This is a genomic window from Francisella halioticida (genome assembly GCF_002211785.1).
In the GTDB taxonomy this organism is placed as follows: Bacteria; Pseudomonadota; Gammaproteobacteria; order Francisellales; family Francisellaceae; genus Francisella; species Francisella halioticida.
Genome location: NZ_CP022132.1, coordinates 1,669,762 through 1,727,432, shown reverse-complemented (window position 1 = coordinate 1,727,432; position 57,671 = coordinate 1,669,762). Strand labels below are relative to the sequence as shown.

Sequence of the window (57,671 nt, the reverse complement as noted above, 5' to 3'; positions counted from 1 at the left end):
ATCTTTGACTGTCCCACGTATTAAATATGTTATAGATTCTGGTTTGGCTAGAGTTAGTAGATATAGTTATCGTACCAAAGTACAACGATTACCAATAGAAAAAATATCGCAAGCTAGTGCAAATCAAAGGGCTGGGCGTTGTGGAAGATTATCGGCTGGTATTTGTGTACGATTGTATAGTGAAGAGGATTTTAATAATTGTAAAGAGTATACAGATCCTGAGATTTTACGTACTAATTTGGCATCAGTTATTTTACAAATGTTATTTTTAAGGTTAGGGGGTATTCAAGAGTTTCCATTTATTGATTCACCTGATCCAAGATTTATTAAAGATGGCTTTAGACTTTTATTTGAGCTACAAGCTATCTCAGAGCTTAATTACTCAAAAGCAAAAATCACAGCTGATGGTATGAAAATGGCAATTATGCCATTAGATCCAAAATTGGCAAAAATAGTTATTGAAGGACATAGACAAAATACTCTTAAAGAAATTGTTTCGATTGTTAGTTTTTTAAGCGTCCAAGATCCACGTGAGAGGCCTTTAAACTTTCAGCAAAAAGCTGATGAAAAACACTCTGTAGATAAAAATAAGTCTTCTGATTTTATTACTATTTTGAATTTAGCTAATCGGTTAAGTATTGATTTAAGAGAACTTTCAAATAGAGAAAAAAAAGAATATTTTAAAAAGAATTTTATTTCACCAGTTAGATTTAATGAATGGAATGACATTTATAGGCAAATTGTTGAGGTCATTCATGGGTTTGGTTGGAAACTTAATAGTAATCACCAGTCGAAACAAAGCATTTGTCATTCTGAACTTGATCTAGAGCCTGTTAGCTCTAAGTATAAAGGTCAAAATGATGAGATCCTGAAACAGGTTCAGGATGACGATAGTGGTATAGTTAATTATGAAAACTTCCATAAAGCTATAGCGAGTGGTTTTTTGAGTAATATTGGCTTTAATTATGAGAATGCTGAGTATTTTGGTGCTAGAGGACTTAAGTTTTTTATATTTCCAGGGTCGTCACAATTTAAGAAAAAACCTAAGTGGTTATTATCTTCTGAGATTGTTGAGACAACAAAAACTTATGCACGTAATGTTGCAAAAATTGAACCTGAATGGTTAGAAGACTTGGCTAAACATCTAGTTAAGAAACATTATGATGAACCCATATGGAGTAAAAAGCGTAGGTCTGTGGTAGTAAATGAGAGAGTTACTCTTTATGGTTTAGAAATCGTTTCAAAAAGATCTGTCCAATATTCAAGAATAAATCCACAAGAGGCGAGAGAAATATTTATTCGGGAAGCTTTAGTCAATGGTGACTTTGAATCTAAAGCATATTTTTATCAACAAAATCTTAAATTAATAGATCAAGTTGAAGATCTTGAAAATAAGTCGCGCAGAAAAGATATTTTAGTAGATGAGCAGGCGATGTATCAACATTATGATAGTTTTATACCAAGAAATGTTTGTAGTGGTGTGACTTTTGATAAGTGGTTAAAAACTATCTCAAAGGATGAACAACATAAGTTGATTTTTGATTTGGACGATTTGATGCAACATGATGCCAAAGAAGTTACACAGCAAAAGTTTCCAGATGTCTTGGCTATTGGGGAAATGCATTTACCGTTAGAATATCATTTTGATCCACTTGATGAGCGAGATGGCGCAACAGTTATTGTACCAGTTGTTTTTCTAAATGATATAAACCCTAATGTATTAGAGTGGGGCGTGTATGGTTTTTTATATGATAAGATTGTCGGGTTGTTAAGATCTCTACCAAAAAATATCCGTAAAAATTGTGTGCCAGTGCCAACTTATGCTCAAGCTATATTTGAGTCAATAGATTTTGATTTAGATAGGTATGAACCATTAAAGTCAGTTATTGCAAAACATATTATAAGAATAGTTGGTTCTATAGTTGATGAAACTGTCTGGCAAGATGAAGAGTTAGAAAGGCATTTAATTCTAAATATCAAAGTAGTTGATGAGAAAGGAAAAATATTAGCTATAGATAAGGATTTGCACATTCTAAAGCAAAAACTTAAAGATCTAGTACAAAAGCCGAAAATAGTGATAGATGACAAGATCTATTATGATTGGGAGTTTGGTGATTTTGCGCAAACAAGCCAAATAAAAGAGTATGGTATAAGTGTAAAAGTATATAACTGTCTTGATGAGTATGAAAGTGGTGTAAGGGTTTCCTATAAAGCAACATTTGAAGAAGCTCAAGACTGCATGCAAAAAGCATTGAAGAAGCTGATTAGATTGCGCTTACAAAATCACTTATCAAAAAGGGTTAAAAATAATGATTTAGCTAGTTTGTCAATGTCATTAAAACTAGATAATTCAAAAGATGATATTGTAGATAAGGCTATAGATTTAAGCTTTTTTGATAATGTTGAGTTACCTTATACAAAAAATAACTTTGAAAGCTTTTATAGTAATGGATTAAAGCATTTTGAGTTAAATAAGTCTAAAGTTGAAGCTATTGTATCCGAAATATCTAAATATAAAGTTCAGCTTGAGAAAAAACTTAATATTAAAAAAATACCATTTAACTTTATTCAACTTTTCACAGATGCCCAAAGTGAGTTAGATGAACTTTTTAGTGATGATTATTTATCTCAACCAGTAACCTATTTACAGAGGTATAAATATTATATTCAAGCGTTAGAAAATAGGTTGGAAAAAGCGAGGTTTAATTTGCAAAGAGATAGAGGGTGCCAGATTGAAGTTAATGAGCTTAGAAAAAAATTAGAGAAAAAAATTAAAGTTAATCATATTAATAGAAACTCTCAGGAAATCATAAAAATAAAGTTTTTAATCAATGAATTATGGATATCTTTCTATCTACAGAATATAAAAACTATACAATCAATTTCGTATAAAAAAATACAGGCTTTCATTAATGTTATATAGTTAAGTTAATGCTGTTTTGATATAATCAGATAATTAGTATGGAGTTGTTTTAAACTTAATGAAGTTACTTTTTGACAAAAGATGTCTGAATTTTATTATCATAATAGGCTTGACTGTAGTGACAGTTAGCTGGACTTTTTATATTTTTAAAAAGCCAGTTGATTTGTATTTTTTGTTTTTTGTTATTTTTCTTAGATGCTTAGCTTCTTTTTTACTATTAAGAGATTATATGGCAAGTTGGCGAAAGTCGACGCAAAAGACTTTTCTACGTAAAGTTTTTGTCAATGTTCTTGTTTTTCTTATCGTTGCATCCATTTTTTATGGAGATATAAGGTTTGCTCTATTGTTTTCGGAGTTTTTATTTTATGTGTTTTTAATAAATTTGAGTGTTTATCTTTATTGGTATGTTACAAATTGGAGCTCTATAGATAAGACTAGAACAGCTGTTATATATGGTGCAGGAGTTGCTGGTACAAAGATAGCTTATGAACTTGGAGCTACAGAGTATAGAGTCAAATATTTTGTTGATGATGATATTACTTTGCAGAAGAGGAGTATTGATGGTAAAAAAGTTTTATCTAAACCTAAATTACACAAAAAGTTATTGTCTACAGAATTTGATCTTTTAGTTATAGCTTTACCTAAAGAAGCTAACTCAATTATCAAAAAGATATACAAAGAATTTGAGAAGGAATTTAAAGAAATTAAAATAATGCCATCTTTTGAAGATGTTCTTCAAGATGAAAGTTTTATGTCGCAACTTAAGCCTGTATCATTATATGACTTACTTTCAAGAGATTCAAAAAGCTTAGATAAAAAATCTATTTTGCATTTTATTAAAGGAAAAAAAGTTCTCATTACTGGGGCTGGAGGTAGTATTGGTTCTGAAATTGCTAGACAATGTATTAAATATGAGGCTAAGCAAATAATTTTGCTTGATCATTGTGAGTTTAATTTATATAAGACCTCTGAAGAGTGTTCTTTTTATAATGTAAAAAATGTTTTATGCTCAGTTTGTGATATTAGGTCATTACAAGAAGCTTTTGATGATTATTCTCCAAATATTGTGTTTCATGCAGCGGCATATAAACATGTACCTTTAGTTGAAGAAAATATATCGAAAGCTATAAAAAATAACATTTTAGGCACTAAAAACACTATTGATTTAGCTATTGAGGCTAATGTTGAATCTTTTATACTTATTTCTACAGATAAAGCTGTTAGGCCAACTAATGTTATGGGTACCACAAAACGTGTTTGTGAGTTGTATTTACAAAATGTTAATCCTAAAAATACTAAATTAGCAGCAGTTCGTTTTGGAAATGTTTTAGGTAGTAGTGGTAGCGTGATTCCAAAATTTGAAGAACAGCTTAAAAATGGTGGCCCTCTTACTGTTACTCATTCAGAAATCACCAGATATTTTATGCTTATTCCAGAGGCTTGTGAGTTAGTGTTACAAGCTGGAGCAATAGCAAAAAATTCTGAAACTTTTGTGTTAGATATGGGTAAGCCAGTTAAGATAATTGATCTTGCTAAGCAGTTTAAAAGATTATCAGGTATGGAAGATATCGAAATAAAAATTACAGGCCTTAGACCTGGTGAGAAACTTTATGAAGAACTTCTTATTGATGAAAGTGACATTCGTACTGAATATAAAGATATATTTATAGGTAAAAAAACATTTTATAATATTGATGTTCTAAAGCAAGATTTAGATAGACTTTTTATTAATGATAAGTATCAACAAATTAAACTTTTAAAGCATATAGTTCCTGAATTTAACCACAATTTGAATAGGTAGTAGAAAATGTTTTACGATGTTATAAAAAAGTTTATGGATTTGTTTTTATCTCTTGTTGGATTTATATTACTAAGTCCTATCTTTATTTTATTGATTTTTTTTATAAAACTAGATTCAAAAGGTCCTGTTTTATTTAAGCAAAAAAGATTTGGGAAGAATAAAAAGTTTTTCTATATATATAAGTTTCGTACTATGTATGTAGATACTCCAAAAGATATGCCAACTCATTTACTTCTGGACTCTTCAAAATGTATAACTAAAGTAGGTAGTTTTCTCCGCAAAACATCTTTGGATGAGTTACCACAAATTATAAATATCTTAAAAGGTGACATGAGTATAGTAGGTCCAAGGCCAGCATTATGGAACCAAAATGATTTAATAGCAGAGCGTGATAAGTATGATGCGAATAATGTTCCAGTAGGATTAACTGGTTGGGCGCAAATAAATGGCCGCGATGAGTTACCAATACTTACTAAAGCAAAATTAGATGGAGATTACGTAAAAAATAGAAGTATTCGACTTGATATGAAATGTATTTTTTTAACAGTTTTTTCAGTTTTTGCTAAAAAGGGTATTATTGAGGGCGGAACGGGATCATTAGATAAGAAAAAAGGTCAAGAATGAAAAAAAGAGTTTTGGTAACAGGGTTAAACAGTTATGTAGGTAATTCTTTTGTAGAATTTTGTAAGGATAATTTCATAATTGATAAAGTCTCTTTGAGAGATGATAGGTGGCAAGATTTGGATTTTTCAAGGTACGACTCCATATTGCATGTGGCTGGTATTGCTCATACGTCCAAAGATCCATCCTTGAAAGACTTATATTATAAGGTAAATACTGACTTAACTTTTGATATAGCTCAAAAAGCTAAAAAAGAAGGAGTTAAGCAATTTGTGTTCATGAGTAGTATTATTGTTTATGGTGATAGCGCGCCTATAGGTCAGCAGAAAGTGATAACAAAAAATACAAAGCCAAATCCAGATGATTTTTATGGCGATAGTAAGTTACAAGCTGAAATAAAGCTAGAAACTTTGCAATCTGAAGAATTTAAAATATGTATTATAAGACCTCCAATGATATATGGAGATGGTTCAAAAGGGAATTATTCAAAGTTAGTTAAACTAGCAAAATATGCTCTAATTTTTCCTAATATAATGAATCAAAGAAGTGTTTTGCATATTGATAAACTGATTCATGAGCTAAAAGACATATTAGAAAAACAAAAATATGGTGTTTTTATTTTGCAGGATAATAAGTATTTCTGTACATCTGAGTTCATTAATGAGTATAGAGCAAAACAGTTGGGTAAAAGAACTTATCTAACTAAATTCTTTAATCCAATTATTAGAATAATGGCTAAGAAAATTAGTTTTATAAATAAGATTTTTGGGAATTTAGTTTATGAAAAATAAAGTATTATTCATAGCTAATGATTTTGATATTGTAATATTTCGTTTTAGAAAAGAAGTGGTGCAGGCTTTCGTTAGTAAAAATTGTGAAGTTTCTTTAGTAACGCCACTTTCAGAAAAAGCTAAAAACTATTGTGATGAATATGGGATTGAATTTATTCCATTAGATATTGATCGTAGAGGTAAAAATCTTCTTGCAGATTTAAAATTACTGCTTACATATTATAAAATTATAAAAAAAGAAAATCCAGATTATATTTTTACTGCAACAATAAAACCTAATCTCTATGTGGGTTTGGTTAATCTCTTTTTTAGAAAAAAATTTTTCCCATGGGTTACTGGTTTAGGAACAGTTTTTCATAATAATAATTTACTGACGAAATTAATTAGCTTGTTTTATAAGGTTTCATTTAGCTCAGCAAAGAATGTTTTTTTTGAGAATAGTTCAAACATGGCGCTATTTGAAAGAAAAAAACTTATCAAGAAAGATAAATCTATTGTTTTGCCTGGATGTGGGATTAATTTAGATGAGTTTGAGTATGGTTCATATCCAAGCGAAGATAGTGGACTTAAGTTTGTTTTTATAGGAAGAATAATGAAGGAGAAGGGAGTTTATGAGCTTTTGGATGCTTTTAGTCTTATCCAAGAAAGCTACTTTAACACTTCACTAAAAATCTATGGTCCTAAAGATGAAAATATAGATATTTTCTTAGAGAACGTTGGCCATGTCGAGAATGTTACGTATGAAGGGTTTTGTTCAAGCGTATATGAGGTTATTAAAGAAAATCATATTTTAGTCTTACCGTCATACCATGAAGGTCTGTCGGTTACACTTATGGAAGCAGCAGCTGTTGGTAGACCTCTTCTTGCTTCTAATATATCTGGATGCAGAGAAGTAATCGATGATGGAGTTAATGGCTTAACTTTTGAGCCTAAAAGCGTAGATTCTCTTCAAAAAGCTATTGAGAAAATTATGAAAATGTCGAGTGAGCAGAGAAAAAATATGGGTCTTAACGGTAGAAAAAAAATACAAAAAGAATTTGATAGAAAAATTGTTGTTGAAGAGCATCTTAGCTGCCTTAGAGGAGTTAAATGAAAAAAATAATTATAGGTAGTGGTAATTTATCAAGTAAGTTAATGGATTCCATCGATGAAGTAGTAAATTTATCTAGCAGAGAAATTTTAGCTAGTAGAAAAGAACTGTGGTATCCATTTCTAAATGAGAAGATAGTTTTGGTTTTTAATAACTTTCAGGCTTCAAATCAGTTAGGTGAATTAAGTGACCTAGAAAATTACATTGAGCGTTCTATACTTTGTACTGCAATAGTATTAGACATAATAAAGAATCTGAGTATAAAAATTGAAAAAATTATTTATACTAGCACTTGTGCCTTATATGGCAATAATATGAAAGCTTCAGAGTATTCAGAAATAAAGGTTGAGAATCTGTATACTTCATCGAAAAGAACTAATGAATTTTTAATTAAACAGTTTTGTATGGAGAATGATGTAGATTATACTATTATTAGATTATTTAATATGTATGGTGGAGAAGATTATTTTTCAATAATATCAAAAATTAGAAAGAGTATTAAGTACAAGACTAGAGGATTAAAAATTATAAATCCTGACTCTATTAGGGACTTTATCCATATTGATGATGTTGTGAATATTTATGAAAAAATTATAAAAACTAGAGGGTTACCTATTTTAAATGTTGGAACTGGAATAGCTACGTCTTTGGGTGAAATATTAGATATGCTCGGTGAAAATAATAAGCAGTTGATCGAGGTTGTTGAAAATGTTGATCTTAAAATAGTTAGGTCATGTTCAGATAATTTGTTGCTAAATAAGATTATCGGTGATTATGAGTTTATTAAGGTTAAAGACTTTTTGGAAATGGAATGTTAGAGATATTTAAGCTTTTTTTAGGTGTGTTGAATGCTAGGCAAAGGAAATTATTTGCTGTATATATTATTCTTTTATTTGTGGGTTCGATATCATCTATTTTTGGTATAGGTGCTGTTATTCCATTCATTTCAGTCTTGCTAGAGCCAGATAGGTTACAAAATTACTCTTTTCTAAACGGATATAGTTATCATTTTATAGTTTTATGCTTAGCCTTGGGCTTGATAGTTGCTTTTTGGGTTAAAAACTTGATTGCTGCTATACTTCTATGTTATCAAGTTAGATTTTTGAATAGCATAACAATGAATGTTCAGAATAAATTATTTAGAAAATATATTTTGATGGATTACTCTCATCATCTGAATCGTAGCACTCCTGCTTTGATAAGGAATATAAGTGTCGAAACTTCTCAGTTTTCAACTGGTATTGTTAATCCTTTGGGTGTGTTAATAACAGATATTTTTTCAACTTTTTTTATAGTTATTGCTTTATTTTCTTTAAGTATCGTATTTAGTGGTGTAATTATTACCTCATTAGCGGTATTTGTATTGTCTTTTGTGTTTTATATTAGAAAAAAAAATGCTAAATTTGGTTTGTTAAGGTCTAGTACTTGGGAAGAGATGAATAAGATAACACTGAATAGTTTAAATGGCATAAAAGAGGTTAAATTGTATCAAAAAGAAAGTGTATTTATAAATGCTTTTAACCATGGATCTTATCAACTTAAAAATGCAACTGTATTTAATAACTTTTATCAACAAATACCAAGAATGTTTATAGAGGTAGTATCAATTTCTATGGTTCTTGTAATGTTAGTTGTTTTTATATATTCAGGAGTATCAACAGTTGATTTATTTGTTTTGTTGTCAGTGTTTGGAGTTGCATCTGCTCAGTTATTACCAGCATTAAATAGGATAATGGCCTCTTTGACGAACATTAAATATTCAAAACAAGCATTAGTAACTATTCATAAGGAATTATTTAACTACTGTGATAAAGTATTAGATGATGTGAACTCAATAGAAGTAAAAAAAGCAAGCTTTACTCGTAGTATAATGTTAAAAAAAATCTTCTATTCATACTCCAATGGAACAAAAGCACTAAATAATGTGAATGTTGAGATAAAGAAAGGTCTAAAAACAGCATTTGTTGGCTCATCAGGAGCGGGGAAAAGTACTCTTGTTGATTTAATATTAGGTTTTTATGAGCCACAAAGTGGACAAGTTGTTCTTGATGGTAAGATTTTGAGAACAAAAAAAGAAAAATTATCTTTTCAAAAGTTGTTTGCATATATACCTCAACAAATTATATTATATGACTGCTCAGTTAGAGAGAATATTGCTTTTGCTGTAGACGACTGTGATATTGATGATGACTTAGTCTGGAAGTGTTTGAAAATGGCTCAGTTAGAAGAATTTGTTAAAGAATTATCACAAGGAATGCATACCTTTGTTGGAGAGAATGGTATTAGATTGTCAGGTGGACAGCGACAAAGACTGGGGATCGCAAGAGCTTTGTACCAAAGACCTGATATATTAGTGATGGATGAAGCAACATCTGCTTTAGATAATGAAACAGAAAAAGAAATCACAGAAGTTATTAAGAATTTAAAAGATATAACAATAATAACAATATCCCATAGATTGTCGACTATTGAGGGGTATGATAGAATCTATAAACTAAATAAAGGTTCTGTAGTTTCTTAGTTTTTTGTATAAGGATTGTTTGCTGTGGTCAATGTTTTGAATTTAATAGGAAGAGAAAAAAAGTTATTTATAAGTGATATTTCTTACTATGAAAAAGAGTTATCAAGTATTATTTCTGACTCAAAGTTTTTGGTTTTAGGAGGTGCTGGATCGATAGGTCAAGCAGTGACAAAAGAAGTTTTTAAACGTAATCCAAAGAAGCTTCATATTGTTGATATTTCAGAGAATAATCTTGTTGAACTTGTTAGGGATATCAGAAGTAGCTTAGGATATATTGAAGGGGAGTTTGCTACTTATGCTCTTGATATTGGTAGCCTAGAATATAATGCTTTTATAAAAGCAGATGGTAAATATGACTATGTTTTAAACTTATCAGCATTAAAACATGTAAGAAGTGAGAAAGATCCTTATACTCTGATGAGGATGATTGAAACAAATATTTTTAATACAGATAAAACAATAAAGCAGTCTATTGAAAAAGGTGTGAAAAAATATTTCTGTGTAAGTACTGATAAAGCAGCTAATCCTGTGAATATGATGGGTGCAAGTAAGAGAATTATGGAGATGTTTGCCCATAGAAATTCTGATAGAATTGCTATCTCTATGGCAAGATTTGCAAATGTGGCTTTTAGTGATGGAAGTTTACTTCATGGATTTAATCAGCGAATTCAGAAGAAGCAGCCAATCGTTGCCCCTAATGATGTAAAGAGATATTTTGTAACTCCTCAGGAAAGTGGAGAATTATGTCTGATGTCTTGTATATTCGGAGAAAACAGAGATATATTTTTCCCTAAGCTTAGCGAGAGTTTGCACTTAATCACATTCTCGGAAATAGCAGTTAAATATTTAAAAAACTTAGATTATGAGCCTTATTTTTGTGATAGTGAAGATGAAGCTAGAGAGCTTGTGAGGGCATCGTCAGCCGAAAGAAAATGGCCTTGTTTATTTACGCCTAGTGATACAACAGGTGAAAAAGATTTTGAAGAATTCTTTATTGGTAGTGAAACTTTAGATATGGATAGATTTGGTAGTTTAGGTGTTATCAAAAATAAAACATGTTTTGAGGCAGATAAGCTAGCCTTATTTGAAAAAACGATTACTGCTCTCAAAAATGAACTATCTTGGGCTAAAGAAGATATAAAAAAAGAATTTTTAAAACTGATTCCTGATTTTGGACACAAAGAAACAGGTAAATATCTTGATGGAAAAATGTAATATGGATATGCTAGAAATATTAGATTTTATTAGAATGACTTTTGGAACTAATGAATTTATCCCTTTACATGAGCCTAGATTTATAGGTAATGAAAAGAAGTATTTAAATGAATGTATTGACTCAACTTTTGTATCAAGTGTTGGGGAATATGTTGATAGGTTTGAAAAAAAAATTGCAGACTATGTAGGCAGTAAATATGCTATAGCTACTATGAATGGTACGGCGGCGCTACATGTAGCATTAATTCTTTCAGGTGTAAAAACTGGTAATGAGGTTATAACTCAGCCTTTGACATTTGTGGCCACATGTAATGCTATAAGTTATTGTAATGCAACACCTGTCTTTGTGGACGTAGATCTAGACACTATGGGTATGAATCCTAGTTCTATAAGAGGATTCTTAGAAAAAAACTGTGAAATAAAAAATAGCAGCTGTGTAAATAAGATAACAGGTAATATTATAAAAGCTTGTGTTCCAATGCATACTTTTGGTCATCCATGTAAAATAGATGAGATAAAAGCTATTTGTGATGAGTGGAATGTTGAGTTAGTAGAAGATGCTGCGGAAAGTTTGGGGAGCTACTATAAGAATAAACATACTGGCACATATGGAAAAGTTGGCACCTTCAGTTTTAATGGTAATAAGATTATTACTAGTGGTGGTGGTGGTGTGATAGTCACGGACGATGAAGATTTATCTAGGAGAGCTAAGCACCTCACTACTACTGCAAAAGTTCCTCATCCTTATGAATATGTGCATGATAAAATAGGTTATAATTATAGGCTTCCGAATATAAATGCGGCTTTACTTGTGGCTCAGTTAGAGCAATTGGATAAATTTTTAGATTCAAAAAGAGATTTAGCTAGTAAATATCAAAAATTTTTTAATAGTCAGATTGTTAAATTTATTCAAGAGCCTGTAAATTCAAAGTCAAATTATTGGCTTCAGGCTGTAATGTTTGAGGATAAGAGCCAAAGAAATAGTTTTTTAAAATATACCAATGCAAATAATATAATGACAAGACCTATTTGGAGGCTTATGAGTGAGTCAGAGATCTTTAAGAATTGCCAAAGTGTAGATTTAAGTAATGCAAAATATTTTGAAGAAAGAATTGTGAATATTCCTAGTTCGGTGATTCTATGATTGAAGAGAAAATAATTCTTGTTGGTGGTGGTGGACACTGTCATAGTGTGATCGATGTTATAGAACAGGAAAATAAATATCGGATATTAGGTATAATTGATATTAAAGAAAATATAGGTAAAAACATATTAGGATATCCTATTATTGGTTGTGATGATGACTTAGAAACTATTTTTAAAACATGCAAAAACGCATGTATAACAGTAGGATATATAAAATCAAACGATCTAAGAGTAAAGCTTTTTAATCTATTAAAACATATAGGTTTTAATTCACCTACTGTCACTTCGCCACTCGCATATGTTTCGAAACATGCAAAAGTGGAAGAGGGAACGGTTGTGATGCACTATGCTATTGTAAATGCTAATGCGAGAGTAGGGAGAAATTGTATAATAAATACTAAAGCATTAGTAGAGCATGATTGTAAAGTTGAAGATAATTGCCATATTTCAACTGCAAGTGTTTTAAATGGTGGAGTGATAGTAAAAGAGAATACTTTTTTTGGAAGTAATGCAACCTCAAGGCAAAATATTGAAATCTGTGGATTTATAAAGGCAGGAGGCTTGGTGAAATGAGTAATGTATTTATAATAGCAGAAGCTGGAGTAAATCATAATGGTTCAACTGAGCTTGCAAAAAAATTAATAAATGTTGCTGCTGATAGCGGCGCTGATGCTGTTAAATTTCAGACATTTAAGGCTGAAAAATTAGTATCTAGAAATGCTGAAAAAGCTAATTATCAAAAAGAAAATATGAATGATGGCGATGACTCTCAGTTTAGCATGCTGAAAAAGCTTGAGTTAGATATAGATACGCACAGTGAACTTATAAACTATTGTAAACAAAAAAATATCATGTTTCTTTCAACTCCTTTTGATCACGATAGTATTTATATGTTAGATGAGTTAGGCCTTGAAGTATTTAAAATTCCAAGTGGTGAAATTACAAATCTACCATATTTAAGACATATTGGAAGTTTAAACAAAAAAGTAATTTTATCAACTGGTATGGCTGATATTGGTGAGATAGAAGATGCTCTAGATACTCTTTTAGAAGCTGGTACAAAGAAAGAGAATATAACAGTGCTTCATGCTAATACTATGTATCCAACACCTATGGAAGATGTTAACTTAAGAGCAATGGTAACTATTGGTCGTGCTTTTAATGTTCTGTATGGCTATAGCGATCATACTTTAGGTATAGAGATTGATATTGCAGCAGTTGCGATGGGTGCTAGTTGTATAGAGAAACATTTTACTCTAGATAAATCTATGGAGGGACCAGATCATAAAGCAAGCCTTGAGCCCGGTGAGCTAAAAGAAATGGTAAGAGCTATAAGAAATATAGAGTTGGCTCTGGGAAGTGCTATAAAAAAGCCATCTAAAAGTGAAACCCCTAATATTGCTGTTGTAAGAAAGTCTATAGTGGCAAAAACAGAGATAAAAAAAGGTGATATTTTAACAGGTAATAACATGACTGTAAAAAGACCTGGGTATGGCATAAATCCAATGAAGTGGGATGAAGTTCTTGGATCTGTTGCAACAAAAGACTATGAAGAAGATGATCTGATATGAAACGAAAAGTATGCGTAGTTACAGGTACAAGAGCTGAGTATGGCCTTCTTTATTGGCTTATGAAAGGGATTGAAGCAGATAGTGACCTAGAGCTTCAAATTATAGCTACAGGGATGCATTTAAGTCCAGAGTTTGGATTAACCTATATAGATATCGAGAAAGATTTTGAGATAGATAAGAAAATTGAGATGTTGGTATCTTCCGATACAGCTATTGGAATTTCAAAATCAATGGGATTAGCTCAAATCTCTTTTTGTGAGGCTTATGAAGATTTAAAGCTAGATATTTTGGTAGTTCTTGGAGATAGGTATGAGATATTTAGTGCTGTAAGTGCTGCTATGATAGCTCAAATACCAGTAATACATCTTCATGGTGGAGAAACTACAGAGGGTGCTTTTGATGAATCTATCAGGCATGCTATAACTAAGATGAGCCATGTACATTTCACAGCAACAGAAGAATATAAAAATAGAGTAATACAGTTGGGTGAGCATCCATTTAGAGTTTTCAATGTTGGTGGTTTGGGTATTGAAAATGTCAAAAGACTACCTTTGTTATCAAAAGAAGAGTTTGAAAAATCAATAGATTTTAAATTAGCTAACAAGAATATTATAGTAACCTTTCATCCAGTTACTTTGGAAAAAAGTACAGCAAAAATACAGTTCCAAGCTTTACTAGATGCAATTGATGAGTTACAAGATATTCATGTGATATTTACAAAGGCAAATAGCGATACTGATGGTAGAATTATCAATCAGATGATTGATGAGTATGTTGTTAAGAATTATGATAAAGCTGTAGTCTTTACATCATTGGGGCAGTTACGATATTTAAGTGCTTTACAATATGTGGATGCAATGATTGGTAATAGTTCTAGTGGCTTAATTGAGGCTCCCAGTTTTAAGATAGGCACTGTTGATATAGGTGATAGGCAAAAGGGGCGTATAAAAGCTGATAGTGTTATTGATTGTGAATCTAATAAAGTTGCTATTTCTGCAGCTTTTAAAAAGTTATATTCTAAAAAATTTCAAAAAACATTAGCTAATACAGTAAATCCATATGGCAATGGATGTGCCAGCCAAAAAATTATAGAAGTAATAAAAAGTGTTGAATTGAATGATATTATAAAGAAATCATTCTATGATATTGGGGCCTAAAATGAGAAGTGTAGAGAATATAAAAATAGATATTTACACGACAATAAGAGAAGCTTTAAAAGTTATAAATTCTGGATCTATGCAGATAGCAGTAGTAACTAAAAGTAATGGTGAGTTGATTGGGACACTAACAGATGGAGATATAAGAAGAGGTTTCCTTAATGGTCTAAATATGGATAGCTCTATAGAGACTATTGTGTTTAGAGAACCAATTATATCTTACGTTGGTGAAACAACAGAAAGTATTATTAAAAAAGCAACCATAAAAAAGATTCACCAAATACCAGTTGTAGATGGTAATGAGATAGTGATAGGTTTACACTTATTAGAGGAGTTATCATTACCGCAAACGAAACCAAATAGAGTTGTTTTGATGGTTGGAGGACTTGGAACGAGACTAAGACCACTTACAAATAATGCACCAAAACCAATGTTGCATGTTGGAGAAAAGCCTATACTACAAACGATAGTCGAGGGGTTCGTTAATTGCGGATATGAAAATATTACAATGTGTGTGAATTATAAATCACACATGATACAGGATTATTTTGGTGATGGTAGTAAGTTTGGAGCAAAAATAGATTACATATTAGAAGAAACAAGAATGGGTACAGCTGGGGCTTTAACTCTTCTGGAAGAGAGGCCTATAGAGCCATTTTTTGTTATGAATGGTGACTTGCTTACAAATGTTAATTTTGAAAGTCTTAATGATTATCATAGATATAATTCTGCTGTAGCGACTATGTGTGTAAGAGAGTATGATTTTCAGGTTCCTTATGGCGTAGTTAAAATGGATGGGAATAATATTGTATCGATACAAGAGAAACCTGTTCATAGTTTTTATGCTAGTGCAGGCATATATATGTTATCACCTGAGGCAATTGACTATATTCCACAAAAACAGTTTTATGATATGCCAGTTCTTTTCGAAAAATTAATAAAAGCCCAAGAAAAAACGGTGTCTTTTCCATTGAAAGAATACTGGTTGGATATTGGTAGGATTGAAGAGTATAAAAAAGCAAATTCTGAGTACGATGAGGTTTTTTAATGAAAGCTTTAATTATAGGATATGGATCTATAGGTAAAAGACATCACGAGGTTTTATCTAGTTTTTCTAATATTAAATCTATAGATTTAGTTACTAAGCAAAATATAGTAGATGTTAATTGCTTTAAGAGCTTAGAGGATATTTCTGACTATAATATTTATGATTATTTTATAGTTGCTTCAGAGACGAGTAAACATTATGAGCAGTTAAAGTTTTTAGATAATATAATTTCAGGAAAGCTTATTTTTTGTGAAAAACCTTTGTTTGAGACAAATAAAAGTATAGATATATTTAACAATATAGTGTTTGTTGGCTATGTGCTTAGGTTTCATCCTCTCTTAGTAAAACTGAAGATTCTTTTAGAAAAAGAAACTATAATCTCAATAAATGCTAAATGTGGTCAGTACCTACCATCCTGGAGGCCAAGCTCAGGTTATAGAGAGTGCTATAGTGCTAAAAAATCAGAGGGAGGCGGAGTTTTATTGGATTTGAGTCATGAGATTGATTATGTTCAATGGCTATGTGGACAAATAAACAATATAAAAAGTTATCAAGTAAAGATATCAGATTTAGAAATAGATTCTGATGATTTGACAATGCTAATAGGGCAAACAAGTAAAAATGTATTTGTGAATATTTCAATAGACTATATCAGTAAGAAGACTCATAGAAAACTATTAATTGAAACCTTTGAACATACTTATGAAGCTGATTTTATATCCAATAATTTAATTAAAAAAAATAAAACAGGGATTGAAGAAATATATTCTTTTTCAAACTTAGAGAGGAATTACATGTTTGAAAAAATGCATAAGGATGTTTTGAGTGAGCAAAAAACAGTTTGTAATTTTAAAGAAGCTCTAGAGGTTATGAAAACCATATCAATAGTACAGGAGCAAAATAGATGAACAATATTTTATGTACAATTTGTGCAAGAGGTGGTTCAAAAGGTGTTAAAAATAAGAATATTAAGCTCCTTAATGGAAAGCCGCTTATTGCTTATACAATAGAACAAGCACAAGCTTCAGAACTTTTTGAGCATATTATAATTAGCACTGATAGTGATGAAATTGCTGATATTGCTATAAATTTTGGCGCAGAAGTTTTTTTTAAGCGTAGTACTGAGATGGCAGATGATACTGCTGGTAAGTTAGATGTTATTAGAGATGCATTTTCCAGAAGTGAAGTACATTATCGTAAAAAATTTGATTATCTTATAGATTTAGATGCTACAGCACCTCTTAGAGATGTAAAAGATATAGAAAGATCTTTCAAACAGTTTAGAAAAAATAATAATGATAATTTAATAACAGCAATGCCAAGTAGAAGAAATCCTTATTTTAATTTAGTCGAACAAGATAAAGATGGGAAAGTATATTTGTCAAAAAAACTTAATAGTAGTGTTGTTAGAAGACAAGATGCTCCTAAGTCTTATGATATGAATGCTTCCATTTATATATGGAAAAGAGGCTCGATTTTAAAAGAGAATTCATTATTTTTAGAAAAAACGGGACTATATGTGATGCCAGAAGAAAGATCTATAGATATTGATACTGAATTTGATTTTAAATTTGTAGAATTTTTGATGAGAGAAAAATATGCTAAATAATAAGGTTGTTGTTATAACTGGTGGGGCCGGTCTCATTGGCCAAGAGTTTGTTGTTGCTGTTATTGAAAATGGTGGGACTGCAATCATTGCTGATATAAATGAGAATTTAGCTGCTAAGGTTGCTCAAAATTTATCAAGAAAGTTAGATGTAATAAGCATTGATTTTATAAAGCTTGATATAACATCAAAAAAATCTTTAGAAGAGTGCATCAGCTATGCAGATGAAAAATATGGTAAAGTAGATGCGCTTGTTAATAGTGCTTATCCTAGGAACAAGAGCTATGGGAAGTACTTTTTTGATGTTGAGCATAGTGATTTTGTGGAGAATTTTGGGTTGAATTTAGGTGGGTATTTTACTGCTTCACAACAATTTGCTAAATATTTTCAAGAACAAGGCTATGGTAATATTGTGAATATAAGCTCTATTTATGGCGTGGTTGCTCCTGACTTTGAAATATATAATGATACAGCTATGACAATGCCTATCGAATATGCTGTGATAAAGTCAGGACTTATCCATTTAACTAAGTATATGGCCAAATATTTTAAGGGTTGGAATATTAATGTAAATAGCTTAAGTCCAGGTGGAATTTTTGATAATCAACCAGAGCCTTTCCTAGAAAAATATAAAGAAAAATGTTTAAATAAAGGTATGCTTGATAAAAGTGATTTAAGAGGCACTTTGATCTATTTGCTTAGTGATATGAGTAAATATGTGAATGGGCAAAATATTGTAGTAGATGATGGATTTAGTCTTTAGGCCTTGATTGTTGAAAGTAAAGCTAGCCTGAAAGTAATTATAATAAAGTGGAGATGGGAAATATGAGTAAAAAAATATTTTGGTGTACAAACTGTTTGAATATGTCAACAAGACCTAGAATTTCCTTTGATGAAAGAGGCTGGTGTAATGCATGTCAATGGATGGAAGAGAAAAAAAATATGGACTGGTCTCAAAGACAGGATGAGTTAACTAGCTTATTAAATAAATATAGATCAACTTCTGGAAATTTTGATTGTATTGTGCCTGTAAGTGGAGGGAAAGATGGTTCATATGTTGCATATACATTAAAGCATAAATACGGAATGAATCCATTAGCAATAACAGTTAAGCCAGCACTATCCTTAGATATTGGAGATCAAAATTTATCAAACTTTATACAGTCAGGATATAACCATATTCACATTTCTACTAATCCAAAAGTTCTGGATAGATTAAATAAGTATGGGTTCATTGAAAAAGGCTTTCCTTATTATGGATGGTTAATAGCAATTATGACGGCTGTTATAAAAACTGCTGTTAACTTTAAGATTCCATTGATATTTTATGGTGAGGATGGAGAAATAGAATATGGAGGTTCAACAGAGAGCAAGAATAAAGCCTTGTACGATATTGGATATATGAAAAGAGTTTATTTAGAAGGTGGTCATGAGAAGGTTTTTAATAGGGTTAAGCAAGATGGAGATATTAGTGAAGCAGATTTAGCTTTTTTCCAGTTTCCTGAAGAAAAAGATGTGTCCGAGATAGGTCTTTCATTTACTCATTGGTCATACTTTGAGGCTTGGGATTCATATAGAAATTATGTAGTAGCAAAAGATTTCTGTGGATTAGTTGAAAAAGATGATGGTAACCATGATACTTTTACAAACTTTTCACAAAATGATCAAGCATTATATGCGTTACACGCATACTTAATGTACCTGAAGTTTGGTTTTGGTAGGGCGACACAAGATGCAGGTATCGAGATAAGAAGAGGCTCAATGACTAGGGATCAGGCAGTGAATCTTGTAAGAATGTATGATAATGCATATCCATATGATTTGATAGACACTTATTTAGAGTATTATGGTATGACTAAAAAAGAGTTTGATTTGGTTTTAGAGAAGTACGTGAATAAAGATTTGTTTGAAATGATCGATGGAATCTGGCAACCGAAGTATGTGGTCGGAGAAGAATTCATTATATGAAGATTGTAATAGTTGATTATGGCATGGGGAATATAAGATCTATAGTGAGTACTTTTAAATATTTAGGGGTTAATAATATTATAGTATCTGATAGACATGATGATATAAGGTCAGCTGATAAATTACTTCTTCCTGGTGTTGGATCATTTGCAAAAGCAATGAGTAATATTAGAGCAAGAGATATAGACAAATATTTGAATGAAGAAGTGATAGAAAAGAAAAAACCAATACTTGGTATCTGTCTTGGAGCACAATTGTTATGTAATGGTAGTGAAGAAGATGGTGGTTCGGTAGGGCTTGGTTATATAGATGTAGAATGTGAGAAATTTAAAGTGAGTGATGTAATTGTACCTCATGTAGGGTTCAATCAAATCAGTGTTAATAACGTGAGTAAGCTTTATTATGATTTTGACCTAATAGCGGATTTTTATTTTACACATAGTTTTAAGCTTCAAAACAAAGGTAATATTAAACAATCAGTATGTAATTATGGAGGAGACTTTATAGCCTCTTATGAATCTGATAATATTGTAGGTACGCAATTCCATCCTGAGCTGAGTCAAACTAATGGTCTTAGGTTGCTTAAAAACTTTATAGAGAAATTCTAAATGCTTCGAAAAAGAATAATATTTACACTTATCTACCATAATAACAAGTTTAACCAAAGTAGAAATTTTAGACTTCAGGGCGTTGGTGGTATTGATTGGCTTGAAAAAAATTATAAATTCTGTGATATAGCTTTTTCTCTTGATGAGCTGATAGTAATAAATGCTAATAGAGATGATAAAAAAATAGATAAATTTGCAAAGGTTTTGAGTAGGCTTGTTGATGATGTCTTTATCCCTGTAGCCGCTGGTGGAGGTATAAATAGCATTGAAGATGCAAACCTTTTGTTTAATAGTGGTGCTGATAAGTTGCTATTAAACTCTTTACTTTATGAAAACCCTGATCAGGTTGAAAAGATTATTAAACAGTATGGTTCACAAAGTGTAGTAGCATCAATTGATTATAAAATCATAAATGGTAGGGAAGTAGTATTTATTAATGATGGAAGAAAACCGATTGAGATATCACTGGTTGAGTTTATTAAGTATGTCGAAAGTTTAAATGTTGGAGAAATATATTTGAATTCAATAGATAGAGACGGAACTGGTTTTGGATATGATCTTAAAACAATTGATAGAGTAAAGGAAACTATAAAAATACCGCTAATTATAGCTGGAGGTGCTGGAAATGAAAATCACCTTATTGATGGGTTGAAAAGGAATCGTGTTGATGCTGTTGCTACTGCAAATCTTTTTAATTTTGTTGGTGATGGTCTACCAAAAGCTCGGAAAAAAATAATTAGTGAAAAATTAAATATTTCTAAATGGATAAAATAAGGAAGAAACCATGGTAGTTATTGGGATTTATGATGACCATAATGCATCCGCATCGTTATCAATAAATGGGGAAATAGTTTGTGCGGTTCAAGAGGAAAGGTTTACAAAAAGAAAAAATGAAAAAGGTTTTCCTAAAAATTGTGTTAAATATATTATGCAAAAATATGCTCTTTCAAATGAAAATATTGATCTAATTGCAATGTCAACTATTCAAAGAAATGATTTGAATAATTTAAGCTATCCAATTGACACTGTTTTTGGCGTTAATGATCATATTGATATGATGGAAAACTATTGGAAACCGAAACTTGCTGGACAAAATTACCCTAGGGATTATGTGAAAAAAGTTTTTGAACAAAAATTTGAAAATCAAAAGACTTTTTATCAGGTTCCAGAAAGCTTTCATAACCTAGAAAAAGATAAATTACAAAATGCGATTGTTGAACTAGTTATATCTGACGTATCAGATTTTATGAAAATTGATAAATCAAAAATAAAATTCTATGATCATCATACCTGCCATGCTATGTATGGCTATTTTGCTAATCCTAATAAAAAAAATAAGACTATAGCTATTACAGTTGATGCTTATGGTGATGGAAAAAATCAAACTGTTTGGAAAATAGAAAATGAAAAGTTTGAACTTATATCAGAGAGTAATCAATGTGATATAGCAAGACTATATAGAATGGTAACTCTATATCTGAGAATGAAGCCCCTTGAGCATGAGTTTAAAGTAATGGGGCTTGCTCCATATTCAAAATATGAGTATGCAAAAAAGGTTGAAAATATTTTTGATGAGTTATTGCAGTTTGATGAATTAAAAATAGTTTATAAAAATAGACCTTCTGATCTTTTCTGTTTTTTAAATGAAAATTTGAAGTATCACAGGTTTGATAACATTGCTGGAGGTATCCAGCAGTATACTGAAAAAATGTTGATAGAATTATTTAATAGAGCGAATAAGAAAATTGGATTTACTAATTTTGTTTTCAGTGGTGGTGTTGCAATGAATGTTAAAGTAAATAAAGTACTAGGAGATCAGAAGTTTATTGACACTCTTTTTGTAGCAGGCTCTTCATCTGATGAGTCTCAGAGCATTGGAGCATGCTATTTTGCTAATTATGAAAATGATATAACAAATAAGCCTTTACCAAATTTATATCTTGGAAATGAAAACACTAATGATGATATTTCTAAGTATATTAAAACTTTCAATCTAGATAAAAAATATAATATTTCAGAAATGAATAATAAGTATGTTGCTAAACTTCTTGCAGATGGAGAGGTTGTTGCGAGGGTTTGCGGAAGAATGGAGTTTGGCTCGAGGGCTTTGGGTAATAGAAGTATTTTAGCAAACCCATCAAATCCTGAAATTATCCAATATATTAACGAACTTATTAAGGGGAGAGATTTTTGGATGCCTTTTGCTGCTACAGTTTTAGATAAATTTCAAGATAAATACTTAATAAATCTAAAAGGATTTGAATCAAGATATATGGCAATAGCAATGGATACAAAAAAAGAGTTTCTAAAAGATATAAAAGCTGGCACGCATCCATATGATGAGACAATTCGTCCACAAATATTAACTAAAGAACAAAATAAAGAGTACTATGAATTAATAGAAGAATTCACAAAAATCACAGATATAGGAGCTTTATTAAATACCAGTTATAATTTACATGGTTTACCAGTTGTTAATGATGTATTTGATGCAATGCATGTGTTTGAAAATTCTGGGTTGAAATACTTAATATTGGAAGATTTTTTGATTTCAAAGTTATAAAGACTAATTGTTTTTTTAAATGTTGTATCCCTTATCTTTAGTTATTAATCAATTTATATGGTATGATGCATCGAAATGTGTTTTTTTTATAAAAAGTATGGATGAATACTATAATTACTAAAAAATTAAAGTGATTGATTTTAAATTTATTATATTTTTAAAGGCTTATGATGAATACTAAAAAACATAAATTAAATTCTACTTATAGGCGCATATATATTGTTGATTCAATGTGTATTTGGCAAGCAGAAAATATCAAATATAATCTAGAAAAAGATTTGATACTTACTTATGATTTTGAGTTAAAGCATTATATAGAAAGTATAGGCGGTAAATCATTTTTTGTAGATCATTTAATATCTGATAAAGATATGCATGAATATAATTTCGTAATTTATGATTTTTTTAAGGACTGGCATTTTGATGAATATGGTAAAGATATCTTTACTCATAAAGATATTCCTTTTGGTTTTTCTTTCCGGTTGGAGTTTTGGAATGATTTTGTAACTTACTGTAGGTTATATATTTGCTTGTCTATTTTATTTGATATACAGTATTCAGAGTTACACTTATTATCTACAGACTTATTGATAAAAGATATTCTAAATGATTTGAACTTAAAGTTTATATTCTATGTGGTAAATAGTCATCAAGTAGAGGGTTTTTATTTTCCTATTTCAAGATGGATAGATAGTAAGATTAGAGCTAATGGTTTTAGAGGAAAGTTGTACTCGTTAAGAAAATTAGCTACTTATATTTTTGGTTTAGTTATGTCATATATTGATAACTTGCCTATTTATCGAAATAGGAAAACAGTTTTTTTACAAGAATATCATCCAACTAAGCAAATACTTAATGTATTGAGGAGTGATAAAAAAATTAGATTATTACTTATTAATTTATCTAGAGGCTCATCTTTTTTTGCTAAGTTAAAAGAAAGAACTTTGCCTATTGGTTATGCTACAAAAAATCATAAAAGAGTAGCAAAAGAACTAATGTCTAAATTTGATAGTCATAAATTTGCTTCATTAGTGCTGGATGGCAAATACGATATTTCAAATAAAGTTTATGAAATTATAAAGAAGAGGGTAGCTAACCAGCTACCAAACTCATTAGCAATATTAGATGACTGTATAAAGTACATTAATAAAAATAAAGTCAGTTTAGAGATTTTGATTGCTAACATAGGGGAAACTGCAACTTTGTTTGATATGGTATGTAGAGTTAGGAATATTCCTAGTTATTTGATAATTAATGGTTGGTTAGGTTCAGAACATCAAGATGAGGGTAAGTATGCTAAATATATAAACTCTTATTCTCAAAGTATTAAAAAGCACTATTTCAAAGATATGAATAATATAGTTGTTCTTGGAGATCCAAGAATGGATACTTATTCAAGTTGTAAGAAAAATAAAATAAATAGAATTGCTCCAACTATTACGATTGGAGCATCTGGATTTAATCTAATTGATTTAAACTCTTATATCGCAGTAGAATTTGACTTTATGTATGATGTACTCTCTGCTTTAGATCAAATTCGAAAAAATGAGACAAAAATTAATATAATTATTAAAGTCCGTCCAAATGGATTCAGGTTAAAATATCAAGAGCTTGTTGAAAAATATTTTAAGGATTTGAGTATTGTTATAGAAGATAAAACTCCTATGTTAGATGTGTTGCAAAAAACGGATTTTTATATTTCCATAAACTCTCAAACACTTTTTGAAGCATCTTGTTTAGGGGTTCCTGTGGTTTATTATAAAAAAGACACTGAAACTTTTGATCCACCATTTAATAATAGTTCTGAATTAGTTACAGTATCTACAGTAAATGATTTAATACAGGTTTTCTATGATTTTCAGAATTCTAGTGAAAGGTATAATGATTTTTTAAACTATAAAGTGATGGAAAAGTATATCGGTCCATTAGATGGTGGAAATTTGAAAAGAAATATGGATTTTATTTATAGTATATTGGAGAATAAGGATAATGATTGAGTATATTAAAAGATTAGTTAAATCTTTTATTTTTAAAATAAAATTTCCTAATAGTAGGCTTTATGCTAATGTGAATATTGATGCTAGTAGCAGTGTAGGTAAGCATACCGTATTATTCCGTGATGTTAATTTACAAAATACACAAGTGGGAGATTATACATATATACAAAAAAATACTAGTATCGTATCAGCAGATATTGGGAAGTTCTGTTCTATTGCTTCTAATGTGAATATATCTTTAGCAAATCATCCTATTGATATGGTTAGTACAAATCCGATATTTTATAGTTATACAAATATTCTTCCTAGATGTTTCACTAAGAAAGTTTTAGATGATAGTGTAGTGTTTCCTAGAACAATAATATCTTCAGATGTTTGGATCGGGCAGGGAGTAAAGATTAAGGCAGGAGTAACTATAGGTGTTGGAGCCGTTATAGCAGCAGGAGCAGTTGTTGTAAAGGATGTTGAACCTTATAGTATTGTTGGAGGTGTGCCTGCTAAGCATATTAAATATAGGTTTGATGAAGAGACTATTGCCAGATTAATTAAATCTGAGTGGTGGAATCTTAGCGATGAAAGGCTAGTTGAGATTACTCCTTTGTTTAAGACACCTAGTGAGCTTTTAGAAATTTTAGAGAGAAATTCTGATGATAAGTTATAATTTTTTTAAAAGAGTTAAGATTTTTTTCTTTAGAATCTTCTTTAAAACTTTTTTTTCAAAAAAATTTAAACACTTTGGTAAAGGAGTTCGTTTAATTTATCCTGATAGTATTCAAGGAGAAAATAATATTTCATTATCTAATAATGTTTTTGTAAATGTAGGTGCATGGTTTCTTTCACTTAAGAATGGAAAAATTGTAATAGAAGAAAATACATATATTGGTAGAAATTCTCATATTGTAGCTTTACAAAGTGTGAAAATTGGAAAAAATGTTCTCGTTGCAGATAAAGTATATATTGCTGACAATTTACATGAATATGAGGATATAAATACCCCAATTAAAGAGCAACCTGTTAAATTTATAGGAAGTGTTGAAATTAAAGATAACTCATGGATAGGTGAAAATGTTTCAATTATTGGGGCTAATATTGGTAAGAATGTAGTAATAGGCGCCAATTCTGTAATCAATAAAGATATACCAGATTATTCTGTTGCTGTGGGGGCGCCAGCAAAGGTGATAAAGCAATATAATTTTCAAAATAAAGAGTGGCAAAAAATAGATGTATCTTAAAGGGAAAAAAGTCTTATTTATAGCACCAAAATTTTATGATTATCATGAGCAAATAATTAATGAGTTAAAAGTATCAGGTTTTTCAGTTAAATATTATCCAGAAATTTGCAGCGATGTATTTTATAGAATTTTAATAAAGACGGTACCATACTTAGCATATTTACTTAAAAAAAAATATCTTTTAAAAATATTAAAAGATTTTGAAGAGGACAAGTATGATATAGTTTTTGTTATTCGAGGGGGTATGTTGGATGCATCATTTTTGGAAAAAATGAAATCAAAAGCTCATGGTACAAAATTTATAATGTATCAATGGGATTCTATAAATCAAAATGATTATTTACCTTTTGTAAAATATTTTCACTTAGTAAAGACATTTGATAGAAGAGATTCTAAAAAATATGATTTAGAATATTTACCTCTTTTTTTTGGAGATAAGTATAGAAATGTTAGAAATACTGATGTTAGTAAACATTATGATTTGGTCTTTTATGGAGCTTTTCATAGTGATAGGCTTCAACTTATTCAATTAATAGAAAGTCAATTGAAAAAGAGTGGATATAATTTTTTTTATCATTTATATATAACAAAATTAGCATTATTTAGAATGTTAGTTACGGGAAAACTTAAGCTTAAAGATAAAAAATATCTTAAGACATACAAAGTAAATGCCAATAGTATGATATCTAAGTATGCGGCTGCAAAGGCTGTATTAGATATCGAGTTAAATATACAAAGTGGATTGACTATTAGAACCTTTGAAACTATAGGAGCTGGTTTGAAATTAATAACGACAAATCAAAATATAAAAAAAGAATCTTTTTATAATGCTAATACAGTTTGGGTTATAAACAGAGATGCTTTATCGGATTCTGATAAGTTAAAGTTTTTTTTTGAAACGGAAGAAAAAATAGATTATTACGAGCAATATTATATTAGTAATTGGTTAAGAGAGGCTATGAGTTAAATAAATTAATAGTGTTATACTATTAACTATAGTAATTTTATAAGTTGAGTTTTTTATGAAAGGGATTGTATTAGCTGGCGGCAGTGGGACTAGATTGTATCCGGTGACACGTGGTGTTAATAAGCATCTGCTTAATGTATATGATAAGCCAATGATTTATTACCCATTATCCACATTAATGATAGCTGGTATCAAAGAAATTCTTATTATAACCACTCCTGAAGATATTGGTATTTATAGAGATCTTTTAGGAGATGGTGAATCCTTAGGTATATGCTTAAAATATCAAATACAAGTTAAGCCAGAAGGTTTGGCACAAAGCTTTTCAATTGCACAAAACTTTATTGGTAAAGATAGTGTTTGTTTAATATTAGGAGATAATATTTTTTATGGGCATGGTTTATCAAAACTATTAGTTAAAGGAATTTTAAATGCTCAAGAAAATAAATATGCGACAGTATATGGGTATTATGTTAATGATCCAGAAAGGTATGGAGTAGTGACATTTGATAATAATGGAAAGGTTTTATCTTTAGAGGAAAAACCCAAGAAACCTAATACTAATTATGCTATTGTAGGATTGTATTTTTATCCAAATGATGTCATTGAAAAATCAAAAAAAGTTAAGAAAAGTGATAGAGGCGAATTTGAAATAACATCTGTGAATCAAGATTATCTTAATGAAGAGAGATTGAAAGTTGAGACTATGGGTAGAGGATTCGCGTGGTTAGATACAGGAACACATAAATCATTGCTTGAAGCTGGTCAGTTTGTATATTCTATAGAGAATAGACAGTCTCTCAAAATAGCTTGTTTAGAAGAGATTGCTTATGAAAAAGGATATATATCAAGAGAACAATTACTTGATTTAGCTAAACCTTTAAGTAAAACAGATTATGGTAAGTATTTAGTTAGTAGAGCAAGACAGGGGAAAATCTATGGAGTTTCTTGAAACAGAAATACCTGATGTTAAAATACTAATTCCAAAAATATATGCTGATGATAGAGGGTATTTTTTTGAAACATTTAGAGATGAGTTAATCAAAAAAGAAATGGGTATTAATATTAAGTTTTGCCAAGATAATGAATCAAAAAGTAAGAAAGGAGTATTTAGAGGCTTACATTATCAACTTCCTCCTTTTTCGCAAACAAAATTGATTCGTGTGATAAAGGGAAAAATTTTAGATATCATAGTTGATTTGAGAGTTGGCTCTCCATTTTTTGGAAAAAGCTTAACGGTTGAACTTAATGATTTAGATAAGAATGAGCTTCTGATACCTAGAGGATTCGCTCATGGATTTCTGGTATTAGAGGATAATACGATTTTTTCATATAAGGTTGATAATTACTATACTCCTACTGCTGAAAGAGGAATACTTTTTAATGATCATACGCTTAATATTGATTGGAAAGGAAATGATATATCAAATCTTATAATATCTCCTAAAGATAAAATACTTCCTCTTTTGTCAGAAGTCAGTAATTTGTTTAATTATGGAACTGATTATTATGAATAAGGTTTTAGTTACTGGAGCAAGTGGGTTTATTGGTAGAAACCTAACTAGCTATTTAAAGAATAGAAATGTTGATGTTATAGAGCATAATAGAATACATAGTCTTACTAGTTTGAAAAAAAAATTAAAATCATGTGATTTTATTTTCCATTTAGCTGGTGAGGTAAGGCCAAGGTCTACAGAAGAATCTTTTGTATTATCAAACGTTACTTTAACAGAATATATACTTGATAATCTTGTTAATTATGGAAAGAAGCCTATATTGCTATCATCAACTATTCATGCTGAGAGATCAAGTGGTGGACAGTATGGGATAAGTAAAAAAGCAGCTGAGGAATTAGTTAAAAAATATTCAATAGAAAATGGTATTTCAAGTTACATATATCGTCTTCCTCATGTGTTCGGTGAGGGGTGTAAACCAAACTATAATTCAGCAATTAGTACATGGATATATAACATTATAAATGGTATTCCTATTAATATTTATGATAGAAGTATTAAAATAACATATGTTTATGTACAAGATATAGTATGCGATTTTTATGAATGTATTTCAATACAAAATGACAAATTAAACTACATGGAAGCAGGTAAGTCATTTGAAGTAACATTAGGCGAAGTTGAAGATTATTTATTAGAGTTTAGAGAGAATACTCTATGTAATAAAACTATTTTTTTTGAAAATGAATTTAAAAATAAACTGTTTAAGGTGTTTAAGTATTATTATGAAAAATGAAAGAAGTATCCTTTTAACAGGGGGAGCTGGATTCATAGGATCTAATTTTATAGATTATTTTTTAGGTAAATACCCTAAATATAACATTGTTAATCTAGATATGTTGACTTATGCCGGTCGTTTAGAAAATTTGGAGAACTGTAAGTTAAAAAAAAAATATCATTTTATTAAAGGTGATATATGTAATAGAGAATTGATAGAGTTTATATTTCAGAACTATGATATTCGTGGTGTAATCAATTTTGCAGCAGAGTCTCATGTTGATAATTCTATTGAAAACCCAGATATGTTTGTTAAAACTAATATTAATGGAGCATATACTTTGCTTGATGTGGCATATAATTATTGGATGGATAAGCCATTTGTTTATAAAAAAGGATATGAGAGTTGTAAATTCCATCATATTTCAACAGATGAAGTGTATGGGACACTAGGTGAAAAAGGTTTGTTTACTGAAGCTTCTCCTTATGCGCCTAATTCTCCTTACTCCGCTTCCAAGGCATCAAGTGATATGATAGTCAGATCATATCATGAAACTTATGGATTAAATACAGTTATTACTAATTGCTCTAATAATTATGGACCTAGGCAACATAATGAAAAGCTAATACCAACAATTATAAGGAAAGCTTTAGCAGGGAAGAATATACCTATATATGGAGATGGAAAACATATTAGGGATTGGCTTTATGTTTTAGATCACTGTAGAGGAGTTGATTTGGTTTATCATAAAGGTAAAAAAGGTGAGGTTTATAATATAGGTGGAGAGAATGAAAAAACTACTCTTCAGATAGCTAATACAATATGTGATATTTTAGACAAAGAAGTCCCAAGAAAGAATAGTTATAAAAAATTAATTACTTTTGTTGAAGACAGAGCTGGACATGATAGAAGATATGCAATTGATGCAACAAAAATTAAAATGGAGCTAGGTTGGAAAGCAGATGAGTGCTTTGATACAGGTGTTAAGAAAACAGTTCAATGGTACTTAAAACAGGATAAAGAAGGATTATGATTAGTCAAAATTGGATAGTAGAGCAATGCCAAAATAATGTAGCTCAATGGGATAATATATTATCTGATAGGAGTTCAGGAGTAGAAAATTGGAACACTAATTCAAATATATATTTTCAGCAAGTATGTCAGAAATGTAATTATTTGGAAGCAGTAAAAGAAATAAAATGGAGTGAATATATAAATAAAAAAGATTCTGTAGTATTAGATCTTGGTTGCGGAGGCGGTTGGCTAAGTGCATATTTATCAAAATTTAAAAATGTAAAGACAATATTAGCTTTAGATTCCAGTAAAAATTATTTGTTCAATATTTTACCTGGAGTTGTAAGTATTTTAAAAGGTCAGCAGAATAAGATAATTCCTATTGAGGCAATGTTTTCTCCACTTTTGTTGGAAGATGATTCCTTAGATATAATTGTAGCCTCTGCTGCTGTACACCATGCTGAGAACCTGGAAAGTTTATTAGTAGAGTTAAATACTAAGTTAAAAAAAGGAGGAACATTAATTTTATTAAATGAGACTCCAGAAAAGTATTTTAGGTATATTGCTAGATTGAAGCTTTCATTTATAAAAACAATATTAAAGGTTGCTTTAAGGCTTTATGAGAAGAATTCTCCTAAAATTTCTGCATCTGGTTTTGAATATGATCCATATCTTGGAGATAGAGCATACCCTTTATGGTACTGGAAAAAAGCTTTGCATAACTCCGGCTTTGAGCTGGTAGAGTATATAGATACAAATATGCCAACTTTGAAAGATAAAAAGGGAGTATCATTGAAACATATGATATGTAAAAAAATATTAAGAGATTAAGATAAAGGAATTATATATATGAAGGTGACAGTAGCTGGTGCAGGGTATGTTGGTTTATCAAATGCTGTACTTTTAGCGCAGCATAATAAAGTAATTATCTATGACATAGATTGTAAAAAAGTCGAGATGCTTCAGAACAGATTATCACCAATAGAAGATAAAGAAATAGATGAGTATTTAAAAAATAGAAAGCTAAACCTTAAAGCGACATCAGATATAAAAGAAGCTTATAAAGATGCTGACTATATAATTATATCTACACCAACAGACTATAATACGGTTACAAATCGCTTTGATACTGAAAGTATAGAGCGTGTAGTAATTGATGTTCTAGAGATAAATCCAGATGCAATAATGGTTATTAAATCGACAATCCCTATTGGATATACAGAAAAAGTAAGAAAAAAGTTTAATGCGTTAAATATTATATTTTCACCAGAATTTTTAAGGGAAGGTAAAGCTTTATTAGATAACTTATATCCAAGTAGAATCGTTGTAGGTGATAAGTCAGATAGAGCTATGATATTTGCTGGCTTATTGGTTCGTGGAGCTATAAAAAAAGATGTGCCGGTGTTATATACTAATTCTACTGAAGCAGAAGCAATTAAATTATTTTCCAACTCATATTTAGCTATGAGGGTTGCATACTTTAATGAGTTAGATTCATATTCTGAAAAATTTAACCTTTGCACAAAAGATATTATAGAAGGTGTTGGGTTAGATCCAAGAGTTGGAAAATATTATAATAATCCAAGTTTTGGATATGGTGGATATTGTTTTCCTAAGGATACAAAGCAACTTAGAGCAAGTTTTTTAGAAGTTCCAAATGCACTTATAAATGCTATAGTTGACTCTAATGAAATAAGAAAAGAATTCATAACTAATCAAATAATTTCTAAAAAGCCTAAGATCGTAGGTGTATATAGGCTAATAATGAAACAAGAAAGCGATAATTTTAGATATAGCGCTATACTAGATATTATTGATAGATTACAGGTAAAAAAAGTAAATATAGTTATATATGAGCCAGTTTTGAAAGAAAATAATTTTAGAGGACTAAAAGTTGTTAATGATCTAGATAGTTTTAAAATATTGTCGAGTCTTATTGTTGCGAATAGAGTTGATGAGACGTTGCTTGATGTTATAGATAAGGTATATACTAGAGATATTTTTAATAGTGATATATAAGGCTTTGACATAATGAGAAAAAAAATATTGGTCACAGGTGGTGCAGGATTTATTGGGACACATTTATGTGAAATATTGTTACAAGATGATAGTAATGAGGTGTATTCTTTAGATAACTATTTTACAGGGAGTGAGCAAAATCATGTGACTGGTGTGAATTATATAAAAGGTAGTAGTTTAGATATTGCTTCATTAATCACATTCTCACCAGATATGATATATCATTTAGGTGAATATTCGAGAGTTGAACAAAGTTTCGAAGATTTTGAAAAAATCTTAGATTTTAATAAAAATGGTACATTAGCAGTGCTTGAGTTTGTACGAAAGCATAAATGTAGGTTGCTATATGCAGGTAGTAGTACAAAATTTGGTGATAATGGAGAAAATTCAAATGCAAGTCCATACTCATGGAGTAAATCATCTAATACGCTACTTGTTAAAAATTACGGTGAATGGTTTAGTATAGATTATGTAATCACATATTTTTATAACGTATATGGTCCAAGAGAAATTAATACTGGTAAATATGCCACATTAATAGCATTGTTTAAAGAGAAGATGAAAAATAAAGATCTTCTAACAATTGTTAAACCAGGTAACCAGAAGAGAAACTTTACTCATGTAACTGATACCGTTAAAGCGCTTGTTCTTATAGGTAAGTATGGCTATGGCGATGAATATGGAATAGCAAATCCTAAGAGTTACACTATTTTAGAGGTTGCAAAACTCTTTGGTGGAGATATTAAAATGTTACCACCTAGAAAAGGTAATCGAATGATAGCAAGTGTTATAAGTGATAAAACAATAGCGTTAGGTTGGAAGCCGCAAATTAGTTTGGAAAATTATATAGATGAGTGTAGAGAGAATGGTTGGAAATAGTAATGAAAAAGTTACAATAATTACGCCATTATATAATTCTGAGAGTTATATAACAGACACTATAGATAGTGTTATAAATCAGACATATAAAAATTGGGAGATGATAATTGTTGATGATCTTTCAACAGATAATAGCCTAAATATTGTTAAAGAGTATGTAAAAAAAGATTCTAGAATAAAACTTTTAGAGTCAAAATATAATTTTGGGGGGCCAGCAAAGCCAAGAAATGTTGGGCTAGATAATGCTAAAGGAGATTATGTTGCTTTCTTAGATGCCGATGATGTATGGCTTCCATCTAAGTTAGAATCACAATTGACTTTTTTAGCGAATAATAAGGGATGTGATATTATACATACTTTGGCTAACAAAATGGATGAGAATAGTAAGTTAATTGGTAAATTCAAAAATCAAAGAACTAGAGGATTTCTCAGATTATTTGTAAATAGCAAGAATCAATTATTTTATACTAATTTTATAAATATAAACTCTGTAATGATTAGAGGGGTTCCAAAGCTTCGATTTATTGAACAAAGAAATTATATTGCAATCGAAGATTGGAGATTTTGGATAGATATGAAATTATCAGGTAACAATATATGTATTTTAAAAGAGAGGTTACTTAATTATAGAGTTCACAATAATTCCATATCGAATAGAAATTCAGATATTGGGTATAGGAAAGGTATTTGTATGTTAGCAGATCTTCTACTTAATAATGAAATTCCACTAATGCATTATTTTCTTAGTTCAACTCTACATTTTTTGAAAATTCTTCGTAAAAAAATATGAATAAATTTAATGTTAAGTGTTATGTCTGCTGATTCAAATTAATTACTGTGGAATAATATATTCAATTTGTTTTAAAAGTTCAATAACAGAGATTTTACAAAAAAATAGTATCTAGCAAAATACTATGCATTGAAAATGAAAGTCTTATTAATAGCTAATCAATAAAGTTATAAGAAAATTACTGAATTGAAAGAAAGATTTTTGATATAGACTTAAATATAAAAGTCCGTAACCTGGTAAATAAAGTCTAAGCATTACTGATATTTGAAAAAATATTCCTATATAATTAATAAATATTAAAGATAATTTAGTTTTAAGATGATAACGCCTGTTATTTTATCTGGAGGATCAGGCTCAAGGCTATGGCCATTATCTAAAAATTGGTGAAGCTCATAGGCTTGAAAATAATGGTAGAATTCCAGTTGTTCTTATAGAAGCGCAGGTTGGTGAATATATAAGTGAAGACGATATTGTTAGAATTGATAACAGTTGGTATCAAAAAGTTATACAAAATATAAGAAAATATTTCTACAGGAATTTAAATGAAAAAAGTTGCTATTGAAAATATAATCAAATCTAGTGGCGTAAAATTTGGTACCAGTGGAGTTAGAGGACTTGTATCCGTTATGACAGATGAGATCTGTTGGTTGTATACAAAAGCTTTTATTCAGTTCTTAGAGGAGAAATACAATTTACAGAAAGGTATTGAGATAGCTATAGCTCAGGATCTTCGTGAAAGTAGTCCAAGGATCACAAAAGCAGTTATCCAGGCTGTAATAGATAGTGGTTATAAGCCTGTATATTGTGGTCAAATATCAGCACCAGCTGTGATGTTATATGGGGTTTCTAATCAGATTCCTTCAGTTATGATTACTGGTAGTCATATTCCAGAAAATAGAAATGGTATTAAGTTTAATACTCCTTATGGAGAAGTTCTTAAGGATGATGAAAAAAAAATAGTCAATCAGTCTGTGAAATTTGATGTTCCTTCTTTTGATGAAAAAGGAATGTTTTTGCAAAAAACAGAATTACCTAAGGTCTGTCAAGATGCATATTCTCAATATATAAAAAGATATATAGATTTTTTCCCTAGAAATTGTTTAGTGGGCAAAACTATAGGTTTCTATGAACATTCTTCTGTTGGTCGAGAAATACTAAAAGAAATTTTAGAGAAGTTGGGTGCTAAAGTTATATTATTAGGCTATTCCGAAAAGTTTGTGTCTGTGGATACTGAAGCTATTCGCAGTGAAGATATTAAACTTGCGAAAAAATGGACTCAAGAGTATAAGGTTGATAGTATAGTTTCAACTGATGGTGATGCTGACAGGCCGTTAGTTAGTGATGAATATGGAAATTGGTTAAAGGGAGATGTTTTGGGTGTCTTGACAGCTAGATATTTACAGATGCAATCTGTTGTAACACCTGTTAGTAGTAATACGGTAGTTGAGGAGATAGGATATTTCAATAATATTGTCAGGACGAAAATAGGTTCGCCATATGTAATTGCTGCAATGAATCAATTACTCTTAGATGGTTATAGTAGTGTGGTTGGCTATGAAGCAAATGGAGGTTTTTTACAAGCAGGAGATATTTGTATAAAAAATGCTACTCTAAAAGCATTACCTTCTCGAGATGCTGTGATACCGATGTTAGCTGTGCTTATGCTATCAGTAAATTCTGATAAAACTATATCAGAGTTACAGTTTGATTTACCTGCACGGTATACAGCGAGTAGTAAAATTGATGATTTTGCAACTGAAAAAAGTCAAGATATATTAAAATCAATATTGGCAGGTGAATCTGATCTTTTAGATAAGATAATATCTGAGTATTTTAATAGTAATACTAGTGTTGAGGATATAGATACTACAGATGGTGTTAGGATTACTTTTGTAAATAAGGATATTTTACACTTAAGACCCTCTGGTAATGCTCCAGAGCTTAGATGTTATACTGAAACTACCTCTAAGGATTCTGCAGAAAAGTTAAATAAATATTGTGTTTCTCTAATAGAAAAGTTATGTTGATTTATTACAGATTTTATTATTGAATTTTATAGTATTTATTTTCTTGAAAAGAGTAGATGGATTTAGGCTACACCAAAGCTAAATAGTACCTCTTTTCATGGTTTGCATTTTACTTCAATAAATCATTTTAAATATTTAATTCCTACCTAAGCTATATTATTTTCAATAAATTTTAATAATAAGATTCTATGATGACTTTATATGTCTCTATTGGAAAGAGTTCTTTCAAAATATTCCAAGTTATGCTGGGTTTGTTGAAAACTCATACTTTAAGCTCTATAATGTCCCCAGAAAAAGCTACTAATTTTAGAAATATTTTTATTCCTAGATGTTAAACTTAACTAGATAAATTAGGAAATAGATAAATGAGTAAAAAAAGAGTAACGTATACAGCTGATTTTAAAGCTAAAGTAATTATAGAATTGCTAGAAGGCGATATGACAGTTAATGAGATAGCAAGTAAGTATGATTTACTTCCTAAAAACGTGCATAATTGGAAGCAGCAATTTTTATCTAATGCTTGCTTAGCATTTGATAAAAGCTCTGTTGTTAAGGAGTATAAGCAGGAAATAGATGAGCTTAGAAAAGATAAAGATGCAACAAGTAAAAAACTAGTCGAGGTAATAGTAGAGAGGGATTTTTTAATGGGAAAGCTAAAAAGCTTGGTATCATCAAATGATAGAGTAAACTCTGTAGATACTAAGCTAGAATTATCTTTAAATAATCAGCTTAAACTATTATCTGTATCTAAGAGTGTTACTATTATACACCAATATCAAAATTTAGTAGTAATGATGATATTAAACTATTAAATGCAATAGATTTGATACATACTAAACATCCATATTATGGTACGAGAAGTCTAGTAAAGTTGCTAAATAGATTAGGATTTCTAGTTGGAAGGAAGCTAATCAAAAGTGCTATGGAATTCATGGGTATTAAGGCATTGTATCCTAAAAAAAAGACAACTGTCATTAATAAGCAACACAAGAAATATCCATACTTACTTAATGTATTTAAAAATGAGACGAATCAGGTTGTTATAGATAAAGCTAATAAGGTATGGAGTGCTGATATCACGTATATTAGACTAGAATGTGGGTATGCATATTTAGTAGCCATAATAGATTGGCATAGCAAGAAAACACTAGCTTGGAAGATTTCTAATACTATGGATACACATCTAACAACTAGTGTGTTAAAAGAAGCGTTATTTAAATATGGTAAACCTGATATCTTGAACTCTGATCAAGGAACTCAATATACAGCAAAAGAGCATATTAAAATATTATCTGATAATAAAATAAATATATCTATGGATGCTAAAGGAAGATCTATAGATAATATTGCAATTGAGAGATTTTGGAGAACACTGAAATATGAAAATGTTTATCCTGCATCATATATAACTATGAAAGAGGCTAAAGTAGGTATCAAAGAATATATTGATATTTACAACAATGAAAGACTACATTCTAGTATTGGATATATGACTCCTGATGAAGTATATTCTGGTATTTTAGATGCTGCATAAAAGCAAGGAATAAAAATATTTTATAAGGTGGTATTGAACAGGGACAGTTTACTCTTTAGTTAGATTATCTAATTTTGTTGGTTCAAATTAGGGAAAACAACTTGTCATTTATTATGTTGATGCAACAAATTGTTACAAATTATAAATATTTTAGATAATTCTATCTATTAATATGCTATATAGCAGAAGTATAAATTTTTATTAGTGGGGTGAAATAAAAATGGTACTAGATCTAATAAATAAAGCAATAAATGAAAAAGAAATTTATTATAAAGCAGAGGTAGGTGAGTTTGAACCAATATATGCGGCTTTAGAACATGAAAAATATTTAAATGTCAAAGACGCATCTTTAGAGCAAATTAATAAAGGATGTTTGGATCCTCGTTATGTCATATATGCTGAATTTGGCTACTGGTATGACTCTACTAGTTTCGATGTCAACAGTGAAACTCTTACTGAGCTAACTCAGATTCATAAGTTTTTCTTAGAAAAAATTGAAGAAGGTAAGATTCGTTCTAAAGTTTATTTAGCAGTTATTGAATGGCTACATACGAATATGTTTGCTCATGCTAAGTTCATAAGATCAAATGCTAATATTTATTTTAATGGGGATAAATTAGCTTTAGACAGTAGTTTTGAGAAGTATATTTTATTCATTAAAATAAGCTTACCATCGATAAATACGAGTCAGCTTTATCAACTCAAAGATATTTATAAGACTTTTCGAGTTATGCGGGAAGCTGAAGAAACAGATACAACTGAGGATGAACAACATACTGATATAAGTGATATTAAAGAAGAATATGAAGACTCTTCACAACATACTGATATAAGTGATATTAAAGAAGAATATGAAGACTCTTCTTTAAGTTCTAATAATATTTATGTAAGTGATCAGTGGAGTAAATTATTACGTAATATTAAAATTTATCGAAAACTTGTAAGTGAAAAATCATGGCTTAAAGCTGCTGTTGTTTATCAAATCATCGATTCATCTCTAAAAGAATTTGATCCTACCAAATATTTCCCTGAGATACTCTATCCATACCTTAGAGATACTGCAAGTGCTCATGATCAATTAATGCATCAGTTAAGCCTTTCTAATCATCCATTATGGTTAATGTTATCGCAAATGTTTAATAGTGATCCGGAAACCTTTAGTACAGATGATTCATTAGATGGCATTAAAGAAATATTAATTGGAGAGATTAATCATACGATTAAAGATGATCATCAACAGTATGATACAAATCTGGATGATGATGAACAGGCTAAGCCAGACTGGTGATGTATATGTTTAATAATTTAGATAATATATCGGTTGATCAAATTAAGTTCGATGGGTTAACAGTAGCAGAGGTTGAATATCTTAAATCTCTGTTTAATTATAGCTCGCCTAATAGCATTGAAGAATTTAAGTTTGCACAGAAATATAATAGATGGTTTGCTAGTAAGCAGATAGGAAGTATTACTAATGGACGGTTACAAGTTAGTATTACTCTCTTAAATGAAGACTTATCTTTAAATACTAAAAAAATAAAATATTTACATACAAGTCAAATTAAAGATTTGAGTATTGATTTTGAACTGTATGGGTTTAGTGGAGAATTATCATTTAATTTTCCATATAACCTTGAGAAGGAAAATTTATGGAGTGATTTAGCTAACTATCAAAATAAATTTGTAGTTGAGTTGGCTTATCAAGAAGATATAGATGAAAGTGGTAAGGGTAATTATAAGCCTAATAAATATAATGGTTGGAGTGTTCGGGGTTATATTGATCTTACTAAAAATGATGCTGTAGAACTAACAGATCAAATAAGTCAAGTTGATAGCTCTATAGGTGTCAGACATTATTTGTCTTGTAAACTATTTTTTACAGATGTCTTTGCATTTATTGCTAAGCAGCATTATCCAGTTAAGGTATATCCCCAGTCTAGTTATGTCAAAGTGTTCGATAGCATATTTAAGAACTTTAATAATTTATTAAACATTAGCAATATTCATATTAGTAAAGATATTACGATTCTTGATACTCAATATAATTGGATATGTGTAAATTGTGATTATCCAAGACGTAGTTTTTATGATTTTTTCTTTTATACATTGAGACACTATCAGTTGCAGCTAATTTATGATTATTCAAGTAAGGATCCTAGTTATAGTATTGTCGATTTAACTAAACCTGAACCTAATAAAGCCAAAAGTAAGGAACTTCCCGTAGGTATAATTATAAAAATTGTAAACCAAATAGGAGATTATAGTTTTAGCAATACTAACCTGATAAATCAGCATTGGACAACGCAAGAAGAATCCTCTATTAGCATATATGCATCAGGTAAAAGTGTGTTAGTGTCAAAAGATCATGTATTTGGTTATCCTGTGCCATCAACACAGCTTAAAAGTGCTAAAGAATTTTATAAAAAAGAAATTGATAATACCGGGAAAAAATTAAAATGTACAAATCTTGAGTGGGGTCGCTTTCCTGAAGAGTTTACTATATTGCCAAAAAATAAATTTACTTTACCAAAATCATATCAACAAATCTTGCCTCAATATACTGGAGATTTAGTGATTTCTAGAGCAAGGATATCGTTTAAAAACTATAAGAAGATAACTATATATGCTGGGCAGGAATCTATATATACAACCTGTGCATCTGATAAAGATATTTCCAGTATTGATTATCAATTAAAACAAGGTATCAATATTAAAACACAAGTGTGCTCTGCAGATACTCTAGCATTATCTTTTCCAGACTTTGATAAATCTATTAAAGATCTAAGTATTTATGGCTGGATTGATGACTTAAACGATTCTAGTAAAGATACTATATATTTCGTCACAGAAGGTGATAATCCCACCTCTCAAAAAGATACTAGTGCAGATTTTGTTGCTTCGAAACAAACATCGTTCTTAATGAGTGATCGCACAAACAAGGAACTTTCTTATATTGTGAAGTTACCACCAGACCTAAATGGCACTTCCAAAAAGCCATTTTATATAACTTTACCATATTTTATATTACAGGATCATGAAGTCATTCCTCTTCGTAAGGGTACTCCTGTAGCAATCAGTTTAAGTCAAGAAAGTGGCTCTATTGACAGAGTTATGTGGCACAGTATGCAGGATAAAACCTTTAGTAAGGATTCTCAAATTAATAAAGTAGTATTTGGTAGCAATGATTCTGCAGGAGTTATACATCAAGCAAAAAATCAGAAACTAAAAGAAGGCTCTTTAGAAATATTTTCAAAGACTTCAAGTAATAAAACCCAAATTATATCTGATAAGAGCCAAATGTCTCTGGTTTATAGTGAGGAATAAAAAATGAGCTTAATATTCGAAAAACAAAATATTTTATCTATTTTAGTTATAAGTATCGTGGTGGTTGTTATATTAATAGTAATAATCAAAATGTATAAAAAGCTAATCCAAAGGTTACTTTTCTATAAAAAAGGTTTTGGTAAAATAAACGGCTTTTTTGCTAAATTATTTAAAGTGAATGCTATTAATGAGATATATCTTGAGTTCTATCGATCATTAGGCTTATGGCAGAAAGTTAGGTTATATTTTGTAAAGAAAAATATATTGATTGATAATTCTCTCAAAATAGAAAATGAGTTTGGAATTTATTTCGAATTAGGAGCAAATCAGCTTAGGCTTTATATTAATCCCGAGAAATTAAATGAGTCAAATATTAAAGAAGTAGACATTTTATGTTTATTTAATAAGGTTTTTAAAGGATGTGTGAATCTAGTTATAGTCAATGTGGATGATCAGCTCAATAAAACCAATCTAACTAACTTAATAGATCCTATTAATAAGTGTTTCACTTATATTTCTAAATATTTATCTAGTAGTTTTAATTATGTAGTAAATATAGTTGAACAAGATGATGATATTGCTTATAAGACATGGTGTGAATATACACTGCTTGCTAATGTTACAAATTTTTGGCCAAATGAAAAACCTTCACCATCATGGTTTGATGTAGCTACCACTAGATATACTGACAAACAACTTTATTTAAATGAGCGACCATTTAGTTCTGAACAAATTAGAGATTTATATTGTTTTTTACATAATTGCCTTAGCCATGAGTATTTTATTAATTTATTACAAGCAGAAATATCTAATAAAGTGGCTAAGTATAGAGGATTTGGTATAGATCTTTTTAAGAGAGATAAATTATTAAAGAGTCGATTGGTTGAGAAAGCATATTCTACTCATAAGTTTACAAAAAAGCTAAAGAAAATGATTTGTTTTATAACTATGTTTATATTGACAGGATGTTTTATTGCTGGCTGGTATCAGATCAAAAATAATATTAAAAGTATAGCTAACCAAATACCTTTAACCTGTAAGTATTCAGGAGACTTAAGTGAGATTAATTTAGAAAACTACTATAGTAGCTTAAATGATGCTTTTTATAATAGTTTTATTGTAGATTTAGCCTATCATAATGCGGGAAAGAAACGTTTAGATAGATTATGGGAAAAGTTTATATACACTCATGTAATACTTAGAGTGTTGGCTAAATCTAATAATCCTATACAAAAATTAGCCTTAAATATTCTTCAAAATCAGATAGCAGATCCAAATGTAAGAGAATCAATTTCAGATAATCTATGGTTATGGTCTAAAGTAACTAAAATTCATGAGAATGTTTTAAGTGTATGGTTAAAGATCGATCATGAAAGAACTAATACTAAAGGTATATATGATTTACCTTTTGACGGTCAGCAAAATAATAAAACAATTGAGTATATAGATAACTTTATTAGGCAGATATTTAGGCAAAAAAAACCTCAAAAAATTTCATTAGATAAAACAATAATAAATAGAGCCTTAGAACTAGTCCTATTAGATCAGCTTTTAAATGATCATGATTTAAATATTTATATACATGATTCTAGGTTAAATAATCAGATATCTCTTTCATATGAACAAAGATTAACTTTAAATCATTTTATTACGTACTTAGAGCTTAGAGATGTTATTGAACCAGTTATAAATGAAAGAAGTATTGAAGATAAAGTAAATAAGCTATCTAAGATTATAAATAGTATAAAAGAATTAGCTAGAACACCGTGGGATAAAAAATTAGCTAGCTTTATGTTACAAAATATTAGTGATAAATTTTATCTAAATTCACTTAAGCAGCATAAATATTACTATAGCTATAGCTTCTATGAAAAGAGTGTAAAGCCCATTAATTTGGAACTTTCAAATACTGTTAAGACATATGCTCAGATAGGAGTTAATATTAATCCTATATATAATGAATTTAAGTCATCATTAGATAAATATGTAAAAGCTTATAAAAACTACTATTATCAAAAGGCTATCGAGGCATTTGAGGTTAATTCTAGCGATATAGATACTTTGATATCAAGATTAAAAAAAATTAATAAATTATCAAATTTAGAATCTTCATTATCAGCTATCCAAAAAAATATTTTGCAGCTTAAAAATGTATCCATGTCGGATGATAGCTTTAAAGGAATTAACAACTTTTATCATAATATTGAAAGTTATAACAAACTTATGAATAAACATATTGATCTCTTAAATAAAGTAAAATTAAATCCAGAACTACTGATAGATCTTTATCAAAATAATAAACATCCTTTTGAGAAGGATATGAATGGGCTTTTGAAATCTATTAAGGCGACACCAAAAGTTAATAAGCTTTTTTCTCAACCTACTGTAGTTAGTGAGCAAGTAACAACTAAATTATTACAGCAATATGTTCAAAATTATTGGAATAAAAACTTAGAAGTAATATATAACAAAGTTTTTAACTCTTTTCCATTTAAAGAGAGTTCTGATAAGCAGATAAGTGTAGATACCTTAACAAAGATGATTGGTAAAGGAGGAAAGTTCTGGGAATCTTATTCAAAGATCGCAACTCTAATTAAAAATTATAATGGAAACAAATGGCTTACAAATAAGCAGTTTAGAGAGTATAAAAAGGTACAAAAATTATCTGGGCTTCTTTGGGATGCTAATGGTAAACCAAAACCTATTAAATTTACTTTAATAACATCAGAGCTTTTACCGAGCTATAGCTATGTTGAAAACTTTTGGTATTTCTTTAAAGATAAAAAAATGTCTTATTATGAAGGTATTTTATCAATTGGTAAAAATAGTATTTCTGATATAGGCGTTGGAGGAGCTAAGCAAATTTTTGAAGTTCAATGGTGGTTAAATAAGATTTCATCAATTGCTCTAATTAGTGATAAGAAAGCTTTAATAGCGCAGCAATCAAAAGATGGTAGCTGGTCTTTTTGGAAGTTATTAAAGTCAGCAGACCATAAAGGTAATACTTTTTCTTGGAATTTTAATAACAATAATACGAAAGTTTCGTTTGATATTGAGTATTCAGACATTTGGTTTAATTAAATAGTATTTTGGTAGGTGTTTTATGAATGAACTATCATTGAATAAAAATGTTACTTTAAAGGAGATGATGAGTGCTCTTAATCAGCTACAGACACAAGTGGAAAAAGATTTTAAAAATTATGCAAGCTGTTTATATTCTTCTAAGGTAAAAACTCACTTTCCTCATATGTTAACCCCAACATTTCAAGGGTGTTATATTAAAATAGCAGATTGCTATCTAGAGGACGATTGTAGTTATATTGATATAGAACAGCAAGTGGGAATAGAAATATTAGAGCAGCAACAAATTCTATACTCATCAGTTTCTACACGAATATTGCCGTTTGATGTAGTTAGCGTTGAAAATAAAATTCAAGGAATGGAGTTAACATTTTCAGCTAAATCAAAATACTTTAGTCTACAAGATAGTAGTTTTAGTTTTTGGCTACATTCTGATTCTATGTCTGTAGAACAACTTGTTAATATTTATACAAAGCTAAATAAAATAGATAAGCTTTCTTTAAAAATAGAGTTTTCTGATGATTTTGTATTTGAAAAAACAGTAGATATAAATTGTGGTTATGACTATTTACAACACTCTAATCACAAGTTTCGTCAAAACTTAGCTGATCCTAGGTTACAGTTTAGAGTCAATATAGATTTACATCAACATTTCTCACAGAAGATTAGATCTATAAAGTTATTAGTTCAAGATTTTTTTATTGAAGAGCTATATCAAGAGCAGTTAAATGACTTATTTCATACAAATCTAATACCAGTTATTAATCAATATCAGACTATTAGTGATAGTTTTGTTATGAATGGAGATTATGAAGTATATTGGTTAAAGGATAAAGAAAAAGTAGCTATAGATTTTTATATTCACGAAGTATTAACTGTATATGTAGATAAGCAACCTCTAGCTCCTATAGATTATAAAGTTATTTATAAAAATGGTAAGGTTGGTCTAGAGTTTAATCAAATTTCTCAAGTTTTTAATAAAACTATTTTTGCAGATATATACGTTAGTCATAAGCTTGATCAAGCATTGATGAATAAATATCATAAAGCGAGAGTCAAATGGTTAAACCAAAATATATCTACCTATAAGTTAGAAGTTAAAAGTCTAATCACAACTTCTGAATCTACTTCTGAAGCCTACTTAATAGAGCCTTTATTAAAAATCCTTAGAATACCATATATTCATAGATGGCAGCTACAAGATTGGAAAGGATTACTGAAATTTACAGACATATCAGCATTAGTTGATATCCAACCATGGCTTAATGACATAAGTGTAAATGAAGAGATGCAAGTATCTTTGTATTTTAAGAGTATTCCTGAAAGTTATCATGATTGGGTCACATTTTATCTTGGGCAGCTTGAGATGTTTTTGCAGAAAAATACTAAACATAACTTTAGAATAAAAGGGGTTTTTCAATGATGTCTTTCCCACGTAATTATAAAAATTGTATTCGCTATATAGATGAGTATTATCCAAATCATGTGAAATATTGGAATGCAAACTGGAAACAAGATAATGCTATTTATATTATTAAAGAAATTGTAGTAGAAGACAAAGTAATAAATATTTGGATTAATCTTTGGTTATTAAAAAAAGATTCTAAAAATTTGGTAATACTTAAAAACTGTTTAGATATTGCTGCAACTAAAAGCCTTAAGAGTCAGATATTAGAAAAATGGTTAACATTCTATAACTACGCTCTTTATCCTGAGTTACTAACTTATCAAAGCCATATCTATCGTAATGGAGATATCTTTTTTTCTAAAGATGACTATGATAATAAGTCTCTTTCAGCGATAGAGCAGTTTATTCGTCAATCATTAGGTAGATATAGAATTAGTGTTGATCTGAAGTACATTGATAAGACTAGAGGGAGCATTTTAGGGATTGCTAAATTAAATCAACTATTATTAAAAACATATATAGAAAGTTCAGCGATTATAACTGGCAAGATTACGTTTAGAATGTTAGCACAAGAATCAAGAGAAAAGCTTAGTAAACTTTATGAAGAAGTAGAGGGGAAGCTTACAAGTTTGGCTTTTGATCTTCACATTTTCTTTAAATATATCCTATTAGTGATTGATAATGGTTTAGAGTCTCTAAACTTAGGAGATACGTTAAATAGAAAAAATTTATCAGGAAATATTATATATAAGGTTATAAAAAATGAAAAATATTAAAATCAGAAATACCTTTTCTCAAAGCATAAGGTTAGCCCTAATATTAACACTATTCTTAATTTTATCAGGGTGTGTAAGCTCAACTTTTAACTTAATAGTACAGCCAGATAAATTAAGTAATGATGGTCAGCCTTTTTACGTCATTATTAAACAAGAACAAATGTCTAATTACTTGCACAGTAATGTTGGCATTGTATATGATAGTTACCTTAAAAAGGATAAGAAAAATAATAGTACCTTGATATACCCAAACAAAGGTAAGCAGTCAATATCTATAAAAAAATCAGAAAAAGAAGGTATATCAGTCTATTTCTTATTTAAGAAAAAACCAAGTGAAGGACATTGGAAGTTTTATATTAATCCAGATAATGAGAAGGATAAAAGGGTTAATATTTCAAAAAATAATGTAATGGAGGTTTCATAAATGTGGAAGTTAAAATTCTATAGCATCATCAATGATGTTGATACTTATGTAAGTACAGATGATAGCAGTTTTTATCAATATGTTGAGACTTTATATAAAGATATTTTAGCATTGCAGCTTTTACTTGTTGATAAAAATCGTGAAGAGGGCAAGTATAGTCAATCACATTTAATCACATTTGCTTTGGCAGCATATTGTGACGAAAAATTGAATATAAAGGGAATATCTTCCGGATATGATTATGAAATGCTGCAAACTCGTTTATTTAAAACATTAGAAGCGGGCAAGGTTTACTATCAATATTTAGAATATCTATTAGTGCAAAAATCACAAGCCTATATTGATACTTATTGGGTGTATTATTATTTGCTTATTCATGGTTATAAAGGTATGTATGATTCAGACAATTATTTTGAGAGAAGTCTATATTTAAGACAGCTAAAAATTTTGATAATAGATTATGTTCCTTTGAAGCTTCCAGTAGATAAGTATTCAAGAATTAAAAATAAGTTTAAGATGTCTTTTTTAAAGACATTAAATCTAGTAAAACTAGCTTCATTATCTTGCTTAATTTGTAGCTATCTAATAATTAACTATTTGTAAGTACAGGAGAAGTATATGTCAAAACAAGTTTGTTTAGGGGCTCAACTTAAGTGTAGCTTTGGTCAAGCTCTATCGAATCTAATAGTTTTGCCTAAGCCGTTTAGTTCTAGTCAAAAATTTGCAGCAGTTATTACAGATACTGTACCAATGATTAATATTCCAACATTTGGAATGTGTTTAAGTTTGGCTAACCCAACAGTCGCATCTGCTACATCTGCAGCATTAGGTGTATTAACGCCAATGCCTTGCATACCAGCTATAGCTACTCCATGGTCTCCTGGGAGTCCTAAAGTAAAAATATGTGGAATACCATCATTAACGAATAACTGTAAACTAAATTGTATTTATGGAGGTGTTATAGAAATTCAACAGTCAGGTCAAAATAAAGTAGATATAGAGTAGCGAGGTTTAGATGATTAAACATACAATTAAACAAAATACTAATGGCATTAATTTGGAGGCTAACAATAACGATAAAATAGTATCTATAGACTGTAATGCAGCAAATGAAATATTAGTTTTTACAACAAAACAGGCATCAATTAATTTAAATTCAAAAGAAGGAACAATTCTTTTAAATACAAAAGATGTAAAAATACTGTTAGATAAGTCTGGGAATATAACTTTAGATAATGGTAGTTCAAATATAAATATTAAAGGCTCAGATGTTAGTGTACAAGCCTCAAATATTAGCATAAAAAGTTCAAACATTAGTATGGAAGGTAACGTTAGCATAAAAGGAAACCTTAGTGTCGAATAAAATTAAAATAAGATTTAGTTTTTTTATATAAATAAAAGTTACAAAATTTTACAAATGCTCAATATTTTAGATACATCTATCAATTACACTACTAAGTAGAGCCTTTAAAAGCTTTTAAATTAAACGCAAGTATGGACGAGGAGAGTTTAAATGAAAGTTAATCAAACGATTCCTAAATCGCGCATCACAATTACTTATGATATGGAAGTTGATGGAACTAAAAAGAAAAAAGAACTACCGTTTAGACAGTTATTAATAGGAGATCTTTCTTTAGGAAATTCAGAGGAAAGAAAAAAAGAGTTACCTAATCGTGAGGTTTATGAGTTAGCAAGCCCAAATCTATCAGAAGTAATGGAGTCTATGGGGATTAAGTTAAATATTAGCGTGCCGAACTATGTCAAAGAAGGTGCTGAAGATATTAAAGTAGATTTAGATGTGAACTCTATGAAAGTATTTGATCCAAATGCTATAGCTCAGCTTATTCCTGAATTAGCATCGTTACTTCAGGCTAAAAAACTAATTCAAGAGTTTAGTTCTACTATAGATAATAATAGAAAACTTAGAAATTTATTAAATAACGGAATTAATAGTTCCGAAGCTATAGAACAGATTCAAAAAGAGCTTAATGCTACTGAATCATACCAACTTAATAAAGATCTTTAATAAAAAAAAGGGGATTTTACAATGAGTGAAACAGCCATAGCTACATATAAATGTGCGGATATTTTATCTGCAGCTGGTTTTGAAGAGAGTAATGCTTATGAGCTTATATCTCAAAGTCAGCTAAGTGAGAATAAATTACAAGCAAGTTATGAGTCACGGTTGATGACAGCATTAGCAATATTGCTTAGTAATAAGAAAGATGAGTCTGTGATTGATAAAAACCTAATACAAAGAGTAATAGAGGTAATTGATTATATGCTTAATAAACAGGTATCAGAGATATTAGCTCATCCAGATTTTAGGAAATTAGAAACTAGTTGGAGATCTGTCCAAGAAGTTGCTGATAGTATTAATTTTCAAAATACACAGTTATCTATTATGGATATAGAGAAGGATGAGTTAGCAGAAGATTTTGAGAATAATAGTGTAGATGTATCTGGTAGCGATTTCTTTAAGAAAGTTTATGTTGTTGAATATGATCAATTTGGAGGGGAACCTTATGGTGCTTTGATAGGCCTATATGATTTTGATAAGTCACAGGAAGATATTGAATGGCTCACTGTTATGGGTAAAATTGCAGAGGCTTCACACGCACCATTTATTGCAGCAGTGTCACCTAAATTATTTGGTTGTGAAACCTATGATGATTTAAGTGAAATCAAAGATATTGATGGTTTAATAGCCCACCCTAGATTTGGACGTTGGAATGCGTTTCGTAAAACTAGGGCAGCTGGATATATAGGTCTAACACTACCTGAATTTATGTTAAGAGCTCCTTATGATCCAGTTAATAATCCTGCTGGTAAAGGACCTCTAAATGATTTTAAAGAAGAAATAAGCTTAACTACTCCAGGTCAGAACTGTTTATGGGGAAATGCATCAGTACTGTTTGCTAAGAACTTAGCAAGATCGTTTGAAATTACAGGTTGGTGCCAGTCAATTTGTGGTCCTACAAGTGGAGGAAAAGTTGAAGGATTACCTGTTTATAATTTTAACGAGCGTGATAGTAATGCTTTTGTACTACCTGTAAATTTATTAATTCCAGATCACAAAGAATATAGTCTAGCTAAAGCAGGTTTTATAGGTTTGGTTTATGAGAAGAAAACAGCAAATGCTTGCTTTTTCAGTGGGCAATCATTAAAGGTTAGTGAAGAGTTTGAAGATCCTGATGATAGTGAAAATAGTCAATTAATTACAAAGCTGCCATATACATTTTCAGTTTGCAAGATAGCACATTATGTTAAGTGTATGGCTCGTGATCATATTGGATCGGAGGCAGATGAAACTATTATGAGTAATAAATTAAATGCCTGGATTAGTAAGTATGTGACAACTGTACCAAATCCAAATACTTTGACAACTTCTTACTATCCATTTAAAGCTGCTATGGTCAATGTTAGTAAATCTCATGGGATGGCTGGATGGTATAACTGCAATATTGAAGTTTTACCTCACATTAAATTTGAAGGTATGGATGTAACCCTTAAGTTAGATACAAGATTAGCTTAAGAAAAATTAGTAATTAAATAAGGAGCAACTTATGAAACAGATCAAAGACTATATCAATCTAATAGATGATTCATTAAATGTAAGAGTTAATTCGCTAGAAAGCGCTCAGTCTACTAGTCCTAATATTTTGATGGAGCCAAAGGTTCTTTTAGGAAGTAGCTTTGCTATTTCTGTAGCAGATTCTAAAGTTCAATTAACGAAATTTGCTGCGATGTATCCAGGAGGTGCTACAGAAGCGAATACAGATGTTGTTGCAACTCTTGAGAATTTAACTGTTAGTTCTACAACTACAAGTTCAGGTAGCAACTTTATACAGTTATATGTTACATCAGATAGCTTAAATGCTATTTCATCTGCGTATGATCAAGTTATAGATGGTAAAGAGAAAACTATTAAAATTTCATTTGAAACAGATTCTTTAGTCGAAGGGCAGTTTTATTTCCAGCCAAATTCAAAAGAGAAAGGTAAATGGGGAGATCTAATAAAGATAAACACTGCTGTAGAATTTGTGACTACAGATCATCCAGTACTTGAATTAATAGGTGCGGGTAATAGTGGCCCGAATACCATTGGGCTTATCGAGTTACGAAATGTACGTGCTACTAACAACTTTGATATTTCAATAGTAACAGAAAATACAAGTGATAGTGGTAAAATTGTGAAAAAGATTCTTGCCAATAATAGTTCTGCTGCCAGCTAGAGGAAGCATAATGAGTCAAGTACATTGGAGTCTGGGACAAGTTTTATTGCCCGAACATTTTATCTTACAACAAAAGTATATGCATCAATTAAATGGTCATGTAATTAATGTAATTAATGGTTACGATGAAGGTGTTATTGATATTGTTATAGATGAGAAAGCTTTATCTTATAATATTTTGAGAATAACTGATTTAGCTATGTTTATGCCAGATCAAATATTTGTATCTTTAAAATTTAATGCTATCTGTAGTGCTTATGAGCTTGATCTAGAAAAAGTCAGTGATGGCAGATTAAGCTTATATTTGACCTTAAAAGATAATCTAGATATACAGCTTGAGAATGTTAATAATCATGATATTGATATAGAATATTATGAATTTTTTTTAAGTGATTCTTTAATAACTAAAGCGGATTTCTCAGTAAAGTTGGTTGAGCTAACTTATATAGAAGATGAGCAAAAATGGCTGATTGGCTCATATATTCCAAAATGTATACTTTTACCACAAATATTTGCTAAAACATTTTTAGAATCTTTAAAAAATAAATTATTTAATGTTAGAGAAAAGCTTCAATCTATTTGTATAAACAAAAATTTATATGATAAATATCAGTCGATTTATCTTAAATTATCAGAGATAGAATTTTGGTTAAGTTTACAACAGTTTGATAATAGGACTGTAAATATACAAGATTTACGAAACAACCTATATCAGTTATATCAATGTGTTTCACTAGTGTGGCGCAATAAAACTTATCTTTACGAGGGTTATGGACAACCTTTACAAGATTGCAGTAAGCTTCTCAAGCTAATAGATAACTATTTTGGGTTAGAACTAAAGAGTCCAAATGTATATACTTTAACTTATAAACAAGGTATATATCAATCAGGTATATTGGATGATGATTTTTTCACATCTGAAACTAAATATTTAGTGTATCAGAGCAATACATCTTTAGTATCGGATAATAAAATATTAATTAAAGGCTTTGCTCCCTCTAAAGCTGAAAATATCTTATTGAGAGCATTACCTGGTGTTGAGATAAAAGAGGTTGATTCAAAAATAATCTTAGATAATTTTTCAAATGTTGATCAAGTCTTTGAAATTGATCCATCCGGAGATCAGTGGCAAGCTGTAGTTGATGAAAAAATTTTATGTTTTAAAATTAACTTGGCGGATGCTAAGCATAATGAAATATATTTGAGCTGCGTATAAATAATTTAGGTATTGGGTTAATGGTTTTGTAAAGTACTATACAGAGATGTACTTTTGAATATATACACACGGTAGTTATAATCTTGTATATAATTTAATGCAAGGCAACATCTAATGCTAATAAAATTTTTAGTGAAAATACAATCTTGAGAAACTCTTTGTTCTCAGAGTGATATAAAAAGGTATTAAATCTGAAGAAAAAAATTATGATTATCAATCTATCTCTAACATAAACTTTAAACTAGCCTAAATTAATTTTTCTTAATTTATTGCTGAATTCCTTAAAATGATATATTCTGAAAGTGATGAACAACTATTTGAAGAAGTTATTTAGTAGCTATTTGATTCTAGTTGTAGTTTGAGAAGCTTTTTATCGCATAAGTAAAAAAATAGTGATAACGTTTCCCAGTAAGGTATGTTGAAAAAAATGATTTGGGAGTTACATATGCGAATTTTAATAGTTGATGATGATGAAAAAATTTGCTCTATACTTGAGCTTTTCTTTAATAAATATAATTATAAAATAGACGTGACGCATTCAGGAGAAGAGGCACTAGATATTTTAAGTACTAGTCACGATGAATTTGATGCTGTTATATTAGATATCTGCATGCAAGGAATCTGTGGTATTGAAACTTGCAAAAGACTTAGATTATTCTCTAATATCCCTGTATTGATTCTAACTGCATGTAAAGATGATGTTAATACCATCTTAGCACTAGAGATAGGTGCTGATGATTATATGATTAAGCCTTTTAATCCTATGGTACTACATTCAAGGGTTAAAAATGTTCTTAGACGATCGCATCAGCAACCTCAGATTTTGACGGATAAAAAAGTTATTAACTTTGCATTTTCTGACTGTATTCTTGATATAAATACACAAACGTTAAAGCATAATGATGAAATAGTATCAATAACAACAGGGGTATATAGAGTACTTAGGTATTTTTTAGAAAATCCTAATATTATTATTTCTAGAGAGCTTCTAATGGAGCAGGCTCAAAAGAGACCATTAGAGCGTTTTGATAGGTCAATAGACATTCAGATTTCAAGATTAAGGAGAATACTTAAGGATGTTGGTATTAGTAATGCTATAAAGACCATACATGGTTCAGGATATATGTGGGTGTTAGCAGTTTATAGAAGAGTAGGCAATGAAATCAACGATAAGAATAATATTAAAAAATAAGGTTTTTAAACTATTATTTTTGTTAATATTAATATTGCTTGTTGGGCAGGTTACTATAGTATCGTACGCCATATCTAATAATGCTACTACAGATATTGATAAAAATATGGTTAGTACGTATAAAAAAAATATTAGTATGATTAAATTACTCTCAAATTATAAAGGATGGGCTTTAGAAGCAGATATGTTTTTTGATTTTAGATTTAACGTTGTTAAAGTATTCTTCTCGAGAAAGCCACTATGTAGAACGCATTTAAGTCAGAAAGATCTCAATAATTATAATAGTTACAGCAAAAATTTTCGTTTTCATTTAGCAAAATGTATTTCTGTTAAGAACTCTAAACTAGGATGGTTAAATTATATTACTAAGCCGACTTTACCTGAAGAAAAAGTATTATTAATTGCTAATTTAATGACAGCTATATTTATAATTATGATAATTATATTTTGTTGGGTTTTATTGAGGGTAATTATCCCCGCTAGGAAATTGGAAAATAGTGTATACGAGCTTGGGATGTCTTTAGTGAAAAAAGAAGTTAGAGTAAATGGAGTTAGTATACTAGGTCGCTTTGCTAACTCAATAAATTTCATACAACATAAATTATTTAAAGCATTAAATATGAGAACAAAGATATTATCTATGATTACTCATGATCTTAAGTCTCCAATCACACGTTTAAAACTTAGATATGAGTTAGGATTCACAGCTGATAAACATAATTTAGAAGATATTGAATTATTAGAAGATTTATGCAATCAAATACTATTAGAAGCAAAAAATGATATGTTTGAATGTGAAGAAATTGAGAGTGTGAATATTACTTCTTTATTAGAAAAAATAATACATGAATATAATAATATAGCTATAGATATAAAAGATAATGTTTATTTGAAGGGTCGAAAGTTATCTTTATATAGAGCTTTTGAAAATTTAATTTCAAACTCAAAAAAATATAGTGATAAAGTATCAGTAAGTATTATTAAGTCTGGTTGTTTTGTAGATATAAACATTAAGGATTATGGAATAGGAATAAAAGAAAGTGAAATCAAAAATATATTTAGGCCATTTTATCAGGTTAATAGTATGAAAAAAGGCAATGGTCTTGGACTAACTATAGTTCAGGAGGTAATTACTAATCATAACGGATCTATAAGTATAAGTAATCATTATGATCCTCATGGAGTAATTGTTAATGTTAAGCTACCGCTTTAAAAACATTATTTTAGTATTCATAGTAATAGTTTTAGAAGTTATATTAAGTATAATTCCAGAAATAATGAATTATCAGCCGTTGGTTTTTTCAAATAGCTACCTGTATTTTAGATTTTCTTATTTGGTTGGTGCTTTATTACCAATTCTGATTTTAATATCATCTATACTGTGTTTCTTTTCTCATAAGAATCTAGATAGAATAATAAAAGCAAATTTTCTCATTGGCTTCTTTGCTTATTTTATATACGCTCTATTTTTCTACACCGATTCGATATTAAAGACACTTTTCATCGTTATATGTCTGTCAATATTGTATACCAATATCTTTATGCTTTTATATAAACTTATTTTAAGAGTAAAAAATAAGATTTTTGTTGCCGGACTATTTTGTAGTTTTTTTCCTTTGTTAAAGTTGGTAATGCTACTAATAGCATTATCGTTATCTTATCATCTTATTAGAGGTGAAGAAATATTATGCTGTATATCACCTTTTCTAATCATATTATTTACACTTTATTGCTTTGTTACAGAAAATGAATCATCAAGAAAAATAAGCTATAAAAATTTTTCTATTAGATTTTTTGTATATTTAATAAACATTCTTAAAGAACCTTTTATAGTAAGATTATTTTTATATTTACTAGTTTGCGGAACCATAAATGGGCTTACACAACAATACCTACTACAATACGTGTCATTTAGTAATAGAACATTTCTTAATTCTTTTTTCTTTTTTCAAGAAATCTTATATATAGTATTCTTTTTGTTAATAATATTAATATCAGTTTATGTAAATAAGAATAAGTTTGATTTTATATTCTCTTGCTCTAGTTCTGTGCTGTTTGTAAATATTATATTTATATTAGTTTTTAAAAATGTATTCTTTTTTAGAGGATTACTTGTAGCTAACATTATTTGGTATTACACTTTTTTATTTTTTTATTTGCTTGTTAAATATATAAATAAGCATAGATATCACAAGTTTAATATGGTGTTAACTCTTGGGTTTATAGCGTCTTTATCCGGCCTTATTTTTTCTGAATGGATAAATATAGGTTGGTTTGTAAATAGATATATAATGTTATTGTTAATATTATGTATAGTAATATTTGTGCATATTAAAGTGAGAGCTTTTAAGTAATATTTTAATCAATGATGTTTGCTTTGGTTCGAAACTACCTCTTTAATTAGATTTTGTGAACAAAAAATATAAATCATATTGAAAAGTAGCTAAACCGTGACCTTATTTTTTAATCCCTTAAATAATGAAAAATATTGTTAATATCTAGCCTAGAACCTAAACTTAATCATCAAAAACTAAACTGTCCCTGTTCAATACCACCTTATAAAATATTTTTATTCCTTGCTTTTATGCAGCATCTAAAATACCAGAATATACTTCATCAGGAGTCATATATCCAATACTAGAATGTAGTCTTTCATTGTTGTAAATATCAATATATTCTTTGATACCTACTTTAGCCTCTTTCATAGTTATATATGATGCCGGATAAACATTTTCATATTTCAGTGTTCTCCAAAATCTCTCAATTGCAATATTATCTATAGATCTTCCTTTAGCATCCATAGATATATTTATTTTATTATCAGATAATATTTTAATATGCTCTTTTGCTGTATATTGAGTTCCTTGATCAGAGTTCAAGATATCAGGTTTACCATATTTAAATAACGCTTCTTTTAACACACTAGTTGTTAGATGTGTATCCATAGTATTAGAAATCTTCCAAGCTAGTATTTTCTTGCTATGCCAATCTATTATGGCTGCTAAATATGCATACCCACATTCTAGTCTAATATACGTGATATCAGCACTCCATACCTTATTAGCTTTATCTATAACAACCTGATTCGTCTCATTTTTAAATACATTAAGTAAGTATGGATATTTCTTGTGTTGCTTATTAATGACAGTTGTCTTTTTTTTAGGATACAATGCCTTAATACCCATGAATTCCATAGCACTTTTGATTAGCTTCCTTCCAACTAGAAATCCTAATCTATTTAGCAACTTTACTAGCCTTCTCGTACCATAATATGGATGTTTAGTATGTATCAAATCTATTGCATTTAATAGTTTAATATCATCATTACTACTAAATTTTGATATTGGTGTATAATAGTACACACTCTTAGATACAGATAATAGTTTAAGCTGATTATTTAAAGATAATTCTAGCTTAGTATCTACAGAGTTTACTCTATCATTTGATGATACCAAGCTTTTTAGCTTTCCCATTAAAAAATCCCTCTCTACTATTACCTCGACTAGTTTTTTACTTGTTGCATCTTTATCTTTTCTAAGCTCATCTATTTCCTGCTTATACTCCTTAACAATAGAGCTTTTATCAAATGCTAAGCAAGCATTAGATAAAAATTGCTGCTTCCAATTATGCACGTTTTTAGGAAGTAAATCATACTTACTTGCTATCTCATTAACTGTCATATCGCCTTCTAGCAATTCTATAATTACTTTAGCTTTAAAATCAGCTGTATACGTTACTCTTTTTTTACTCATTTATCTATTTCCTAATTTATCTAGTTAAGTTTAACATCTAGGAATAAAAATCTTTCTAAAATCAGTAGCTTTTTCTGGGGACATTATATTAAGGATACATTTATGGATTATTTTTCAGTCTTTCTAATTCCATTTCATACTTATTCTTTATATATTTAGTTAAATTCGAACTAAAAATATTTAATTTAGCTGTAAAAAAATTAATTTTTTTGAGCTAGAATCATCTATTTAGAATTTAATAAAGAGCATATTTAAAAATTCTTGGTAATTTCTAATTAAGGTATTTTGTATTATTTTTTATTCTTATTTGTAAAATACTCTTTTGCTTTTTTATAATTAAAAACATCTTTGTAATAGATATATATAGAAAGTCCAAATACACTTAAGATGACCATAAAGACAGTATTTACAACTCCAACTATAATCAGACAGCTTATAAAAAAAGCTATGGCATATTTTTTCTTAAGTACTAATTGAATTTCTTCTTTAATCTTACCTATTATATATTGCATTTTTTACTCAATTTTATTGTATTACATAGTATAATAATTTTATTAAAGTATTGTATAATCAACAAGAATTAACTTACTAACCAACTAAATATTTCTATATTAACACTTAGAATTTAGAAATTTGCCTGTTGGAAAATAAATAAATTAAGAAAAGGTCAATCATGAAAAAATATTTACTTGGTATTTTATGTTGTTTACCACTATCCTTATTTGCAGCTGAATATAATCCAAATAATTTTACAGCTAAACAAAAAGATATAGCTATTAGTAAGCTAACATCTATTCAGAAATATGTAACTCAAGATAATGGCACAGAAAGATCTGGAAGTGGTGAATTTTATAATAACTTTAAAAAAGGTATTTATGTTGATGTTGTTTCAGGCCAACCATTATTCTCTTCATCAGATAAATATCAAGCTGATACAGGTTGG

General features: G+C 29.5%; 54 protein-coding genes and 1 pseudogene (2 of these 55 only partly in view). 53 read left to right on the top strand and 2 right to left on the bottom strand.

Going from position 1 to position 57,671, the window contains the following annotated elements; all coding sequences use genetic code 11:
• From hrpA to CDV26_RS08930, 52 genes and pseudogenes are all read left to right on the top strand, one after another.
• On the top strand, positions 1 to 2,923 hold the 3' portion of the coding sequence (hrpA, locus tag CDV26_RS09180) for an ATP-dependent RNA helicase HrpA (RefSeq protein WP_088773019.1). It extends 989 nt beyond the left edge of the window; the window shows 2,923 of its 3,912 coding nt (coding positions 990–3,912); its start codon lies beyond the left edge, outside the window; the stop codon is at positions 2,921 to 2,923.
• Between the two features lie 58 nt (positions 2,924 to 2,981).
• The gene (locus CDV26_RS09175; RefSeq protein WP_088773018.1) at positions 2,982 to 4,724 is read left to right on the top strand and encodes a polysaccharide biosynthesis protein; all 1,743 of its coding nucleotides are present in this window, start codon (positions 2,982 to 2,984) and stop codon (positions 4,722 to 4,724) included.
• Between the two features lie 6 nt (positions 4,725 to 4,730).
• A complete protein-coding gene (locus CDV26_RS09170; protein ID WP_088773017.1) occupies positions 4,731 to 5,348 on the top strand; it encodes a sugar transferase in 618 nt (205 codons plus the stop codon).
• Positions 5,345 to 6,136: an NAD-dependent epimerase/dehydratase family protein gene (locus CDV26_RS09165; RefSeq protein ID WP_088773016.1), complete on the top strand. Its 792-nt coding sequence runs from the start codon at positions 5,345 to 5,347 to the stop codon at positions 6,134 to 6,136. The genes CDV26_RS09170 and CDV26_RS09165 overlap by 4 nt, the downstream gene beginning before the upstream one ends.
• Positions 6,126 to 7,229 carry a glycosyltransferase family 4 protein gene (locus CDV26_RS09160; protein ID WP_088773015.1) on the top strand — a complete coding sequence of 368 codons (1,104 nt, stop codon included), beginning with the start codon at positions 6,126 to 6,128 and terminating at the stop codon, positions 7,227 to 7,229. The genes CDV26_RS09165 and CDV26_RS09160 overlap by 11 nt, the downstream gene beginning before the upstream one ends.
• A complete protein-coding gene (locus tag CDV26_RS09155; RefSeq protein WP_088773014.1) occupies positions 7,226 to 8,044 on the top strand; it encodes an NAD-dependent epimerase/dehydratase family protein in 819 nt (272 codons plus the stop codon). Before CDV26_RS09160 ends, CDV26_RS09155 begins: the two co-directional genes overlap by 4 nt.
• Positions 8,038 to 9,747: an ABC transporter ATP-binding protein gene (locus tag CDV26_RS09150; RefSeq protein WP_088773013.1), complete on the top strand. Its 1,710-nt coding sequence runs from the start codon at positions 8,038 to 8,040 to the stop codon at positions 9,745 to 9,747. The genes CDV26_RS09155 and CDV26_RS09150 overlap by 7 nt, the downstream gene beginning before the upstream one ends.
• A 36-nt stretch (positions 9,748 to 9,783) precedes the next feature.
• Positions 9,784 to 10,962, top strand: coding sequence for a UDP-N-acetylglucosamine 4,6-dehydratase (locus CDV26_RS09145; RefSeq protein ID WP_245806432.1), 1,179 nt, complete (start codon positions 9,784 to 9,786; stop codon positions 10,960 to 10,962).
• Positions 10,949 to 12,106: a LegC family aminotransferase gene (locus CDV26_RS09140; RefSeq protein ID WP_276328719.1), complete on the top strand. Its 1,158-nt coding sequence runs from the start codon at positions 10,949 to 10,951 to the stop codon at positions 12,104 to 12,106. The genes CDV26_RS09145 and CDV26_RS09140 overlap by 14 nt, the downstream gene beginning before the upstream one ends.
• The gene (locus CDV26_RS09135) at positions 12,103 to 12,681 is read left to right on the top strand and encodes a NeuD/PglB/VioB family sugar acetyltransferase (RefSeq protein ID WP_211276365.1); all 579 of its coding nucleotides are present in this window, start codon (positions 12,103 to 12,105) and stop codon (positions 12,679 to 12,681) included. The genes CDV26_RS09140 and CDV26_RS09135 overlap by 4 nt, the downstream gene beginning before the upstream one ends.
• Entirely contained in the window at positions 12,678 to 13,679 is a 1,002-nt protein-coding gene (gene neuB, locus CDV26_RS09130) for an N-acetylneuraminate synthase (protein WP_088773011.1), read from the top strand. The genes CDV26_RS09135 and neuB overlap by 4 nt, the downstream gene beginning before the upstream one ends.
• Entirely contained in the window at positions 13,676 to 14,836 is a 1,161-nt protein-coding gene (gene neuC / locus CDV26_RS09125; protein ID WP_088773010.1) for a UDP-N-acetylglucosamine 2-epimerase, read from the top strand. The genes neuB and neuC overlap by 4 nt, the downstream gene beginning before the upstream one ends.
• Position 14,837: 1 nt before the next feature.
• On the top strand, positions 14,838 to 15,884 hold the full coding sequence (locus tag CDV26_RS09120) for a nucleotidyltransferase family protein (RefSeq protein ID WP_088773488.1): 1,047 nt from the start codon (positions 14,838 to 14,840) through the stop codon (positions 15,882 to 15,884).
• Positions 15,884 to 16,792 (top strand): Gfo/Idh/MocA family protein, encoded by a 909-nt coding sequence (locus CDV26_RS09115; protein WP_088773009.1) that lies wholly within the window; start codon positions 15,884 to 15,886, stop codon positions 16,790 to 16,792. Before CDV26_RS09120 ends, CDV26_RS09115 begins: the two co-directional genes overlap by 1 nt.
• Positions 16,789 to 17,493: an acylneuraminate cytidylyltransferase family protein gene (locus CDV26_RS09110; protein WP_088773008.1), complete on the top strand. Its 705-nt coding sequence runs from the start codon at positions 16,789 to 16,791 to the stop codon at positions 17,491 to 17,493. The genes CDV26_RS09115 and CDV26_RS09110 overlap by 4 nt, the downstream gene beginning before the upstream one ends.
• Positions 17,483 to 18,253 (top strand): oxidoreductase, encoded by a 771-nt coding sequence (locus tag CDV26_RS09105; protein ID WP_088773007.1) that lies wholly within the window; start codon positions 17,483 to 17,485, stop codon positions 18,251 to 18,253. The genes CDV26_RS09110 and CDV26_RS09105 overlap by 11 nt, the downstream gene beginning before the upstream one ends.
• Positions 18,254 to 18,315: 62 nt before the next feature.
• Positions 18,316 to 19,458, top strand: coding sequence for an N-acetyl sugar amidotransferase (locus CDV26_RS09100; protein WP_088773006.1), 1,143 nt, complete (start codon positions 18,316 to 18,318; stop codon positions 19,456 to 19,458).
• On the top strand, positions 19,455 to 20,066 hold the full coding sequence (gene hisH, locus CDV26_RS09095) for an imidazole glycerol phosphate synthase subunit HisH (protein ID WP_088773005.1): 612 nt from the start codon (positions 19,455 to 19,457) through the stop codon (positions 20,064 to 20,066). Before CDV26_RS09100 ends, hisH begins: the two co-directional genes overlap by 4 nt.
• On the top strand, positions 20,067 to 20,840 hold the full coding sequence (locus CDV26_RS09090) for a HisA/HisF-related TIM barrel protein (RefSeq protein WP_088773004.1): 774 nt from the start codon (positions 20,067 to 20,069) through the stop codon (positions 20,838 to 20,840).
• A 10-nt stretch (positions 20,841 to 20,850) separates the two neighbouring features.
• Entirely contained in the window at positions 20,851 to 22,629 is a 1,779-nt protein-coding gene (locus CDV26_RS09085; protein WP_088773003.1) for a carbamoyltransferase C-terminal domain-containing protein, read from the top strand.
• A 170-nt stretch (positions 22,630 to 22,799) separates the two neighbouring features.
• Positions 22,800 to 24,626 (top strand): hypothetical protein, encoded by a 1,827-nt coding sequence (locus CDV26_RS09080; protein ID WP_157671569.1) that lies wholly within the window; start codon positions 22,800 to 22,802, stop codon positions 24,624 to 24,626.
• A complete protein-coding gene (locus tag CDV26_RS09075) occupies positions 24,619 to 25,287 on the top strand; it encodes a CatB-related O-acetyltransferase (RefSeq protein ID WP_088773001.1) in 669 nt (222 codons plus the stop codon). Before CDV26_RS09080 ends, CDV26_RS09075 begins: the two co-directional genes overlap by 8 nt.
• On the top strand, positions 25,274 to 25,858 hold the full coding sequence (locus CDV26_RS13665) for an acyltransferase (RefSeq protein WP_088773000.1): 585 nt from the start codon (positions 25,274 to 25,276) through the stop codon (positions 25,856 to 25,858). Before CDV26_RS09075 ends, CDV26_RS13665 begins: the two co-directional genes overlap by 14 nt.
• A complete protein-coding gene (locus tag CDV26_RS09065) occupies positions 25,848 to 26,825 on the top strand; it encodes a WaaS/CpsH family glycosyltransferase (RefSeq protein WP_088772999.1) in 978 nt (325 codons plus the stop codon). The genes CDV26_RS13665 and CDV26_RS09065 overlap by 11 nt, the downstream gene beginning before the upstream one ends.
• A 55-nt stretch (positions 26,826 to 26,880) precedes the next feature.
• Positions 26,881 to 27,777, top strand: a complete 897-nt coding sequence (gene rfbA, locus CDV26_RS09060; protein WP_088772998.1) for a glucose-1-phosphate thymidylyltransferase RfbA — start codon at positions 26,881 to 26,883, stop codon at positions 27,775 to 27,777.
• Positions 27,764 to 28,342, top strand: coding sequence for a dTDP-4-dehydrorhamnose 3,5-epimerase (rfbC, locus tag CDV26_RS09055; RefSeq protein ID WP_088772997.1), 579 nt, complete (start codon positions 27,764 to 27,766; stop codon positions 28,340 to 28,342). Before rfbA ends, rfbC begins: the two co-directional genes overlap by 14 nt.
• Positions 28,335 to 29,075, top strand: coding sequence for an NAD-dependent epimerase/dehydratase family protein (locus CDV26_RS09050; protein ID WP_157671567.1), 741 nt, complete (start codon positions 28,335 to 28,337; stop codon positions 29,073 to 29,075). Before rfbC ends, CDV26_RS09050 begins: the two co-directional genes overlap by 8 nt.
• Positions 29,023 to 30,090, top strand: a complete 1,068-nt coding sequence (gene rfbB, locus CDV26_RS09045; protein WP_245806431.1) for a dTDP-glucose 4,6-dehydratase — start codon at positions 29,023 to 29,025, stop codon at positions 30,088 to 30,090. The genes CDV26_RS09050 and rfbB overlap by 53 nt, the downstream gene beginning before the upstream one ends.
• Positions 30,087 to 30,902: a class I SAM-dependent methyltransferase gene (locus CDV26_RS09040; protein ID WP_088772995.1), complete on the top strand. Its 816-nt coding sequence runs from the start codon at positions 30,087 to 30,089 to the stop codon at positions 30,900 to 30,902. Before rfbB ends, CDV26_RS09040 begins: the two co-directional genes overlap by 4 nt.
• 18 nt (positions 30,903 to 30,920) lie before the next feature.
• Entirely contained in the window at positions 30,921 to 32,090 is a 1,170-nt protein-coding gene (locus CDV26_RS09035) for a nucleotide sugar dehydrogenase (protein ID WP_088772994.1), read from the top strand.
• A 12-nt stretch (positions 32,091 to 32,102) separates the two neighbouring features.
• A complete protein-coding gene (locus CDV26_RS09030) occupies positions 32,103 to 32,969 on the top strand; it encodes an NAD-dependent epimerase/dehydratase family protein (protein WP_088772993.1) in 867 nt (288 codons plus the stop codon).
• Entirely contained in the window at positions 32,941 to 33,759 is an 819-nt protein-coding gene (locus CDV26_RS09025; RefSeq protein ID WP_088772992.1) for a glycosyltransferase family 2 protein, read from the top strand. The genes CDV26_RS09030 and CDV26_RS09025 overlap by 29 nt, the downstream gene beginning before the upstream one ends.
• 318 nt (positions 33,760 to 34,077) lie before the next feature.
• Positions 34,078 to 34,146 (top strand): sugar phosphate nucleotidyltransferase, encoded by a 69-nt coding sequence (locus tag CDV26_RS14065; protein ID WP_157671667.1) that lies wholly within the window; start codon positions 34,078 to 34,080, stop codon positions 34,144 to 34,146.
• Positions 34,130 to 34,249, top strand: a pseudogene (locus tag CDV26_RS14060) (hypothetical protein); the annotation flags it as partial. The gene CDV26_RS14065 and the pseudogene CDV26_RS14060, both read left to right, overlap by 17 nt.
• 52 nt (positions 34,250 to 34,301) lie before the next feature.
• Positions 34,302 to 35,786: a phosphomannomutase gene (locus tag CDV26_RS09015; protein ID WP_088772991.1), complete on the top strand. Its 1,485-nt coding sequence runs from the start codon at positions 34,302 to 34,304 to the stop codon at positions 35,784 to 35,786.
• Positions 35,787 to 36,151: 365 nt separating this feature from the next.
• On the top strand, positions 36,152 to 36,598 hold the full coding sequence (locus CDV26_RS13250; protein WP_245806430.1) for a transposase: 447 nt from the start codon (positions 36,152 to 36,154) through the stop codon (positions 36,596 to 36,598).
• Entirely contained in the window at positions 36,559 to 37,320 is a 762-nt protein-coding gene (locus CDV26_RS13245) for an IS3 family transposase (RefSeq protein WP_338029176.1), read from the top strand. The genes CDV26_RS13250 and CDV26_RS13245 overlap by 40 nt, the downstream gene beginning before the upstream one ends.
• Positions 37,321 to 37,540: 220 nt before the next feature.
• The gene (locus CDV26_RS09000) at positions 37,541 to 38,608 is read left to right on the top strand and encodes a type VI secretion system protein IglI family protein (RefSeq protein ID WP_088772990.1); all 1,068 of its coding nucleotides are present in this window, start codon (positions 37,541 to 37,543) and stop codon (positions 38,606 to 38,608) included.
• Between the two features lie 5 nt (positions 38,609 to 38,613).
• The gene (locus CDV26_RS08995) at positions 38,614 to 40,644 is read left to right on the top strand and encodes a hypothetical protein (protein ID WP_088772989.1); all 2,031 of its coding nucleotides are present in this window, start codon (positions 38,614 to 38,616) and stop codon (positions 40,642 to 40,644) included.
• A gap of 3 nt (positions 40,645 to 40,647) precedes the next feature.
• Positions 40,648 to 43,725 (top strand): hypothetical protein, encoded by a 3,078-nt coding sequence (locus CDV26_RS08990; RefSeq protein ID WP_088772988.1) that lies wholly within the window; start codon positions 40,648 to 40,650, stop codon positions 43,723 to 43,725.
• A gap of 22 nt (positions 43,726 to 43,747) precedes the next feature.
• On the top strand, positions 43,748 to 45,148 hold the full coding sequence (iglH, locus tag CDV26_RS08985; RefSeq protein WP_088772987.1) for a type VI secretion system baseplate subunit TssF/IglH: 1,401 nt from the start codon (positions 43,748 to 43,750) through the stop codon (positions 45,146 to 45,148).
• A complete protein-coding gene (locus tag CDV26_RS08980) occupies positions 45,148 to 45,909 on the top strand; it encodes a hypothetical protein (RefSeq protein WP_157671565.1) in 762 nt (253 codons plus the stop codon). Before iglH ends, CDV26_RS08980 begins: the two co-directional genes overlap by 1 nt.
• Positions 45,896 to 46,333 (top strand): type VI secretion system lipoprotein IglE, encoded by a 438-nt coding sequence (gene iglE / locus CDV26_RS08975; protein WP_088772985.1) that lies wholly within the window; start codon positions 45,896 to 45,898, stop codon positions 46,331 to 46,333. Before CDV26_RS08980 ends, iglE begins: the two co-directional genes overlap by 14 nt.
• Entirely contained in the window at positions 46,334 to 46,936 is a 603-nt protein-coding gene (locus CDV26_RS08970) for a DotU family type IV/VI secretion system protein (RefSeq protein WP_088772984.1), read from the top strand.
• A 15-nt stretch (positions 46,937 to 46,951) separates the two neighbouring features.
• Entirely contained in the window at positions 46,952 to 47,338 is a 387-nt protein-coding gene (locus CDV26_RS08965; RefSeq protein ID WP_088772983.1) for a DUF4280 domain-containing protein, read from the top strand.
• A 10-nt stretch (positions 47,339 to 47,348) separates the two neighbouring features.
• The gene (locus CDV26_RS08960) at positions 47,349 to 47,696 is read left to right on the top strand and encodes a hypothetical protein (protein WP_088772982.1); all 348 of its coding nucleotides are present in this window, start codon (positions 47,349 to 47,351) and stop codon (positions 47,694 to 47,696) included.
• A gap of 150 nt (positions 47,697 to 47,846) precedes the next feature.
• On the top strand, positions 47,847 to 48,359 hold the full coding sequence (gene tssB, locus CDV26_RS08955; protein WP_088772981.1) for a type VI secretion system contractile sheath small subunit: 513 nt from the start codon (positions 47,847 to 47,849) through the stop codon (positions 48,357 to 48,359).
• 21 nt (positions 48,360 to 48,380) lie between these two features.
• Positions 48,381 to 49,868: a type VI secretion system contractile sheath large subunit gene (gene tssC, locus CDV26_RS08950; RefSeq protein ID WP_088772980.1), complete on the top strand. Its 1,488-nt coding sequence runs from the start codon at positions 48,381 to 48,383 to the stop codon at positions 49,866 to 49,868.
• A 31-nt stretch (positions 49,869 to 49,899) separates the two neighbouring features.
• The gene (locus CDV26_RS08945; protein WP_088772979.1) at positions 49,900 to 50,568 is read left to right on the top strand and encodes a hypothetical protein; all 669 of its coding nucleotides are present in this window, start codon (positions 49,900 to 49,902) and stop codon (positions 50,566 to 50,568) included.
• 10 nt (positions 50,569 to 50,578) lie between these two features.
• Complete coding sequence (gene tssK / locus CDV26_RS08940; protein ID WP_088772978.1) at positions 50,579 to 51,784, top strand: type VI secretion system baseplate subunit TssK; 1,206 nt, start codon at positions 50,579 to 50,581, stop codon at positions 51,782 to 51,784.
• A 445-nt stretch (positions 51,785 to 52,229) separates the two neighbouring features.
• The gene (locus CDV26_RS08935; protein ID WP_169709730.1) at positions 52,230 to 52,976 is read left to right on the top strand and encodes a response regulator; all 747 of its coding nucleotides are present in this window, start codon (positions 52,230 to 52,232) and stop codon (positions 52,974 to 52,976) included.
• Positions 52,942 to 54,189, top strand: coding sequence for a sensor histidine kinase (locus CDV26_RS08930; protein WP_088772976.1), 1,248 nt, complete (start codon positions 52,942 to 52,944; stop codon positions 54,187 to 54,189). The genes CDV26_RS08935 and CDV26_RS08930 overlap by 35 nt, the downstream gene beginning before the upstream one ends.
• 1,369 nt (positions 54,190 to 55,558) lie before the next feature.
• On the opposite strand, the gene CDV26_RS08920 is transcribed toward CDV26_RS08930, so the two are convergent.
• Both CDV26_RS08920 and CDV26_RS08915 read right to left on the bottom strand, forming a co-directional pair.
• Positions 55,559 to 56,728: an IS3 family transposase gene (locus tag CDV26_RS08920; protein WP_088772974.1), complete on the bottom strand. Its 1,170-nt coding sequence runs from the start codon at positions 56,726 to 56,728 to the stop codon at positions 55,559 to 55,561.
• 290 nt (positions 56,729 to 57,018) lie between these two features.
• Complete coding sequence (locus tag CDV26_RS08915; RefSeq protein WP_088772973.1) at positions 57,019 to 57,240, bottom strand: hypothetical protein; 222 nt, start codon at positions 57,238 to 57,240, stop codon at positions 57,019 to 57,021.
• Positions 57,241 to 57,401: 161 nt separating this feature from the next.
• Between CDV26_RS08915 and msrB the strand changes: the two genes are divergently transcribed.
• Positions 57,402 to 57,671 carry the 5' end (the start) of a peptide-methionine (R)-S-oxide reductase MsrB gene (gene msrB / locus CDV26_RS08910; protein WP_088772972.1) on the top strand. It continues 285 nt past the right edge of the window, so 270 of the gene's 555 nt are visible here — the first part of the coding sequence; the start codon lies at positions 57,402 to 57,404; its stop codon lies off the right edge, out of view.

What these genes read in the sequence shown, in the direction of transcription:
- CDV26_RS09175 (WP_088773018.1), top strand. Translation starts at nt 2,982, where the DNA reads ATGAAGTTACTTTTTGACAAAAGATGTCTGAATTTTATTATCATAATA.
- CDV26_RS09170 (WP_088773017.1), top strand. Translation starts at nt 4,731, where the DNA reads ATGTTTTACGATGTTATAAAAAAGTTTATGGATTTGTTTTTATCTCTT.
- CDV26_RS09165 (WP_088773016.1), top strand. Translation starts at nt 5,345, where the DNA reads ATGAAAAAAAGAGTTTTGGTAACAGGGTTAAACAGTTATGTAGGTAAT.
- CDV26_RS09160 (WP_088773015.1), top strand. Translation starts at nt 6,126, where the DNA reads ATGAAAAATAAAGTATTATTCATAGCTAATGATTTTGATATTGTAATA.
- CDV26_RS09155 (WP_088773014.1), top strand. Translation starts at nt 7,226, where the DNA reads ATGAAAAAAATAATTATAGGTAGTGGTAATTTATCAAGTAAGTTAATG.
- CDV26_RS09150 (WP_088773013.1), top strand. Translation starts at nt 8,038, where the DNA reads ATGTTAGAGATATTTAAGCTTTTTTTAGGTGTGTTGAATGCTAGGCAA.
- CDV26_RS09140 (WP_276328719.1), top strand. Translation starts at nt 10,949, where the DNA reads ATGGAAAAATGTAATATGGATATGCTAGAAATATTAGATTTTATTAGA.
- CDV26_RS09135 (WP_211276365.1), top strand. Translation starts at nt 12,103, where the DNA reads ATGATTGAAGAGAAAATAATTCTTGTTGGTGGTGGTGGACACTGTCAT.
- neuB (WP_088773011.1), top strand. Translation starts at nt 12,678, where the DNA reads ATGAGTAATGTATTTATAATAGCAGAAGCTGGAGTAAATCATAATGGT.
- neuC (WP_088773010.1), top strand. Translation starts at nt 13,676, where the DNA reads ATGAAACGAAAAGTATGCGTAGTTACAGGTACAAGAGCTGAGTATGGC.
- CDV26_RS09120 (WP_088773488.1), top strand. Translation starts at nt 14,838, where the DNA reads ATGAGAAGTGTAGAGAATATAAAAATAGATATTTACACGACAATAAGA.
- CDV26_RS09115 (WP_088773009.1), top strand. Translation starts at nt 15,884, where the DNA reads ATGAAAGCTTTAATTATAGGATATGGATCTATAGGTAAAAGACATCAC.
- CDV26_RS09110 (WP_088773008.1), top strand. Translation starts at nt 16,789, where the DNA reads ATGAACAATATTTTATGTACAATTTGTGCAAGAGGTGGTTCAAAAGGT.
- CDV26_RS09105 (WP_088773007.1), top strand. Translation starts at nt 17,483, where the DNA reads ATGCTAAATAATAAGGTTGTTGTTATAACTGGTGGGGCCGGTCTCATT.
- CDV26_RS09100 (WP_088773006.1), top strand. Translation starts at nt 18,316, where the DNA reads ATGAGTAAAAAAATATTTTGGTGTACAAACTGTTTGAATATGTCAACA.
- hisH (WP_088773005.1), top strand. Translation starts at nt 19,455, where the DNA reads ATGAAGATTGTAATAGTTGATTATGGCATGGGGAATATAAGATCTATA.
- CDV26_RS09090 (WP_088773004.1), top strand. Translation starts at nt 20,067, where the DNA reads ATGCTTCGAAAAAGAATAATATTTACACTTATCTACCATAATAACAAG.
- CDV26_RS09085 (WP_088773003.1), top strand. Translation starts at nt 20,851, where the DNA reads ATGGTAGTTATTGGGATTTATGATGACCATAATGCATCCGCATCGTTA.
- CDV26_RS09080 (WP_157671569.1), top strand. Translation starts at nt 22,800, where the DNA reads ATGAATACTAAAAAACATAAATTAAATTCTACTTATAGGCGCATATAT.
- CDV26_RS09075 (WP_088773001.1), top strand. Translation starts at nt 24,619, where the DNA reads ATGATTGAGTATATTAAAAGATTAGTTAAATCTTTTATTTTTAAAATA.
- CDV26_RS13665 (WP_088773000.1), top strand. Translation starts at nt 25,274, where the DNA reads ATGATAAGTTATAATTTTTTTAAAAGAGTTAAGATTTTTTTCTTTAGA.
- CDV26_RS09065 (WP_088772999.1), top strand. Translation starts at nt 25,848, where the DNA reads ATGTATCTTAAAGGGAAAAAAGTCTTATTTATAGCACCAAAATTTTAT.
- rfbA (WP_088772998.1), top strand. Translation starts at nt 26,881, where the DNA reads ATGAAAGGGATTGTATTAGCTGGCGGCAGTGGGACTAGATTGTATCCG.
- rfbC (WP_088772997.1), top strand. Translation starts at nt 27,764, where the DNA reads ATGGAGTTTCTTGAAACAGAAATACCTGATGTTAAAATACTAATTCCA.
- CDV26_RS09050 (WP_157671567.1), top strand. Translation starts at nt 28,335, where the DNA reads ATGAATAAGGTTTTAGTTACTGGAGCAAGTGGGTTTATTGGTAGAAAC.
- rfbB (WP_245806431.1), top strand. Translation starts at nt 29,023, where the DNA reads ATGAATTTAAAAATAAACTGTTTAAGGTGTTTAAGTATTATTATGAAA.
- CDV26_RS09040 (WP_088772995.1), top strand. Translation starts at nt 30,087, where the DNA reads ATGATTAGTCAAAATTGGATAGTAGAGCAATGCCAAAATAATGTAGCT.
- CDV26_RS09035 (WP_088772994.1), top strand. Translation starts at nt 30,921, where the DNA reads ATGAAGGTGACAGTAGCTGGTGCAGGGTATGTTGGTTTATCAAATGCT.
- CDV26_RS09030 (WP_088772993.1), top strand. Translation starts at nt 32,103, where the DNA reads ATGAGAAAAAAAATATTGGTCACAGGTGGTGCAGGATTTATTGGGACA.
- CDV26_RS09025 (WP_088772992.1), top strand. Translation starts at nt 32,941, where the DNA reads ATGAGTGTAGAGAGAATGGTTGGAAATAGTAATGAAAAAGTTACAATA.
- CDV26_RS09015 (WP_088772991.1), top strand. Translation starts at nt 34,302, where the DNA reads ATGAAAAAAGTTGCTATTGAAAATATAATCAAATCTAGTGGCGTAAAA.
- CDV26_RS13250 (WP_245806430.1), top strand. Translation starts at nt 36,152, where the DNA reads ATGAGTAAAAAAAGAGTAACGTATACAGCTGATTTTAAAGCTAAAGTA.
- CDV26_RS09000 (WP_088772990.1), top strand. Translation starts at nt 37,541, where the DNA reads ATGGTACTAGATCTAATAAATAAAGCAATAAATGAAAAAGAAATTTAT.
- CDV26_RS08995 (WP_088772989.1), top strand. Translation starts at nt 38,614, where the DNA reads ATGTTTAATAATTTAGATAATATATCGGTTGATCAAATTAAGTTCGAT.
- CDV26_RS08990 (WP_088772988.1), top strand. Translation starts at nt 40,648, where the DNA reads ATGAGCTTAATATTCGAAAAACAAAATATTTTATCTATTTTAGTTATA.
- iglH (WP_088772987.1), top strand. Translation starts at nt 43,748, where the DNA reads ATGAATGAACTATCATTGAATAAAAATGTTACTTTAAAGGAGATGATG.
- CDV26_RS08980 (WP_157671565.1), top strand. Translation starts at nt 45,148, where the DNA reads ATGTCTTTCCCACGTAATTATAAAAATTGTATTCGCTATATAGATGAG.
- iglE (WP_088772985.1), top strand. Translation starts at nt 45,896, where the DNA reads ATGAAAAATATTAAAATCAGAAATACCTTTTCTCAAAGCATAAGGTTA.
- CDV26_RS08970 (WP_088772984.1), top strand. Translation starts at nt 46,334, where the DNA reads ATGTGGAAGTTAAAATTCTATAGCATCATCAATGATGTTGATACTTAT.
- CDV26_RS08965 (WP_088772983.1), top strand. Translation starts at nt 46,952, where the DNA reads ATGTCAAAACAAGTTTGTTTAGGGGCTCAACTTAAGTGTAGCTTTGGT.
- CDV26_RS08960 (WP_088772982.1), top strand. Translation starts at nt 47,349, where the DNA reads ATGATTAAACATACAATTAAACAAAATACTAATGGCATTAATTTGGAG.
- tssB (WP_088772981.1), top strand. Translation starts at nt 47,847, where the DNA reads ATGAAAGTTAATCAAACGATTCCTAAATCGCGCATCACAATTACTTAT.
- tssC (WP_088772980.1), top strand. Translation starts at nt 48,381, where the DNA reads ATGAGTGAAACAGCCATAGCTACATATAAATGTGCGGATATTTTATCT.
- CDV26_RS08945 (WP_088772979.1), top strand. Translation starts at nt 49,900, where the DNA reads ATGAAACAGATCAAAGACTATATCAATCTAATAGATGATTCATTAAAT.
- tssK (WP_088772978.1), top strand. Translation starts at nt 50,579, where the DNA reads ATGAGTCAAGTACATTGGAGTCTGGGACAAGTTTTATTGCCCGAACAT.
- CDV26_RS08935 (WP_169709730.1), top strand. Translation starts at nt 52,230, where the DNA reads ATGCGAATTTTAATAGTTGATGATGATGAAAAAATTTGCTCTATACTT.
- CDV26_RS08930 (WP_088772976.1), top strand. Translation starts at nt 52,942, where the DNA reads ATGAAATCAACGATAAGAATAATATTAAAAAATAAGGTTTTTAAACTA.
- CDV26_RS08920 (WP_088772974.1), bottom strand. Translation starts at nt 56,728, where the DNA reads ATGAGTAAAAAAAGAGTAACGTATACAGCTGATTTTAAAGCTAAAGTA.
- CDV26_RS08915 (WP_088772973.1), bottom strand. Translation starts at nt 57,240, where the DNA reads ATGCAATATATAATAGGTAAGATTAAAGAAGAAATTCAATTAGTACTT.